Here is a 56,247-nt window from a genome sequence, read left to right on the forward strand (position 1 = left end):
CCGCAGGGTTCAGCGAGCAACGCCGCGCGGTCATCCACCCAACGCGGGGCGAGAAACGCTTCGACTTCCTTGGCTATCGCCAAGGGAAATTCCGGGCGCTCCAGCACCACTAAATGGGCACTGTCAAAAATACGCCGCCAATCCTGCCAGCGGTGTAACTGATTAAAGGCATCGCTGCCCACAATAAAAATCAACGCCACATCAGGCCCACAGTCCTGGCGAAGCTCTGCTAAAGTCTCTGCACTGTAAGACGGCCCGGAACGCTGAAGTTCCCTGCCCTCTACTGCCAGCCCCGGTTCATCAGCAATGGCGTCGGCAACCATCGCCAATCGCAGCTCGCTGCTCGCTCCAGGCCTATCCCGTAATGGCGGTTTGTGACTGGGCATTAACCGCAGTTCATCCACCGCCAAGGTTTCTTTTAGCTCCAGGGCAGACCTTAAATGACCGTGATGAACCGGGTCAAAGGTACCACCAAAAATAGCAATACTATTACGCGACATCACAAGCTACTGGCGGATGTGGCCGTCGCCCAGAACAATGTACTTCTGGGAGGTTAAACCCTCTAAGCCAACCGGGCCGCGAGCGTGAATTTTATCGGTGGAGATACCAATTTCCGCGCCCAAGCCATACTCAAAACCGTCGGCAAAGCGGGTAGAGGCATTAATCATCACCGAACTGGAATCGACCTCCCGAAGAAAGCGGCGGCCCACCGTGTAGTTTTCGGTGACGATAGACTCAGTGTGACCCGAGCTGTAACGGGCAATATGATCCATGGCTTCATCTACCCCCGATACCACACGGATAGACAGCACCGGCGCGAGATACTCGGTAGCCCAATCTTCATCACTGGCCTCTAGCGCACTCACAATCTGCCGGGTACGTGGGCAACCCCGCAGTTCAACGCCTTTATTTTGCAAAGATTGCGCAATGCCGGGCAGCAAATCTTCCGCTCGGCTCTCCGCAACCAACAGCGTTTCCATGGTATTGCAGGTGCCATAGCGATGGGATTTGGCGTTCACCGAAATGGCCAGGGCTTTGTCAGAATCTGCAGCATCGTCAAGATACACATGACAAATACCATCAAGATGTTTAATGACCGTAACGCTGGCATCCCGCGAAATCCGCTCGATGAGCCCCTTGCCACCACGGGGTACAACCACATCGACATATTCTGGCATAGTGATTAACTCACCCACCGCAGCCCGGTCTGTTGTTTCCAACACCTGTACTGCTGAGTCGGGCAAACCCGCTGCCTGCAAGCCTTCTTTAATACACGCCGCCAGTGCCTGGTTGGAATGTATCGCCTCAGAGCCACCTCTCAAAATCGCGGCATTACCTGACTTTAGGCATAAACTCGCCGCTTCAATGGTCACATTGGGGCGACTTTCATAAATAATTCCCACCACGCCCAAAGGCACCCGCATACGGCCAACTTGTATACCACTGGGACGGTAGTTTAAATCACTGATTGCACCAACCGGATCAGCCAACCCAGCCACCTGATGCAGTCCCTCAACCATAGCGTCGATGCGAGCCGGGGTCAGAGCCAAACGATCGAGCAAAGCCTCGTCCAAACCCGAGGCGCGCCCTGCGTCCAGGTCTTTCTCATTAGCTTGAATGATATTGGACTGATGCGCAGCAATCGCTGTCGCCATCGCCAGCAAAGCGCTATTTTTAACGCCGCTGTCTGCTGCGGCAACCACCCGGGACGCCGTCCGGGCCTGCTGCCCCACCTGATTCATGTATTGCTTGATATCCATAGACCGGAAAAACCTTGCTCGCACTATCGACAAAAGGCCGACAGTATACCGGATTGCCGGGATAGCAGGCGAGAAGCAATAACACAAAGGGTTTAAGCTTTTGAGGCAAAAGCGATCACAAGGCAATTTTTATCAAGACAAAAGGCGATAATCGCCCTTTCAAGGCAGGCCTATAGCAAAGAACTCGATACAGTACAGTTTAACGCGCCATACCATCCAACGCTTCTTGCAGTAGGTTTAAGCGCTGAACAGGATCATCTGTAGCCAGCAATTGCTGCGCAACTTTAGCGTCTATCGGCAACATCTGGGCCAAACGGTTTGCCAACAAGCCCGCTTCATCCACTTCGAGGGACATTCCCAACCGTTGAATATGAGGGTGCTCACCTAACTGCAATAATAGCCGTTGTAATTCCTCAGTGTACTCGGGTAGTTGCACATCAGCGTCTTCTGGCAACCAACTCACATCGCCCAGGCACAAGCCGCTATCACTCTGACGGCTGGCATTAACCCGAAAGCGTCTGCCTCCTTCAACCACAATGCCCAACAGCCCGTCAGCGGTCTGGTCCCAGTCGGCAATATTGGCTTCGGTCCCCACAGCAGCTAAACCAGGCAAGGCCCCATTACCCTGCAATACTTCGCTGCCGCCATCTTGCAGCCAAACAATGCCAAAGGTTTTCTGCTCTCTTAAACAGTCCCGCACTAAATCCAAATATCGCCGTTCAAAAATCCTCAGGGCGGTTCGGCCACCGGGAAACAAAACACTGCGTAGCGGAAATAAGGGGTAATCCGCTTGCCGATCAGTCACGTTCACTTTCTGGTCCCATGGGTTTAATTAACAAAATCAGCTTGGGCAATAACATCATTGAACCCAGCAATGCTGCCAGCATTGCCCCTGCCGTTAACAAGCCAAAGTAAATACTGGGAGTAAAATTGGACAACGCCAAGATTGAGAAACCAAAAATAATGATCACCGAAGTGTAATACATCGCCCGACCAATACTGGCATGGCAACGATACATGGTGTCGATATAATTACGATCCACCGGAAACTCCGCCATAAAACGATGCACATAGTGAATGGCGTGATCGACACCAATCCCCACCGTAATCGCGGCGATAGTAATGGTCATCATATCAAGCGGAATACCCGCCAAACCCATACTACCCAGCACCATGCCCGCCGCAAGCAGGTTAGGAGCCAACGCAATTAACGCCAGCGTGACAGAACGGAACAAGACCATAAACATCACCAAAATGGCGACAAAGACCGCACTCAAAGTCAGAATTTGCGAAGAAAACAAGCTCTGCAGCATATTGTTGTACAACACCAACATGCCGGTTAGGTGCACCTGCTCATCGCTAAAGCCCAGCTCGTCCACCAAATGATGGCGAACCTGTTTTAATAACTCATCCCGGCGCAGGCTGCGGCTGGTTTCCTTCACCCTCAAGCTAATCCGCACTTGATCTGCCTCAGCAGAAAAATAAGGATCAATCAAAATATCAGAGATGGACGCTGGCAACGCGCGCGAGGCCAAAGCTAACTGCAAGTCATCGACATTGCCCATCACCATGCCCATCAGGTCATAGAAGGTCGCCAACGACAGTACTTTACCCGTTTCGTCCAAGCCATCAACGTAATCGTGAACTTCTTTTACCCGGCGCAAACCCGCCACTGAGAACCAATCACTTTTGGCGGTTTTAGCTTTGGCGCCACTGCCCGACCCAAAATCCGCTACATCATCGCCAAAGTCATCATTGAAGTCAGCGCTGAAATCCGCTGCATCGTCACTAAAATCATCCGCAAACTCATCATCGAAATCATTGGCAGCAGCACTGTTATTGGCTGGCCCCTCAGAAAAATCGCCAGAGAATTCGCCGTCATCTTCTGGTACCACAGCCCCAGCTGGTTCTGCGTAAACGGGGCCATCTATGACAATATCCAAAGCAATAGTGCCGCCCAACTCGGCGTCAATGGTTTCCATACCCTGATAAATTTCGGTGTCTTCATTGAAGTAATCAATAAAGCGATTTTCAACTTTGAGCTGGGTGACACCCCAAACGCTCAGTGCCAGCAACGCCAAAGCCACCAATAAAATACCGCCACCAAAACGCTGGGTAATCATCGCAAAATAGCGAGTCAACGACCCCTCACCTTCTGCGCCGCCCTTTTCTTCTTTGGCGGGGAGCAACATCAAAATCGCGGGCAACACCACAAAGCTGACCACCATGGCGACGACCACACCAATGGTCATCATCCAACCAAAATCAATAACCGGGCGAATGCCGCTGATGACCAAGGAGCCAAAGGCCACCAAGGTTGTCAGCGCGGTATAAATACAGGGCCGCGCCATCATGCTGACGGTTTCAGATACGCGCTCAAACTGGCCCAAGCCAGGACTGTTGGCGGAAATCTCTCGATAACGCACCACCAAATGGATAGTGATGGCCAGGGTAATAATGAGCAGCAAGGCAACAAAATTGGCAGAAATGACCGTGAGTTTCCAATCTAAAAAACTCAATAAACCCATCATAAATACGACAGTAATCACGCAGGTACTTAAGGGAATAAGCACCCAGCGAAGACTGCGGAAAATCACCACCAGCAAGGCAACAATAAACAGCAAGATACCGCTGCCAAAAACTTTTAAATCGCTTTTAACAAAATCAATCATGTCGACGGCGATCATCGGCACCCCGCCCAAAAACAGCTGGGCGTCACCACGGTAGTCGTCAAGAATGGTTCGGGCTTTTGATACCAAGTCAGCTTGGCGGTTTTGAATCTGGCTGAGGTATTCTGAAAACTCCTGCTCAACCCCTTCTAACTTTTGGGCCTCAGCCGCAGAAATAATGCCTGCGTTATCTTTGTCCCGAAGCGCTTCACGCCTGTTTAACAACTCGTGATAGCGCGCATCCCGTTCCAAATTGACCTGCAGCGCAGTCGTGGAGCCATCCGTACTGGTCAGCAATGATTTATAAATAGGGCTGGTCGCAAGTTCTTTGGCCACCAAGGATTTATCAATGCCCGGTGTCCGCAAGGTTGGAATCTCGCCTGCCGCCACTTGACCTAGCGTCACCGGCGGGCTTTCGAGCAAGGGCACGTCCAGAATCGACGTTACCCCCGACACATTGGGCAACTGGGCCAAGCGTCCCCGCAACTCATCCAGTAGCGCCAGATGCTTATCCGACAGCAGGCCACCTTCGTTGGGCTGATAGGTGACAATTAAGAAATCTTCCGTACCGTAGCGCTTGCTAATTTCGCGGTAGTACTCAAGGGATTTATCGCCCTCCAAGACCAAAGCATCGGCCGAGGCGTCCATTTTCAGGCTGGGAATATAACTGCCTAAAAACCCCACTAGAGCCAAAAGCACAATCAATACCCACAGGGCTTTTCTCAAAACCAACTGTTGGTACAGGGACGCAAGCGCAGTACTCATTGTATTTCCTTATTCATTATAAATAGGCTTTATTCGCCCCAACGGGCAACGAGCTTTTGTTCAATACCCAAATGGTCAAGAATCCGGGCCACCACAAAATCCACCACATCATCGACGCTTTGGGGCTTGCGATAAAAACCGGGAGAGGCGGGCATAATCGTCGCCCCCATTTGGCTTAGCGTCAGCATATGCTGCAAGTGAATACTGGATAGCGGCATCTCCCGGGTCACCAATATCAATTGGCGACGTTCTTTCAACACCACGTCTGCGGCCCGCTCTATCAGATTATTACTGGCCCCACAGGCAATAGCAGATAAAGTGCCGGTACTCGCCGGGCACACCACCATACTGCCAGGCGCGCCGCTGCCAGAAGCCACCGGCGCCATCCAGTCCTCTCGACCATATACCTGCAACTGCTCAGGACTGCAGCCATAATGCTCGCAAAGCTGACGGCGCATAGCTTCGGGCTTAGGCGGCAAGCTCATGTCTGTTTCCGTCGCGATCACCAGCAGCGCCGCTTTGGAAACCATCAAATGGACGGTACAGCCTGCTTGCAGCAAACAATCCATCAACCGCAAACCATACTGGGCACCCGACGCGCCGGTCATGGCCAAACTTATCGGCTTCATGGCAGATCGCTCCAGCGCTGACGCAAAGCCGCGACGATACGCGAATGCACACCATCAAAGCCGCCATTACTCATAATGACTAAATGATCACCAGCTTTCAGACTCGTTTCCAATTCTTTGATGGTCAGCTCCAAGTTTGTGCTCAAGCGGGCCGGCACCGGACTATCGGCAATCACCGAGTCCAGCGACCAATCTAATCCCGGTGGTTGATACCACACTACCTCATCGGCAGCGGCCACCGACACCGGCAAGCGCTCGCGATATATTCCCATACGCATCGTATTGGAACGCGGTTCTATCAACACCACAATCCGGCCATCAACCCGCCCCCGCAAGCCTTCCAAGGTAGTCGCTATGGCCGTAGGGTGGTGGGCAAAATCGTCGTATACCGAGATGCCAGCAATAGTGGCCAACAACTCCATGCGCCGTTTTACCCCCTGAAACACATTCAGCGCTTCAATCGCGAAGGGTGGCAACACCCCAACATGGTGAGCCGCCGCAATCGCGCCCAGGGCATTATGCAGATTATGCGCACCGGTGTGGGCCCACTTCACCTCACCCTGCAGCTCGCCGCGGTGATACACCTCAAAGTGAGAGAAATCCGGCTCCAAGGGATTTCCTTGCCAATCAGCCGCCAAGGCTCCCGACTTAACCGCCGCCAAGCTTTGTACATCACTCCAGCACCCCATCTCAACCACCTCCTCCAGCGCGGCATCGTCTTGAGGAAGCAGAATGCGGCCACCACTGGGAATGGTGCGGATTAAATGATGAAACTGCCGCTGAATCGCGGCCAGATCATCAAAGATATCAGCGTGATCAAATTCCAAATTGTTGAGAATGGCCGTGCGGGGCCGGTAGTGAACAAACTTAGAGCGCTTATCAAAAAAGGCGCTATCGTATTCATCGGCCTCAATGACAAAAAAATCAGAACCGCCCAAACGGGCAGACTGACCGAAGTCACCGGGCACCCCACCAATCAAAAACCCCGGCTCGTAGCCGTTGTGCTCAAGCACCCATGCCAACATAGAGCTGGTGGTGGTTTTGCCGTGGGTACCGGCACAAGCCAACACCCATCGGTCTTGCAGCACTTGCTCACAAAGCCATTGCGGACCCGAGGTGTAACGCAGCCCCCGGTCCAACATATATTCCACGGCGGGATTGCCGCGACTCATGGCGTTACCCACAATTACCAAATCCGGCGCGGGGTCTAGGTGCGAGGGGTCGTACCCCTCCATCAGACCAATGCCCTGGGCTTCCAACTGGGTACTCATGGGAGGATAAACATTGGCGTCAGAACCGGTCACCTCGTGACCCAGCTCCCGAGCTAAAATAGCCAGCCCACCCATAAAGGTGCCGCAAATGCCCAAAATATGAAGATGCATAAATAAAAATGCCACACAGAATCAACTGTGTGGCATGTTATCACCGCCGTTACGCTATCTCTACGGACTAAAAGCCCTATCCAGAAAAGCGTCACGCATAGCGAATGTGGAACAACACCTTAAAGCTTAGAAACTCATCCCCACCCACAACCACAAAATATCGCTATCCACTTTGTAATCATCGGCAGAATAAGCCGCGTACTTGATGCCCGCATTATAGTTTTTAGCAAACTTGCGGCTGTACACCATATTCCATTCATCGCCGTAATCTTCCATGCCGGGCGAATCTTCATCGGCGCTGTATTCATGATAAATGACAGCCCAGCTCCCCCCCGCCAAACTGCCACCCACCGAAGCGTAGGTATCGACCAAACCGCCCGCCGGAGTGCCCCCGACAATAAACTGATCAGCCCAGCCGTTAAATTTATGTAACGTGGCCAACGGCGTCTGGAACGATGCCATGCCGTCATCTGAGCCCAGCACCTCATAACCGAACTTGGCGGTAATACCGGCCACCGCAACACCACCTTCAAGCAATGTATAATCAGTGTCACTTTCAGCGCCCGCGCCATCAAAGCTCTGACTTGCCAACTCAGCGGTGTAAAGCAACTTGACCTCCCCCGCTGGCACACTGCCATTTAAACTGACGCCGAAGGTATCCCGCTCATTCTGTGGACCATCGACATAATCAATCAGGTAGCTGTAAGCCACTATTTTCCCGATGGGGCTGGCATACGCCGCATTAAAGAAATGATTCTGGGCTTCAGCATCGGTTTCTTCCGCAAAAATACCGTTTACCTGAGAAACATAGGCATAGCTCAAGGTGAGTTTTTCCATTGGCGCGTAACTCAAGGTCAGTCCATCATAGGTTTGACGATCCTGCCGCCACCCTACATGACCGACAAAACGGTGGTTATCATAGCTAATGACTTGACGACCCAACCTGGCAGTAAAAGTACCCGCTTTATATTGGATAAAACCTTGATCTAACTCGGTGTGTTCAGGGTCGGCAATAACCGAATACTGACCGACGTTGTAGCCAGTCGGAACTACTGCGTAATCGCCCACACCTCCCACTATTCGATTGTCCTCAAATTCAACCGTAGCAGAGAAACCCTCAAGCTCGCCGGTGATATAACCAATCCGGCTGCGAAGGGTTAATGCACTGGCATTATCCAATGCGTTATCTTGATCGACGGATTCATAGCGCAGGCGAAAATCGCCAAAGGCTTTGCCACCCGTCACAGCATCAGTAAAAGCATCTGCAGACACCCCTGCCACCGAAAATCCAGCTGCAGCGATGATCGACGCACTTAACAACTTTGTATGAAATTTTCTCATTGGAAACCTCTCCTTAATACCATCGATAAATGACGTTTTTTTAATTCCCTGAATTGGTAGGAAGCGCTGTTTTACAGAAAACCAATCGATACGCAGTTATTATAACTGGCTTCATTTTCGGTAAATCACACTCAAGCAATACGCCTACACACCAAGCACAAACTGTTGATCACCACAAATAAAACCCAAGTTCTACGAGGTTAAAATTCTCAACTTTCAGCACGGTATCTCCCCGCGCTAAAGTGAAGAAACGACACAACAGCATGAACGAAGTCGGTCTCCAACGACCCATTCAAAACTACTTTCAAAGCTAGTACAGCAAGCCCTATGCCAAAGCGATAAACCACAGCAAAATTCAACTAAACGGAGGGTAAACAGGGCGATAAAGCGCGAAGAGGCTGCAAAAACATGCAAAATAAATACTTGTTCAACAGAAGGCACAGCAATAGTGCAGAAAGATAATAACCACTGGCGCCATAACAAATCACTTTCGCACCATTTGCGAACACCACAGCAAGATTCTTGTTTTTATAGGCGCACCAACAAAGTGACGAAAATGCTAACGCTGTAAACTCCAAAGCAGCAGCAACAGCAGCACTCCGGATACGGTTTGCCAAAATCGCAGGGGGTTTCTTGCCAGCAAGGGCTGCTGACCGGGAGGAGAAAACGAGGGGTTTGGATTACGCAGGTCGTGAACAAACTCGGCCATATCAGCATAGCGCAGCTCCGGACTGATGCTCAGAGCCTTTTCTAAGGCCGCATCCATCCACAGTGGCACATGGGGGTTGTAGTGACTTGCCGGAATGTATTCCAGGCGCCGATAAGCCACCGTACTGGCGGTCTCGGCAAGCTTACCCCGATAGGGATGGGTGCCGGTAAGCATCTCGAAAACCACCACCGCCAGCGAAAATTGATCAATTTTTGCGGTGCTTGAACGACCTAGAACCTGCTCTGGCGCAGAATAATGCGCCGTTCCCAGGCAAGTGTCTCGGACTATGGGAGAGGCAATTTCAGCAAGGCCTGCCACATGACAGGAGCCGAAGTCGATAACACAGGCGCTGCCATCGCTGCGCAGCAGAATATTCTCTGGCTTTATGTCTTGGTGGATCGTATCCCGTCGATGCATCGCCAATAAGCCTTTTGCAATTTCTGCAACAATATCCACCACATCTTGCGGTACGGGCTTGTCGTGACGCTGCATCCACTGCGCTAGCGTTTCGCCATCGATATACTCGGTAAGATAATAAAGACAGCTGGCTGGCACCGGCAACTCAACTACCTCAACCACATGGGGACTGGAAATGCGCTTACCGATCCAGCCTTCCAGTACAAACCGCTCAAGATAGGCCGGATCGTCTTCAAAATTCGCAGACGGCGTTTTCATGGCGTAAAACTGGCCACTCTCAGCATCGCGAACCTTATAAATCTGGCTGCGAGAACTTGCATGAAGCTCGGCCTCGACCACCACGCCATCAAGGCGATCACCCGCTTTTAAATCGGGGGCTAACGGCAATGCGGTAAGTCGGCGATACACCTCGTCGGCGTTTTCTCCAGGCAAGCCATCCACTCGCAACAGCTGGCAGCTAAGATTATCGTCACTGCCCACCGCCAGCGCAGACTCAAGCAAACGACCACAACAGGCATCCAGGTTATCCCCCGCCTGAGCGAGCAGCGCGCTTATCGCAGACGAGTTTAAAAACCCATGCACACCATCGGTGGTCAGTAAAAAAAGATCATCAGGCTCAACATCCACCGCCCGATAATCCACATCCAAATTACTATCGAGACCCATCGCCCTGGTTAAGTAGCTGTGCTTCTCGTTAATTTGTCGGGCATGGTCCCGGCTCAACTGCTCCAACACACCAGATCGATAGCGATAAATCCGGCTGTCACCAACATGAAAAAGATGGGCGGTTCTGGATTTAATCACCGCAATACTGAGTGTGGACACATAGCCTTTTTCAGCCTGAGCGTAGTGCCGCCCCTGACTGAATAGCCAGCGATTTAGCGCGGTAATCACCTGCTGCGCCGACCGTTTCACAGACCACGAGTCGGGGGTAGAAAAATAATCCTGGAGAAACCCTTTAACGCAGGTTTCCGCCGCCTCTTTTCCCGCCTCAGCGGCAGACACCCCATCTGCAATCACCGCCACCGCGCCTTTGGTAATCAGCGCGCTGCCGGTTGGAATTAAAATACCAAGACTATCTTCATTAATCGATTTACACCCGGCCGAGCTCAGCTGCGCTGCACTGCAGCGCAAACCTGTCTCAAAATGCATGCGCGACGCTCTGACCCAATGCCATCATTTAACCCACTTCCACCAAGGCCACACTGCCATCGTCATTCAGTTCAGCGACATGACCTTTGGGCTCTTCTAAAAACTGCACCGCAAAGAACACCACTGCCGCGCAAGCTGAAATTACCATAAAGAAGGACGAAGCATCGACAAAAGACAACACCGTCAGAAAAATCACCGCACCCACATTACCATAGGCACCGGTCATCCCAGCGATCTGCCCAGTCATACTACGCTTTACCAAAGGCACAATGGCAAACACCGCACCCTCACCTGCCTGCACAAAGAAAGAGCAACACATTGTCGCAATCACTGCCAAGGCAATTGGCCACGCGGGATTAATTTGGCTCAGTACGATATACCCCACCGCCAAACCGGCTACCAATACTGACAGCGACTTACGGCGGCCCACTTTATCCGACAGATAACCGCCACTGGGACGGGCCACTAAATTCATAAACGCAAAACCCGACGCCAACAACCCCGCCGTCACCGCAGTCAGCTCAAACGTTTCCATAAAGAACAATGGCAACATCGACACCACCGCCAGCTCAGAACCAAAGGTAACGAAATAGGCGACATTCAAAATGGCCACTTGCTTAAACTTATAACGCTGCATTTCTGGGATGGGGATACCCTTAATGGCATCACTGTTTACCCGCAAAATTTGGCTGATCTGCACGACAAACAACACCGCAAGCACGCCGTAAATTGCCGTTGCGGCCCAATCTGTTAGCAAGCCTAAATTAGTGGGAGACAACTTCCACGTCAGCACAGCCAGCGCCAAATACATTGGCACGCACATCGCAATATAAAACACCAAGTCCCGACGATTACTCACCACCAAGCCACCCGACTTTTTAGGCTTAAAGTAAGTTGCGCCCTTTGGGGTATTACGCGCTCGTAAATAAAAGAACACGCCATAAGCCGCCGCAATAACACCGGTTGTCGCGGTAGCATAACGCCAGCCATCGGGGCCACCATACATAATGGCCAGGGTTGGCAGCGACATGGCTGCCGCCGCCGAACCAAAATTCCCCCAACCGCCATATACACCTTCAGCCAAACCCACCTGGCGAGCCGGAAACCACTCTCCTACCAAGCGAATGCCAATAACAAAGCCCGCGCCAATAAAGCCCATACAAAAACGCAGTAAAGCAATTTGCTCGTAGTTATCGGCAAAAGCAAAAGCGCAACAAATTGCCCCACCGACAATCAACAGCGAACTAAAAACAATGCGGGGACCAAAGCGGTCCACCAGCATACCAACGACTACTCGCGCAGGGATGGTCAACGCCACATTAAGAATCATCAACGCTTTAACTTGCTGACTACTCAGATCAAAAGCTTCTTTGATAGAAACCAGCAGCGGCGCATGGTTAAACCACACAACAAAGGTTAGAAAAAACGCAAACCAGCTTAAATGCAGCAAACGTATTTTGTCCTGCTTAAGGTCCAGCAGGTTTAGATGTGAGGAAGACATCTCAAACTCCAGTCATCGGCAATAGCAATGGCGACTAGCACAGCAAGGGCTATGCCAGCCGCAGCAAGAAGCCATCCAAAAAATAATTAAGCCATTGAATTAAAAGAATAAATTTATATATCAACCGCAAAAACGACCCAACTTGGTGCGACCGACAATTCCAGAACAATAACCGCAAAGCACCAATATCGAACATTCCGCCCCAACACTTTGCAGCGCACCGGCTGATTTCCACACCAAAAACGCCCCAAAAAAACGCAAAAAATAATTTTATTATTATTTATCAACACCTTACGAAAACATAAAGATAATGGCACAGCTATTGCTAATTACCCTGCAACGGATACAGACAAGCATGAACACTGCGGTCACACCGACGTAAAAGGTAAGGCCCCGCACAGAAGTAAAGGATCATCACCATGAGCAACCCAAAACGCCTACTGGTTATTGGCAACGGCCCTGTCGGCCACCAATTTCTTGAATCTTTGGTTGAAAGCGGCCAGGCCTCAGAGTTCACCATCACCGTCATTGGTGAAGAGCCCCGGCCAGCATATGACCGCGTTCACCTCACCGCATGGTTTGAAACTCGCAAAGCCGAGTCCCTTAATATGGTGAAAGAAGGTTTTTATGAAACCAACAGTATTGCGGTAAAAAACAGCGAAAAAGCCGTCGCTATCAATCGGAACAAAAAAATTGTCAGCACCGACAAAGGCGAGGAGTACAGCTACGATACCCTAGTACTGTCCACAGGGTCGTTCCCCTTCGTGCCACCGGTACCTGGCCACGACCGAGATAATTGCTTTGTTTACCGCACCATTGAAGACTTAGAAGCCATTACCGCCGCCGCCAGCAATGCCAAAGTTGGCACCGTGGTAGGCGGCGGGCTATTGGGATTAGAAGCTGCCAAAGCGATTAAGGATTTGGGACTAAAAACCCACGTTGTCGAGTTTGCCCCCCGACTGATGGCGGTTCAGGTCGATGACGGCGGCGGCGCCCTGCTTCGCAAAAAGATTGAAGACCTCGGTGTTTCCGTCCACACCCAAAAGAACACCCAAAACATTACTGATGGCGACAGCTGCTTTCATAAAATGTCTTTTGCCGATGGCAGCGAACTGGAAACCGACGTATTGGTCTTCTCCGCTGGCATTCGCCCCCAAGATGCCCTTGCCCGCCAAAGTGAGCTGGAAATTGGTGAGCGCGGCGGTATTGTGATCAACGACAACTGCCAAACCTCTGACCCAGACATTTACGCCATTGGTGAATGCGCCCTGTGGAGTGGTCGCATCTACGGCTTAATCGCACCGGGTTGGGATATGGCCAGAACCGCGGCCGACCATGTATTGGGCGGTATAAATGGCAACACCTTTACCGGCGCCGACATGAGCACCAAGCTTAAATTAATGGGGGTAGATGTTGCCTCCATTGGCGACGCCCATGCCAATAGCCCCGGCGCAAAGAGCTATACCTTCATTGATGAACAAGCCGAGGTTTACAAAAAAATCGTGGTGAGCGAAAACGGCGAGCACTTGCTTGGCGCCGTACTGGTGGGTGAAGCCGAAGATTACGGCAACCTGCTGCAGTTTGCACTGAACAAAATCACCCTACCTGAACACCCCGAGGCCATGATTCTTCCCCAGCTGGATGGCAGCGCCAGCGTTGGTCTCGGGGTGGACGCCTTACCCGATGTCGCCCAAATCTGTAGCTGCAACAATGTCAGCAAAGGCCAGATTTGTGCCGCGGTTCAAGATGGCGCCCACACTGTTGGCGACCTCAAAGCCTGCACCAAGGCCGCCTCGACCTGTGGCGGCTGTACCGCACTGGTTGGCCAAGTACTAAATGCCGAGCTGACCAAACTGGGCGTAGAAGTGAACACCGACCTCTGTGAACATTTCCCCTACACCCGCCAAGAAATCTACCACTTGGTTCGAGTCGGCGAGATCAAAACCTTTGATGAACTACTGGAAAAACACGGCAACGGCCACGGCTGCGATATTTGCAAACCCACTGCAGCCTCTATCTTAGCCTCCTGCTGGAACGACTATATTCTTGAACCCAAACACGCCGTTTTACAGGACACCAACGACCGTTTTCTGGCCAATATGCAAAACAACGGTACCTTCTCTGTGGTGCCGAGGATGGCGGGCGGCGAAGTCACCCCCGACGGCCTGATTGCGGTGGGCAGTGTTGCCAAAAAATATAATCTGTACACCAAAATCACCGGTGGCCAGCGCGTGGATTTATTTGGAGCCACCGTTGATCAGTTACCACTGATCTGGAAAGAACTGATTGATGCGGGCTTTGAATCCGGCCACGCCTACGGCAAATCTCTACGTACTGTTAAATCCTGCGTGGGCAGCACCTGGTGCCGCTACGGCGTCCAAGACAGTGTTGGCCAAGCCATTGATCTGGAAAACCGCTACAAGGGCCTGCGCAGCCCCCACAAACTAAAAATGGCGGTATCGGGCTGTACCCGTGAATGCGCCGAGGCCCAAAGCAAAGATGTTGGGGTCATCGCCACCGAAAAAGGCTGGAACCTCTATCTGTGCGGCAACGGCGGCATGAAACCCCGCCATGCAGACTTATTCGCCTCAGATATCGACACCGAGACCATGCTCAAGTACATCGACCGCTTCCTGATGTTCTATGTTCGCACCGCAGATCGCCTGCAGCGCACCTCGGTGTGGATGGAAAACCTGGAAGGCGGCTTGGATTACCTCCGAAAAGTCATTGTCGATGACTCATTGGGCATCTGCGATGAACTGGAAGCTGAAATGCAGCTAGTCATCGACAGCTACCAGTGCGAATGGAAAACCACCATTGAGAACGAAGACAAGCTGAAGCAGTTCCGTAGTTTTGTTAATGCCGACGGCAGCGACAAAGAGATTGTCTTTATCCAAGAACGCGGCCAGATTCGTCCCGCCACTGACGAAGAAAAACGCAGCGGCGCATCACTGATTGCCGTGGCCTAAGACTTCGCCGACCTCGTCGGCAAAAATGATAGAAAGAGGATTAATGATGGCCTGGACATCTGTCTGCAAAATTAACGATATATTGCCAAATGCTGGCGCCGCCGCATTACTGGGCGACACCCAGGTGGCCATATTTCGCGTGCAAGACCAATTTTTCGCGCTCTCCAACAGAGACCCCTTCAGTCAAGCCAATGTGTTGTCCAGGGGTATTGTGGGCAGCCTGGATGGCAAGCTGGTTGTCGCCTCCCCCATTTACAAACAGCACTTCACCCTTGACGGTGGCCAATGCCTGGAGGACCCCGACGTGAGCATCCCCCATTACGCGGTTCGCGTTGACGGCGATGCGGTGCAAATCAGTCTAAGCGCAGAATAACCCCCTTCATCATGGAAGGGTTAAATACAACAAGATGGGTAAACCACAGATAGTCTCCACCCTGACCGGTCGCATGGCAGCTCCCCCGCTGCCCGGCCGGATTTTTTTCGCCTTTGGAATCCCGGGCTCCCCGGTTTATAATCCCTGCGCATTTTCATTCCTAACCCACTTCTGATAACGGAATTCAGTATGAGCTATTCAAAAATTCCCGCTGGCAAAGAACTGCCCCACGACATTTATGTTGCCATCGAGATTCCTGCTAACAGCAGCCCGATCAAATACGAAATTGATAAAGACACCGATAGCCTGATGGTAGACCGGTTCATGGCTACCCCCATGTTTTACCCTGCTAACTACGGCTATATCCCCAACACATTGTCTGAAGATGGCGATGCGCTGGACGTATTGGTCGTCACCCCTTACCCCGTGGTACCCGGCTCAGTGATCCGTGCGCGTCCCATCGGCATCCTGAACATGAGCGACGAAGCGGGCCAAGACGCCAAATTGCTAGCCGTGCCCCACGATAAGCTGAGCGTGTTGTACAAAGACGTGAAAGAGCCTTCTGACCTTCCACCTCTGCTAATTCAGCAAATCGAACATTTCTTTGAAAACTACAAAGATCTGGAAAAAGGCAAGTGGGTTAAGATTGACGGCTGGGCTGACAGCAAAGCTGCCTTGGCCGAAGTTGAAAAAGCGGCTGCCGCTTACAAAGGCTAAAATCGTCTTGCTTGGCGGGGTCAGAGCTTGGCCCCGCAACGACACAAGCCCTGCCACACACAATCGTTCGGAGATTCCCTCCGACCTCCTCCCTGCTTAACCTCACCCCTGCCTCAACACCTTCCCTGTTAGCTACGCAGCACAGCCCCTCATCTGCAACGCCCTTTAAAGCGCAGCCCTTATGCAACACACAATAGCCCGTATTGGGCACAGCAAATCAAGGTAGGGGGAATAGCTCGCTGCCAACATTCAAGCGCGAAAAAACAAGGGGAAAGAAGCAAAATGGTAAATTGCTGGCGCGCCCGGAACCGGGCGCGCTAGACATAGAACAGCATCATCACCGCTGAATTACAAGGTTTCACTGCTCTGCAGTCACTGGAACAAATTACTAAACCCAAGTTGATCAACTTGCTTACTGAACTTTGGGCATAGCTTCCAGAAGGCGCTGATATAACTTTGAGTTTTTGTGGATAGACTTATGCTTAGCATAGGCATCCACCGCACGCTCCCAAGCATCATCACTGCCATGCGCATTAAGAGAGAAGCTCGTACACACTGTTTTCTTCTCAACCTTAGAGGCAACACCCACCTGAAAAATCGGCGTTAAATTGCCGCTTTTCTCGGTTTTGAGCAGGTAACTAATGCCTCGTACGGTACCGTCTGGCTTAAAGCAACGGTCTTCCTTGGTATCCTCAAGATAACGAAGCTGACGTTCTTCGAGCTCAGCATCCCGCTCTATCGCTTCCTTTTCTATCTGTTTCTTTTGACGCCCTTCCAGTCGCTTCCCGTCCTTTTTCAAGGAGAAATATTCTTGAAACAATTCTCCCGCAACGGTTCTGCGCACCCGGTAGCCGTAAAACGCTCTGTTATCCAGTAATTTAACGCTCACAAGCACCTCTATAATTTTTTGTTAGTTCCAACGCAATATACCATATGTCCATAAATGTGTCTGACGATTTCACCAAGCGGTAGCTTGTTACTACACAAAACTGGAGAAGCGTCACAAAACACGCCTCCGCATACCGCCATCAAGCCTCGTCAATATTCTGATCCATATTTAACGCTGGAAGTTCATTGGTTTCTCGACCAACTTGCTTCGCCGGGACACCTGCCACAGTCGTAAAGGGACCTACGTCACAAAGCACTACACTTCCCGCCGCAATTTTGGCGCCTTCACCCACATTGATTCCGCCCAGTACCTTCGCGCCAGCACTGATCAAAACCCCATCCCCGATGCGAGGATGCCGAAGTCCTCGGCGACTGCCGCAGCCGCCCAATGTTACAGAGTGCAACATCGACACATTGTTCCCCACTACCGCTGTTTCTCCTATAACTAAACCGGTGGCGTGATCAATCATAATGCCACTGCCCAGCGTTGCCGCCGGGTGAATATCGACGTCAAACGCTGTTGCAATGCGGTTTTGCAGGAACAATGCCATTGAGATTCTGCCCTGCTGCCACAACCAGTGGGCGATGCGATAGCCCTGAACCGCCTGAAAGCCCTTAAAGTATAAAAACGGCATACCGTAATGGTCGCAGGCAGGATCCCGATCAAAATGTGCGCAAATATCATCTGCTGCGGCACGAACAATACCCGGATCTGCCGCCATGGCCTCATGAAAGACGTCCCGTACCAACATCGCCGGTACCGAGTCACACCCCAGCTTACCCGCAATTTGAAAACTCAATGCCGCAGGAAAATCCGGATGATTTAGAATACTGGCATGGTAAAAACTCGCCAGCACTGGCTCATTACCACCGTATTGCTGGGCTTCTGTCGTCATTGCTGACCACAACTCTGCCACCGACAAACTCATTTTTTCTCCTGTCTCTAATTCAGACTTAAGGCTGAAGGGCAACCGACAAACAAAACTGCTCCGGGTAGGCCGCAGAGGGCACGGCAATATAACGCTGATAAATTTCCGTCAACCTCGCCAAAATTTGGGGTTTTAAACACACATCGGCTCGATCCAAAGCCTCGGCAAGCACCCCAGGCCGCAAACTGCGCTCATACAAAAACGAGAGTGGCGCATAGCTTAAGTGCCAGCGCTCTGGAGCAATGCCACCACGATCAACATCGTAGGGACGGAAAAACCCCTGCCCCAACCCTGCCTGAAATTGCTCATCCAGCCAGTTGTGCATGGCAGCAAAGGGGCCATCCCCTTCCACCTCCTGCGGCGTTAACTGTACATCGTAATCAGCGGGCACCGCCCCAGCATCGTAAATATCAATATCCGTTCCCCAGTGGTGACGAGACGCTCCCGGCAAAGCCGACCATCGCAGAATAACATCCACTAATTGGGATTCACTTAGTGCCGCGAAGTCCAACACCGCCCCGGCCGAGTCAAGCAACGTTCGCTGGCCACTGGCTTTGGCATTCCAAATGGCCCGCTGGCGATCAAAGTCCCGAAAACCGCTGATAATTTGCATATCAAACCCAGCATCAGCTGCGTTTGACTGCAACGCCCGAAAAGGCGTCACAATCTCTGGATGCACCGGTTTACCCAGCGAAGTGTCCATCAGCTCACTTCGCTGGCCCAGTAACAGCTCAATGGGAATTTCTGATGACGATTTAGACATTGACAGACTACCAAGGGACTTGCACATTCTGGCATCATACTACCCCGTGCAATCCCCGTCTAAGCAGGAATCGTCCCAGTGGAAACACCCGGCAAACGCAAAAAAGTCGCCCTGGCATTAGGTAGTGGCTCGGCAAGAGGTATGGCGCATATTGGCGTGATTCAGCGCTTGCAAGAACTTGGCGTAGGCCCAGACATCATCTGTGGCACCTCTATCGGCGCGCTAATTGGCGGCTGCTACCTCACCGGCAAACTCGACCACTTCAGTGATTGGATTCAACATCTCAGCAACGCCCAAGTATTTCATTATATGAGTGTCAGCCTCTCTGCCACCGGCGGCGTCGCCCATGCCACCCGATTAATGGACTTTTTTGCCCAAGAATACGGCAACCCCGATATAGAATCGTTGCCACTTCCCTTTGCCGCCGTCGCCACCGACTTGTATCGAGGCCGAGAAATCTGGCTTCAGCGAGGACCCCTCTGGAACGCGGTCAGAGCCTCAATCGCCATCCCCGGCGTGCTCACCCCCATCAGCAAAGACGACGACGCCTGGCTGGTAGACGGTGGCTTAGTAAACCCTGTGCCGGTGTCGGTCTGTCGCGCACTGGGCGGCGACATCATCATTGGGGTCGACTTAAACAGCGACATACTGGGGCGACGCAAAGTAATTACCGATGTGGCGGCCCCCACCAATGAAGAAATTGCCGAGGAAGAAGAATCAGAAGAAGACAAAAATATTGACCCAGAAGAAGCGGCCGAACTCTCTGCTTTTGGCCGTTTTACCCAATCCTTAAAAGAAGCCGCCGCTAACTTTCGCAGTGACGAAAACAGTAAACCCGTCGCCCCTGGCACATTAAGCGTAATGATGAGTGCCATTAACATCATGCAAGACCGCATCACCCGGTCGCGACTGGCCGGCGAACCCGCCGACATTATGCTGTGGCCACGACTTGGCCACATCGGCTTGCTGGAATTCAGCAAAGCCCAGGAAGCCATAGAGGAAGGCCGAGACGCGGTGGACAGAATGCTACCAGCGATTCGACACACCTTTGAGCGCGAAGGAGATTTTCGCCTCAGCACAGCGGACATTCCACAAAGCGATGACTGACCAAGCTCCCCAGCGGGTCTTAAATATTGCCGATTTGAATGACCCCGGCAGCCGGGGCTTTAGCCATGCAGGCCGAGCTTATTTTGCGGTGCGCTATCAGGGACAGTTACGGGTATACCGCAACCTCTGCCCCCATCGTCAGATCGGTCTGGATTGGCAGCCTGATGCTTTTTTCGATAGCAGTAACAGTCTCATTCAGTGTGCCAGCCACGGTGCCCTGTTTCTGATCGAAACCGGCGAATGCGTTTCTGGCCCCTGTCAGGGAGAGTATTTAGAGGCTGTCGACTTTGAGCAGCAAGGAGACTGGCTATACCTCCGCGTTTAAACCAAACGGCTTAAACACTCACCGGTAACGCTCTCACCAAACGTATCTGGGTAAGATTAATATCCGCTCCCAGCGCCACCACCTCTAAGCCTTTTGCCACCGCATCCCTTAAAACCTGGGCATAATACGGGTCAATATCTACTGCGGGGGCGACCGATTCAATGCCGCTGTGCAACACCGCAAAGCACAGCACCACGCGATAACCCGCCGCTTTAAGGCGCAATAATTCTTCAATATGACGGGCCGCCCGAGCGCTGACCGCATCGGGAAACTGCCCCACTCCGCCACCACAATGCAAGGTCACTGATTTAACCTCCATAAAACATTGCCACGGATCACTCTTCCCGTTCGCCTCCCCCTCATCTTCAGCCAACGCAAAATCAATACGGCTACCGCTGGGCAACTTCCACTCCCCGCGCCAACGGGTGTACTTGGCCAGCAGGGGGATACTTCCCAGCATCAGTGCTTCCGCCACCAAACGGTTGGCTAAAGCAGAGTGAATACACACGCTATGGCCATCACTGGTTTCGACAATCTCCCAGGTGTAGGGCGTCTTGCGCTTGGGGTTATGACTTTTTGACAGATACACTCGACTGCCCGGCTCCGCACAACCCGTCATTGCACCAGTGTTAGGGCAGTGGACGACTAACTCTTGGCCGTCGTCCAACACCACATCGGCAAGAAATCGTTTGTAACGACGCGTTAAACGCCCACCTATGAGTGGCTCAGGCCATTCCATTCTTTACTCCCACATTGAAACGCCATCAAAACCCGTCGCACCACCGTGTTTTGCCACCTTATGCAAGGCTCAAGGGCTGGCAATCGTGTTATTGTAAGGGGCATAGCCATTAGCCAACACATCCTATTCACCGCTATTTGGAAGCCCATGCTAAAGACTATTTCAATTTTCATCCTGGTTTTTTTCGTCGTTGTTTTTGCGGCTATCAGCACTGCGCTTATTCACCCCAATTTACTCCGGGGTGCAATCAGTTCCGGCGCAGAGCGCTTTGCTGGCCTTGAACTGAATATTGGCGAGCTGCACAGCCACCTCAACCCACTGCGTTTTGAGCTTAAGCAAGTGAGTATTCGCAACCCGGACTGGGGCGACGAAAAACTGCTACAGCTAGACGACTTAAAGCTGCAATTAACCGAACTCCCCTTTGCCGCGGAACCCTTTTGGGACCTTTATGGCAACGGCATCACCATCGTCGTGGCCAGAAATGAGAAAGGTGAACTCAACTGGATCAGCAGTAAATTAGCCAGCGGCGAAACAACGCCCCCCGAACAAACCACCGCACCCCCAGGCAGCCTGCTCCCCTCAGACTTCAACTTCAATGACATCAAGCTCGAAAACGTGAGCTTTACATGGCGCAACGGCGAGCTGGAAGAAACAGTGGTACTGCCCCTCGTAAGCGCCCAGCGGGTCGAAGCGGGCAACGGCAAGTTACGCCTGAATGTAGAATACCGAGAAGAACGCTTTGAAATTGAAAGCAAGGTTGATTTGTTTGATCCCAAAAACGGCATCTTAAATTATCAACTCGGGCTGCAGCACCAAGATGCGCAGCTCAAAACCAAAGGCCGCTTGGTATTAAGCCCCGATCTGAAAGGAAGTGAAATAGACGTGGATTTAGCGGTGCAGGACCTTAGCCGCCTAGCGGCTTTAGCCGAGGCGGAAGCGCCTGTCCTTCCTCCCACCACCGTGACAGCCACACTGGCATTTACACCCGATTATGAAATTCGAGACCTCGCATTAAAAAGCGGTGATAGCGAAATCAATGGTAACGTCACCGTCAGTCAAGGAGACTTTGCAGTCACAGCAGATCTCACCGCCCCCTTTGTCGATATCGACCAGTTATTTCCTGCTAGCACCGAAGAAGAAAGCGAGGACGAAGAAAGTACCGAAGAGGGGCCAATTGACTGGCAGTGGTTAGACAATATCAATCTCGCCCTAAAAGCCAAAATTAACACCCTTAACGCGAGAGGCTGGGCGGTTAGCAATTTAGGCATCGACACCAACATTAAGGAAAAAATCACTGCGGACATCAGCGCTGCAGAAATTAACGAGGCCCAAACTCAACGTCAGTTTAACGATGTTGCGATAAGCGCTAATCTCGACCCGCTATCCACTACCACCCAAGGTGCGGATCTCAGCAGCAAGCTCAAACTGCGCTTAGGGGACATTCAGCTCAACGCCAATGGTCCTTTAAATGTAAATGGTCTGAAGGGCACCGAGTTAACCGTGAAAGGCTCCGCCCCCCAGACCGCCGCCATTTGGCAACTGGCCCAACTGCCCTGGAAAGAGGCGGGGCCACTGGCCATTGAGGCCACTCTCGCTAGCGACGGAGAACGCCATAGTGCCAAGGGCAGCGCCAATATGGGCCAGCAAAAAACCGAGTTCGATTTGCGCTACTTGGACCAAGCTCGACCCCGCTTAGACGGCGAGTTGGAATTGAGCAAGCTGGACTTAGCTTTTATTAACGAGGCCAAACCCCTTGCCGAAGCAGGCGATGAGCCTAAGGCCAACACCTCTAAAAAAGGACCGCTATTTAGTCAGGAACCGATTGCCTTAGATGCCTTAAAGGGGATTGACGCCAAACTGGTGATTACCCTCAACGATATCGACACCGGTTACAACTTGCTTAAACGCGCCAAGCTCAACCCGCAACTCGACAATGGCAAGTTCACCCTGCAAAAAAGCACCCTGCAATTTGACCATGGCGAAGCAAGCATCGCCGCCGAGCTGGATAGCAACGGCAATGAACCCAGCCTAAAAACCAGCTTTAAGCTCAGCAGCGATGACTTTGGTCAATTGGGATTGGATAAAGCCGCCGGTATACGCGGCGGCAACGGTCGCATAGAACTGGAAGCAGACAGCCGCGGCCAAAGCCCGGCAGAGCTGGCCGCCAACCTGAATGCCGATATCAATGCCAAAATCACGGATTTGGAAGCCAAGGGCAATGCCCTCAATCTTATTGGCTCAGACCTACTCACAGAAATGATCAGTAAGCTCAACCCCTTCGCAAAAAAACGGACGATGACAGATATTGAATGCGTCGCTGTGCATTTCTCGGGCAAAAACGGCAAGTTAGTCAGCAATAACGGTATCGCCCTGGAGACCGACGCCACCAAAATTGTCGGCACCGGCAATATCGATTTGGCTGACGAATCACTGTCTTTTGGCGTATCACCCATTGCCCGTAAAGGTGTGGGGATTAATATCGGTGCCGCTGCGGGCTTAGTCCGGCTCGCGGGCAGCTTACAAAAACCCCGTATCGTCGCCGACGCCTCGGGCATGGTCAGCTCGGGGCTGTCTACCGGTGCGGCCATTTACACTGGCGGTCTCTCCCTACTTGCCCAAGGCCTCTACAAACGAGCCATGTATGCGGGTAGCTCCTGCGATGGCTCACTAGAAGAAGTCCCCGAGGTCGAGGAACTACCTGACGAGCTAATCAACCCTCCAGCGCCCCAACCAGGCAATGCCCCATCGGCGTCAGGCCTTACTCAGCCGAATAACGCAGAAGCCGTCACGCCGCAATAATAATTCAGTGTCGGCAAAAACCCCCTGAGCTTTGCGCTGCAGGGGAATAAACTGATTAACCACAAACAGCGCCTGGCCACCGGGGCGCAGTAACGAATAAGCAGCCTTAATAAAGCGATCTGTCAGCTCACCCTCCACCGCAAAACCTTGATGGAAAGGAGGATTGCAAAACAAGGCATCATACTGACCGGTCTCGCCTTCTGCACAATCCGCCAACAAAAATTGCGCCTCAATGCCGTGGTAACGACAATTACCCTCTGCCGCCACAAGTGCCGTGGCATTATTATCGGTCAAGAGCCAGTTGGCGTCAGGCAAGCGTTGATGTGCCATCACCGCCAAATAACCATAGCCACAACCCAAATCGACGCAGCTTTGTGGCGGTGACGCGAAATGCTCTAAAAACCTGTCCAAATTCTGGATTAATAGCGCACTCCCCTGATCCAGCTTCTGCCAACCAAATATACCCGGCTTGCTATAAAAGCGCGGCGCCTCGGCTATAGGTCGCAGCACTTCATAATCTTGATCTGGCAAAAACTCACCCAGCACAGCGCCCTTATAAATATGAGCCACATAAACCCCGCCCGCCCGTTTTTCAACTCGGCTGTCACCAGCCAATAAGCGGGCAGCTTTGTCGGCATAGGTTTTCAAGCCATCGTTTTTATAGCCCACCAGCAGCAATACGCCGCCCTCTTTAAGGTGTGTAGCCGCTTGATTGATCAAGTAATGGACCAAGGCTTTTTCTTTAGAAACCCGGTAGCAAATAGATTTGGGAGGGCAGCCAAACAGCGAAAAATCACCGAGCTCAACCGCATAGCCTTGCTGTTCAAATAACTTGGCGGTATCACTGCGATTGCTAAATACCTGCCACTCCCCACTCACCGTTGGGGGGAGATCATCTTGCTCCCCGGCAAACCACCAAGCCGGGGTTTCCAGTTCGGCAAGCCGGGCATACAGCTCTTGTTGTGCTACATCAGCCATGATTCACGCTTTTTATTTCCGCTTCGCTCAAAGCGCGGTATTGCCCTTCAGCCAAGCTTTCATCCAATTCGACATCACCAATGGCTTCTCTATGCAGTAAGGTCACCGCATTGCCCTCCGCGGCAAACATGCGCTTAACTTGATGGTATCGCCCTTCTTTAAGTCGCAACAAAGCACGCCGTGGTGCCAGTATTTCCAATTCTGCAGGCAGTGTTCGAGCTTTATCATCTTTCAAAAAAACACCCCGAGCAAAATGCTCAATGCATTTTTCTGAAATCACTTCAGCAACTTCAACATAATAGCGTTTCCAGCAATCTCGCTGAGGTGAAGTAATTGCATGAGACCACTGTCCATCATCCGTCAGTAAAACCAAACCGGTGGTATCAACGTCTAATCTTCCCGCCGCATGCAGCCGTTCGGGGTTATCCTCATCCAATAAATCCAAGACCGTAAGGTGACGGCGATCCTTAGCCGCACAGACATAGCCTTGCGGTTTATTCAGCATAAAATATCGTGGCCCAGCCTGCCGCAAAACCTGGCCCTGCAAACACACATCACTATTATTGTTTATCGCATAGCCCACATTGCTAACTGTCTCTCCATCAACGGTCACCTCCCCGTCTTTGATCAGACGCTTGGCCTCGCTGCGAGAGTAATCAGTTACCGTCGCCAAATAGCGATCTAAACGCATGGATTGCGATTGTTTGCTCAACAGTAAACCCTCAATAAAATAGTATTTTCTGTCATGCAACGACTTCCAACAAGCATAAAAAAGGGGCCAAAAGAGGCCCCTTTTTTATCAGCCGCTAACAGCGACCAAACGTTTACTCCGCTTTAGCGTCGGCATTTGCTTCAACATTGACGTTAATACCCATATTGGTCAGGCCTTTAACGGTTTCGCGGGTTTCACTTACTTTTTTCTTGGCATCGGCTTTTGCTTCAGCTCGGGCTTCTGCACGGGCCTCAGCTTTAGCAGCGCGCTCCTCTGCTTTGGCTTCTGCTTTAGCAGCACGTTCTGCTTTACGCTCTGCAGCAGCAGCTTCCATTTCAGCACGCTTAGCTTCAATTTCTGCTTTTTTCACCTCAGCTTTCGCATCAACCTTGGCTTTCATTTCTTCGGCAGATGCCTGGCTGTCTGCTATTGCTTTGTCTGCCTTGGCAGGTGCATCGCTTTTGACTTCAGCCTTGGCTTCTACTTTCGTTTCGCTAGAACCGCCAAATAGTTTGCTGAAAAAGCCACCTTCATCCGCGCTTGCAACACCCGTTACACTTACCAGAATAGCTGCGGCTAAAACTTGTTTGCTTGTGCTTGTCATCGGTTTACATTCCTTATTGATTTTTACCACGCCTAAAAGACGATCATTGAAAAAAGTCGGGTTCAATAGCGGGTAAGCTGACATCCAACGATTCCGTCGTTGTTGGTCAGGCTAGCCACAAAACCTATTACTGGTCAGAAGCTTCTGTATTAACGCTGGCGTTCACCTTAACATCTGTCGCGGCTTTCATAGCGGCTTTTTTCTCTGCCATCGCTTCACGCTTGCCTTCCGCCTTGTCTTTCATTTCCTGGCGGCGAGCCTCAGCAGCAGCTTTCTTTTCTTCTGCTTTGGCCTTCATTTCTTTACGACGGGCCTCTGCGGCGGCTTTCTTTTCTTCCGCTTTGGCTTTCATTTCTTTACGACGGGCTTCTGCCGCAGCCTTTCTTTCTTCTGCTGAAGCTTTCATTTCAGCTTTTCGTTCTTCCGCAGCGGCTTTTGTCTCTGCAGAAGATTCTTTCAAGTCGCTGGCAGCATCCATATTACCGTCTGCCTTTAGCTCTCCACCCATGGTGCTGCCGCCATCGGCTGCACTGCCACCAATGCCAATATTGCCAGTCAAGCTGCCACCGGCAGCAAAGACGGTGCTACTGCTCAGTAATGCGGCGATCGCTAAAGCGCTTTTATAATTCATGGTATTCTCCCGTTTGATTTCGTACTTTTTATTGTAGGCAGACATTCTGCGCTAACAAGGCTTGACTGCACAACAATTTCACAGCAAGAAATTCACAGCAGTCAGCTGCCATTCAGCTTGGTCTTAATGCTCCCGAGTAGACCGGAAGTTAACTTCAGGATAACGCTCTTCTGTTAAAGACAAATTAACCCGAGTAGGGGCTAAATACGTCAGATGACCGCCGCCATCAATCGCCAAATTGTCCGAGCACTTACGCTTAAATTCTTCAAACTTTTTAGGGTCGTCGCAATCAACCCAGCGGGCAGTGTAGACACTAATCGGCTCGTACAAAGCTTCAACTTTATATTCATCTTTCAGGCGGTAAGCCACTACATCAAACTGCAGCACCCCAACAGCCCCCACAATTAAATCGCTGTTGCGTTGGGGCATAAATACCTGAGTGGAGCCCTCTTCCGAAAGCTGTTGCAAGCCTCGCTGCAACTGCTTGGATTTAAGCGGATCTTTCAAGCGAATACGACGAAACAACTCCGGTGCAAAATGCGGTACGCCGGTAAATTTCAGCTCTTCACCTTCGGTGAAGGTATCGCCAATCTGGATAGTACCGTGATTGTGCAGGCCAATGATGTCACCCGACACCGCTTCGTCCAACAGCGCCCGGTCACCCGCCAAAAAACTCACCGCGTCCGCGATCTTTACATCTTTACCCAAGCGCACGTGGCGCATCTTCATGCCCTTGCGGTAAGTGCCTGAACAAATACGCATAAAGGCAATACGGTCCCGGTGTTTGGGATCCATATTGGCCTGAATTTTAAAAATAAAACCGCTAAACCCGTCTTCCACAGCCTCGACTTGGCGGCTTTCGCCATCTTTCTCTACCGCTTCCCGAGCCAGTGGTGCTGGTGCCCACTCCACAAAATCATCCAGCATTTCTCTAACGCCAAAGTTGGCCAATGCGGTACCAAAAAACACCGGTGTTTGTTGACCGGCGAGATAGTCCTCCAGAGAGAAGGTATGGCTGGCACCCCGCACCAATTCAATCTCTTCTAGGTAATCCTCATACTCATCTCCCATTAGCGCCTTAGCTTCGTCACTCTCCAAACCCTGAATACGAATATCCTCTGCCACCACTTTGCCTTTACCGGTTTCAAAGACGTGGATGGTATCGGTGTATAAGTTGTAAACGCCTTTAAAGTCCCGGCCCATGCCCATCGGCCAGTTAATGGGTGCGGCAGCAATGCCCAGTACACTCTCAACTTCATCTAGCAGGTCAATGGGATCTCGAATATCCCGATCCATCTTGTTCACAAAGCCAATAATCGGTGTATCCCGGAGCCGACAAACCCCCATCAGCTTAATGGTGCGGGCCTCAACGCCTTTAGCACCGTCAATGACCATCAAGGCTGAGTCTACCGCCGTCAGGGTGCGGTAGGTGTCTTCAGAAAAGTCCTCATGCCCCGGCGTATCCAGCAGGTTTACCACCCGATCTTTGTAGGGGAACTGCATGACCGAGGACGTCACCGAGATGCCCCGCTCCTTCTCAAGACTCATCCAGTCAGAAGTGGCCGATTTGTCGTTCTTCTTGCCCTTGACGGTACCGGCAACCTGAATAAGCTTACCCAGCAGGATCAGCTTTTCAGTAATGGTTGTTTTACCCGCATCCGGGTGGGAGATAATCGCAAAGGTGCGGCGTTTGGCGATTTCATGGTTGGCGGGCTGTGACATGGGCTTGGTCTTTCTCGCAGAACTTTTACTGGGCGAAGCGGCTATCAGCCGATTCAGGGCGAGGCGCGATTCTAAGCTAAATCGCGACATTTTTCATCGCCCGGAAACACCGGGAACCTCTGCCGCAACATTGACGTCGAAGCTCAGTCGTACATTCCCCCAGCAATTTGAGAGGCTCAGGACACAACGCATGGATGGCAAGCCGCAACAATCATCACAAAACACAAGAGGCCGCCACTGGCGCTTATGGCTGATGGTTGCGGGATTTGTGGCCATAACCAGCTTGGGCCTGCTCAGTGTTTATCACCTGTTTGCCGAGCAGTCGCTGCGCTTTGATGCCCGCCTGTTACAGCCCCCTATTATTATATTAACCTCACTATTATTGCTGCTCTACTTCTGTGCAGATGGCTTGCGTCTTTATTACTGTTTAAAAGCACTGGGCTACCCACTGCCTTTGCCGCTGATTTTTAAGCTGGTGTTTATCAATTTATTTTTCTCCAACATTACGCCAATGGCCACGGGGGGCGGCCTGGCCCAAGTGTGGTATTTGCAACGCGCGGGAGTGCCGATAAGCCGGGCCAGCGCCGCAACCGGTATCAGAACCTTGCTGGCCGTGGTGATGATATTTTCACTGGCACCGGCATATTTGCTACTTCAAGACCAATTCGATCAACAAAGTCTGATCAACAAATTTGGGCCGGCACTGGCAGTATTCACTCTGATCTATATTGTTGGCTTGTTAATCGTGGTGCTTCGCAGCCGCTGGTTGATTGCCCCAGCCTCTAGCGCGTTGCATCAATTTCGCCGTCGCCAATGGCTCAGCAAAAGTCGCCACCAGCGACTGCAATTTAGCCTGCGCCGAGGAATACTGCGTTTTTCCCGCAGTTTTGTCGATTTTGCTCAAGGCAGGCGATCAGATGCGGCCTTGGCGGTATTTTGGACCGCCGTGTTTTTACTCAGCCTGTTTAGCATCCCTGCCCTGCTGATTTATGCGCTCGATTACAGCATCCCTTATTTAAACAGCGTTGGTATTGCCCTGCTTACCACCTTTGTTATGTATTTTGCCCCCACCCCCGGCGCGTCGGGAATTTCCGAGGGAGTGTTGGCTGGCTTCTTCCAAAACTTACTCACCCCAGAACATCTTATTCTTGTGGTCATTGCTTGGCGCTTCCTCAGCATTTATCTGGGCATGTTAATTGGTCTGGTCCTGCTGCAGAAGGAACTGGGCAAAGGAGGCCGTCATGGCGCCTCGTAAGCCCCTTAAACTGCTGTTCTATGTCAACGTACTGATTGTCGTGTTGCTGCTGTCCTACAAATTTTATTTAAACTTGATGTTGCCTGACTTTCAGTCGGAACACAGCAAGCAGCTCCAAGCGATTCACCAGCGACTCGGCGACAGCGATCACTTCAGCTTCGCGGTCATCGGCAATATCAACAACTCTGTGGGCATCTTTGAAAAACGCATTATTCCTGCCTTAAACCACAGCGATATCGACTTTATGATATCCGCAGGCAATGCCGTCAGCAGCGGTGGCGAAGATAAATACCGTGCCTTACAAGGCAGCCTCAATCATTTGCAGCGACCGTACCTTTTAAATTTTGGTGAAAACGAATACGACGATTTTGGTAGTTACCGCTTTTATGAGCACTTCGGCCCCCATTTTTTTGATTTTCATATTGCTGACAGTCACTTTATCTTTTTGGATAGCACAGGCAAAACGCCCTGGCAGTGGCAGCGCCTGTGGCTAGAGGATTTACTGAAAAACGACAAAGCCGAGCACCGCTTTTTGTTTGTTGGTCATCCCTTGCTAAAACCCGACAATCCACCATTATTCGACAACAGTGAAAACTACCTACAACCAAAAGCATTTCGAGAAGCACTATTGGGTTTAATTAAAAAACACCACATCGACGCCGTCTTCTCCTCGAATCTCCCCATGCTGGATAAACAACGCATTGGTGACACACGCGTTTTTAATACCGGAGGCGGTGGGGGCCTGGTCATGAATACCGACTCCAGCTTTTACCATTACTTACATGTTAGCGTTGCCCCAGACAAGGTCAGCATCAACGTTGAAGAAATGGCTATTGGTCAGCACGCGGCGTTTAAGCAATTAGAAAGCCTCTGGCTTGCCATTTACTCACTGTTTTATGTTGGGTTTTTAAACTTTATTCTTATCGTTAGCGCACTGACCGTAGCGGCAATAAAACTTCATCACCTTGTATTCGTCGATAAGGATTACTACCCCAACTACGATTTAAATCCCGAACCCTGGCTAAAAAAGCCTTTGCGCATTGCCATGTTCAGCAACAATTACCTACCCTTTATTGGCGGCGTACCACTGTCGATCCAACGGCTAAAGGACGGGCTGACAGCACTAGGCAATACGGTATGGCTGGCAGTGCCTCGCTACCCAAACCACAAACCAGCAGAAACTGACGTACTGCGAGTACCGAGCTTAATCACCATGGGCCAGCGGGCAGAGTTTCGGCTTGCTAATATTTTTCTGTGGCGCACGGTAAAACAGCTTCGCCAATTCAAGCCCGATATTATTCATGTTCACCATCCTTTTTGGCTGGGTTCACTGGGGCTTTTTCTGGCCCGACGGTTGAATATTCCCGCCGTTTATACCTACCACACACGACTAGAGCACTATGCACACTTTGTCCCGCTACCCGGCGCGCTGTTTCGCAATTTAATTTCGCATGCCTTAATTAAACGTTTTGCCAACAAATGTGATGCGGTCATTGTCCCCACCTATTCCGCCGAAGAGTATCTGCGCATGATTGGCGTTAGAGTCGCTATTTTTGTGCAACCCACAGGTATTAATTACCACGCCTTCCAAACTGAGCGCAGTGAATCCAGCCAGCTTTTGCGGGATCAATACGGCATTCGCAACCACAGCGTATTAATCAGTGTTTCGCGTCTATCTAATGAGAAAAATATCGACTTTATGATCGACGCATTAGCCGAGCTAAAGCGCAAAAATAGCACGCCCTTTAAAATGCTAATGATCGGCGACGGTCATCAACGTCAGCGTCTACAAGCAAAAATCGATCAACTCCACTTAAGCGACAACATTATTTTGACCGGCCCAGTTCCCCCGGAAGAAATGGCGCTGCACTACAGCCTTGGTGATATTTTTGTGTTTGCGTCAAAATCCGAAACCCAAGGTATGGTAATTCTTGAAGCCATGGCCGCCGGGCTGCCGGTGGTTGCCGTGCGCTCCAGCGGTATCGACGATGTTGTGCAAGAAGGTAAAAGTGGATTTAAAACGCTGGAGAATCGTCACCACTGGCTACAAGCCCTACAAAAACTGATAGAAGACCCACAACAGCGCCAAGCATTTTCAGAATACGCCAAAACCTTCTCCAGCCAATATTCTGTCAACAATGTTGCTAGCAATGTGAAAGGCATTTACGCCTCAATTCTCGCCCAACGCCAGCAGCAAGCGCAAAAATCTACGCGTCCAAGGGCTTAAAAGACCCATGAAAGCCCCATGGAGGCGGAATAATCACGGCCATAACGCTGGTTCCCTAAAGATGATTCCAGTAAGCTGCAGCGCCCGCCAGCCTTGGCGGGCCGCAATTTGAGATGAATTTATGAGTTTTGCCGCTTTGGGCCTTTCTGAGCCCATCACCCGCGCTGTTACTGAACTGAAATACGATACACCGTCACCCATTCAGGAACAGGCCATTCCCGCCATTATCCAAGGTCGGGATGTTATGGCCGCAGCGCAAACCGGCACGGGTAAAACCGCCGGTTTTACCCTGCCGTTGCTTGAACGCCTGGCCCAAGGTGCGCCAGCAGGCCCCAATCAAGCCCGCGCTCTTATCTTGACGCCAACCCGTGAGCTAGCAGCTCAGGTAGCTCAAAGTGTTGATGTGTATAGTAAATATCTTCGCCTGCGCTCCACTGTCGTATTTGGCGGCGTCAAAATTAATCCGCAGATGATGGCGCTTCGCAAGGGCGCGGATATATTGGTCGCCACACCTGGTCGGCTGCTAGATCTTTATCAGCAACGGGCCGTCCGTTTTGATCACTTAGAAGTACTGGTGCTAGACGAAGCCGATCGCATGCTGGATATGGGCTTTATTCATGACATCCGCAAAATTCTTGCGGCGCTGCCAGCCCGTCGCCAAAACCTGATGTTCTCGGCCACCTTCTCAAACGATATTCGCCAGCTTGCGAAAGGCTTGGTCAACAATCCGATAGAAGTGTCTGTCAGCCCTCGCAACACCACGGCAGAAACCGTTGAGCAGTGGATTGTGCCCGTAGACAAAAAGCGCAAATCTGCATTGCTTTGCCAGCTGGTAAAAGATGAAAACTGGCAGCAGGTACTGGTGTTTTCACGCACCAAGCACGGTGCCAACAAACTTACCAAGCAACTTGATGCCGCCGGTATTCCCGCCGCCGCCATTCACGGCAATAAAAGCCAAGGCGCGAGAACCAAAGCACTAAGCGAATTTAAAGCGAATAAAATTCAGGTGTTGGTCGCTACCGATATTGCCGCCCGCGGCTTGGATATTAGCCAACTACCTCAGGTGGTTAACTTTGACTTACCCAACGTGCCAGAAGACTATGTTCACCGTATTGGCCGCACCGGCCGGGCGGGCGCCAGTGGTCATGCCGTTTCACTGGTCAGTGCCGACGAATACGAGCACCTCTGCTCGATAGAGCGACTGATTAAACAAAGCCTGGAACGCAGAGAAGTAGAGGGCTTTGAACCCGAGCACAGCCTGCCAACGGGCCGCCCGGTAAAAGCCCCCAGCGCGCCCAAAGCCAAACCTCGCCGCCCCCGTGGCAATGGCGGTGCAGGTGGACAAAAAACCGGCGGCGGTAGAAGTGATGGTCAACCCCGCAGCAATCGCGCTGGCAAACCCGGTGCGGGACGGAGCAATAACAGCAGTCCGCGGCAAAACAGATCAGGAAACCGCTAAGTCAGCTGCCAGACAAGCTGGCAACTGAGCAAAATCAGCGTTTGAGCCCGTTAACGAATTTTGCGGGCTCTAAACGATCTTCCCTTCAGCTTACCCTGGGTAAGTTTGCGCAAGGCCTCAGCACCCTCTCTGCGACGCACCGCCACATACGCGCAATTATCAAAGACATGGATTTTACCCACGTCGTCACCCTTGATATCGCCGCCTGCGGTTAACGCGCCGACAATATCGCCGGGGCGAAGCTTTTGCTTACGGCCACCATCCACCTGCAAACACACCATGGGCGGCGCATACGCATTGCCGTCTACATCAGAGGGCAGCGGTAAAAACTCAAGCGTGACACCTTGACCAGTCAGGGCCTCAAGACGGGTAATTTTTTGGGTCTCTCTATCGCCAACCAAGCTACAAGCAAGGCCACTCGCACCTGCACGGCCCGTTCGACCTATGCGGTGAATATGCACTTCTGGGTCGCGAGCAAGGTGATAGTTAAATACCGCATCAAGGGCATCAATATCCAAGCCCCTTGCCGCCACATCGGTGGCGACCAAGACCGAGGCACTTTTGTTAGCAAAGCGGGTTAATATTTGCTCACGGAGCTTCTGATCAAGCTCGCCATGCAAGGCCAAGGCGCTAAAACCAGCTTCTCGCAATGACACGGCAAGCTCATCAGTCTCTTTGCGGGTACTGCAAAATACCACCGCCGACCCCGGACGATATTTCAACAACAATAACTGCAGCGCTTCTTGACGCTGTTCATTGCTACTGACTTTATAAAAATGCTGCTCAATGGTTTTGTTGCTGTGCTGGTCGGTAACGGTGATGCGTGCAGGAGAACGCATAATACCTTCACTTAGCGCTTCTATCTGCTCGGGAAATGTCGCGCTAAACAACAGGGTTTGACGAAGGCTGGGTAGCTTTTTACAGATGGATTCCAGTGCGGGCTGAAAGCCCATTTCCAGCATTCGATCCGCTTCATCCAATACAAAGGTATTGAGCCGGTCAGCCTTGAGACTGCCTTTACGCAAATGCTCTTCAACCCGGCCCGGTGTGCCAACGATAATATGCGCGCCATGCTCCAATGAACCCAGCTGAGGACCAAAGGGGGAGCCGCCACAGAGTGTTAGCACTTTGATGTTGTGAATGGCCCTCGCCAAGCGCCGTATCTCTTTGGCCACCTGATCGGCCAACTCCCGCGTGGGGCAGAGAATAAGTGCCTGAGCGGCAAATTGCTTGACCTCCAGCTTCTGCAATATCCCCAAACCAAATGCGGCGGTTTTACCTGAACCGGTTTTACTCTGCGCAATCACATCTTTGCCCGCAAGAATCTTTGGCAAACTTTGGGCTTGTATGGCCGTCATGTTGGCGTAGCCCAAATCCGCAAGATTGCTCAGCAAGGCAGGATGTAGTGGCAGGGATGAGAAGGATTGGTCAGTCACAACAGATACTCGGAGATGGGTGATAGCGACTAGCCGCCGGGCTAGAACAGAATGTTACTAAACCATATTGACAGCTTCGCTCTTTCAGGCCCTTATTTTCAAGATCAAAAAGCAGGACCAACAAAAAAGGGCAAGACCAATGGCCTTGCCCTTTTCGATTTTTACGCTGCTTCAGATTAGCAGCGACATCGTCTTATACAGCGACGATGTTCTCAGCTTGAGGACCTTTTTGGCCTTGAGTTACAGTGAACTCAACGCGCTGGCCTTCAACCAGAGTTTTAAAACCACTGCCAGAGATTGCGCTGTAGTGAGCGAATACGTCTGGACCAGACTCCTGCTCGATGAAGCCGAAACCTTTAGACTCGTTAAACCATTTAACAGTACCAGTTGCCATAATCTTAATATCCAAAATCATTCAATTGTAATGCCTTTCGGCGGTTTGCGCTGAAGAAGTGTTTCTATTACTTATGAAGATCAGGACGAAGACTACTGGAGGAACGTCAAAATAGTTTGCATAAATATAGGACTTACTTTCAAGCACTGGCAGTATACCCCCCCCTTAGAGCCTGTCAATCACTTTCACTCGCCTATATCGCTGACGCGTGCAAATACCTATAAATCTTCTATGGCACGCATTCCCGCTTCGCACCCGTCCAGATATGCCTCGCCAAACAAGTTGAAATGGTTGAGGTAGTGATAGAAATTGTAGATGGGCCGCTTGATGGCGTAGTGCTCACTCCGGGGATATTCGTCGTCATACGCCTGGTAGAAGCTGGAATGAAAACCGCCAAACATTTCACTCATGGCCAAATCCACCTCCCGGTCGCCGCAATACACCGCCGGGTCAATCAACCAAACCCGGCCATCATCACCACAGAGGTAATTACCCGACCACAAGTCGCCGTGAACCAGGCTGGCGTGCCCGCAGTGGCTATTGAGAAACGCCACCAGCCGGGACTCACAGGCGACAAGGCGTTGCTGAAACCGGTCTCGCAGGCGGGCATCATTAATCAGCGACATTTGATACCTCAAGCGCTGCGCCACGAAAAACTCGCCCCAGTGATCGCTGACGGTATTTGCCTGAGGATTTAGACCAATGTAGTTATCCCGCTGCCAGCCATAGCGCGTCTGTCGTTTGCGGTGCATGACAGCCAGCCCCTTACCCAATATGGCCATTTGCTTAGGAAGACAGCGCCCAGCGGTAATCTCAGTCAACGCCATTTGGCAGCTATCAACTGAGAATACTGTCGGTACTGAAATATCGGTTTCTGCCGTTGCCGCCGCCAATACCGATAGCCCCTCGGCCTCGCAGAATAAGGCGTCGCTAAAACGGCTATTATTTCGCTTTAAAAACATCGCTATTGCATCACATGCTCAAAAATGCAGCTTGTCATTGAAACAACACGATGCCAAATCAGATATTGATCAAATCATTAAACGTTCGTTTCATCATTGACGGCGTTGTCCCTGTCCAACGCTTAAACGCGCGACGAAAATTGCTGCTGTCATGAAAGTAAAGCAGCTCAGAAATGTCATCAATGGACTTACTATTTAACAGCAATTCTACCAACGCCCGCTCCCGTTGATTAGCATCCACCAATGACTGAAAAGACACCCCGTGCTCCTTCAGTCGTCGCTTCAGGGTTGCCGGGCTGGTATGCAAGCGATCGGCACAAGCCGATAAATCAGGCATTGCCCCAAGCGCAGGCTGTAGCAGCTCGCCCATCACATCCAACAAGAATCGCTGATTTCCCTGAACGCGCCGACACTCCTCTTGTACAAAACCCTGTCGAAGCGATTCAATACCGGGCTTGGCGGTATCTACCTCCAAAACCAAACCATCAAACGGCGCTGAAAATTGTGGGGCCAAACCTAAATGCGACAAATACTGCTCTTCAGGATAACGCCCCTCCCCGGTCACAAATACATCGGCAACCCGAAGGTCTTGTCGCCGCTTTAAGGCATGACACAGCGCCGTGGTAACGGCAGTACCGTGAATAGGATCAAGGCTGACTCTGGCAGCAGAACTCAGCAATAGCAGCCCACGCTTGGCAGAGCATGGAATGTATCGACACTTTATTCCCGCCGCCGCCAGCAAACTGAATTGCTGTATCGCTTCCGGAACGGCTATGCCCGTCACGCATTGTAAATAGCCATGCAGGGGGCCAAAGCCATGATTGGCTAGCACATGTCCTAACTGAAAAGGAAAATCCTCCCCCGACCATTCGCTATTGGCATTGTGCAGCAAGCGTTGAAACTGCAAGGCGCTAATCCGCCGACCGATTAAGGGCAGGTCATCAAGAAACAATCCAGTACCCGGCAGCACCTTGTTGAGATTAACCCCTCTGGCGCGACACAGATCCAATACCGTAAGGGGCTGCAACCACGCGGGAATAAGCTCCTGGTGAGCGCCCAGCACATCGCCGCGCATCAGCCCTGTTTCTCTTGTTGAAGCTGAAGAGAGGCCCGTTTAAGCAAGCTGGTGGCATCATCATCCACATTGGGCCGGGTAATATTCAGCCGCACGCCAATCTCGGGTTGTGCGCCAGTTTCCTGACACAGCGCCAAACTCACAGATTGGCTTAACAAGGCATCCAGCGCAGGCCTCAGACTCTTTTCCAACTGAGCTTGCCGACACAGCACCACAAAGCAGTCACCAGCATAGCGACACACCAGGGAGTCGCTAGGCACCGCCGCCACCAAGGTGTGAGCAACCCGATTCAAAATAGCGTCACCCGCAGCAAAACCGTAGCGGCGGTTTATGGCATCAAAATTCTGTAAATCGATCATCCATACCGAAAACGGAGCGGGCTGCTGCAGAGCCAAACGAATAGCATCTCGACAGTAGCTGGCATTATAGAGGTCGGTCACCAGGTCAATATGACGGTGATCTCGGTAGTTTGCTTCTCGCCGGTGCTGCTGACGACCCAGCACTCGCTGCTCCTGACTCAGCGTTAATATCGAAAAGCTGATCACCACCACGGCCAAAGGCGTCACTACCGACTCAAGCTGGCCTCCCCACCCGGCATCGCCAAGGTGGATAAACTCATCCAAGGCGTCCAGATAAAAGCCAATGGATAGCAGAGAAAACCCCAACATTAAAAAATAACTAACGGGGCCAGGGGGCCGCCAGAGCAACGAGAAATACAGCCACGACAATGCCGCGGCCACCACCAAACCCTCGCCCGCCACATCCAGCCAATCGATCTCTGCCCATGTTTTTATGTCACCGGAAAAACACGCAATCAAGCCGATCAACACAAACAACACCGCCAAGCCAAACAAGCAGCGCTGATGCAGGGCAGCGGCCTTTATTGACATATAGCGGGGGTCCGAACAGCTCAGCGAATCTCTTGTTCTCATGGGTGGCGATCTTTTCTTCAGTTAAATTTATGGGGCGATTTTTTATCCTTGGCAAAAAATGCCCAAAAACATCCCCAAAGTGTAGGCAGGCTATGTTTCAAATAAAGGTCATATCAGCTCACAAAGCGGCTGACACCACTTAAAAGCCCTGTTTTCCAGCCGTCTTGCTGACCACTGTCAACGAACGGTCACATCTCTGCATTAGCTTGCTGCGGTAATCCAACCGGCATACCGTTAGCAGGCCCCAATATGAACTTAATCAAAAAACCCCACAGAACCGCCTTACAACTCGCAGCCTCGTCATTGCTCATTATCGGTCTAAGTCCAAATGGCTTGGCCGCTGATAACCCCACTACTGAAAACAAAGCCACCCCTGAGTCAGTGCATGTCATCGCCAAACGAGTGGTGCGCCGCAATCATGTGAACAGCCCTGCACCCAAACTGGTTTACGACAGCGCGTTTTTTCAACGCTTTGAACCTATCTCGGTAGGCGATATGCTCAAGCGGGTTCCCGGTGTCAGCTTTACCAGTGATGTCGGCGAATACGATTTACCCCGTCTGCGGGGCCTGGACTCAAAATATACCCAGGTGCTGATTAACGGTCGCCGTTTGCCCGGCGAAGAAAACAGTGGCGCGATTGCCGTTGACCGGATTCCGGCAGAAATGGTGGAGAAAATTGAAATTATTCGCAGCCCCAGCAGTGATATTGCCAGCCAAGGTATTGGCGGCACATTGAATATCATTCTGAAAGAAGGCGCGAAATACCAAGGTGGTGTATGGCGTGTTGGCGCGGTCCATATGGACGAAACCGATGGCAGCGGTTTTATTGGTTTTACCGGCGTAGAGGGCAACACCGAATATAGTCTCTCAGCCAATATTCAAGAGCGCTACAACCCCAAAGAAAAAATCTCCAGCGCCGTAGAAGAAAACGAGCGAGAAGACACCGTCGAATCAGATACCCGAGACAGTCGAGATGCTTCACTGGCCGGGGATATCAGCTTTAAGATTGCAGAGGGCCAAAAGCTCAGTTTTAATCTTTTTTATGTCGACACCGAAAGAGAAGAGGTCGAAAAAGTCCTGGTCTCAGCCTTTGAGCGTGACGATGCGAACAGTCCATTTAACCTTGACGAACAGAGCAACGAATACCAGCTGGAAGAAATCGAGCAAAAAAATATTAACGTCGGTAGCGAATACCAGATAGAAACCGGCAGTGGCACCCTGACTTTATACGTCAGCAGCAACCAATTTACCGAAGATAAAACCGAAACCAACAGCGAGTCAGACATCGGTGAGCCCCTGGAGCTGGATGAACGGGAAATTATTGATATCGACGATAGCGAACAGCGCTATGGCGTAAAATGGGAGTTCGGCCAAGGCAAATTAGAAACCAAACTTGGCGCAGAGCTTTCTACAAAAGAAAGAGAATTTTCTTCCGTCGTATTCAATGACGAAGGCGAGCTGGACGACGAGAACGATGACTTTGCCGACTTTGACGCCACCACAGACGGGATCGATATCTTTGCTACCAGCCGCTGGAGCTTAAGCGAAAAATTTGAAACGGAAATTGGGGTTCGCGGTGAATTTCGTAAACAAGATATTCGCGGTGCCAATTTTGATGGCTCGGTTTCTCGCAGTGATGAAGAAGAACTGCAGTGGAGCCCCAGCGCGCATTTGCGCTGGCACCTAAGTGAGCAAAATCAAGCGAGATTGAGCATTGCCAGAACGGTGCGTTACCCTGAATTTGACCAGCTCAACCCCGTCACTCTCACCATAGACGACGAAAAATTTCAGGGTAATCCCCAGCTTGATCCAGAGACCGCATGGGGTGTCGACCTGGGCTTTGATCATTTTATTGGCGACAAGGGTGTAATGGGACTCAATGTTTTTTATCGCAGAATTGATGATCTAATTGAACTAACCCAGCAAGAGATTAGTTCGGGCGGAACGGAGTTTGACTTGATTCGCGCCATCAACAATAACAATCGCGGCCGCATCACCGGCATTGAGTTTGATGCCAGTAGCCCCATGACCTTGCTAGCACTGCCTAATATGCAAGGTTTTCTCAATATCAGCTATTTGGACTCCGAGATAGAAGATGCCTTTCTTGAGGGCGTAGAACGGCGGTTTAGCGGCCAAGCCAAGTATGTTTTCAATATTGGCTTTGAACACGAATTGCCCAACGTCAATATGAGCTACGGCATGAGCTACCAGCGCCAAGGCGACAGCGAAGAATTTGAAGGCGGTGAAGTAAATCGAATTAGCTACGATGGCAACCTGGAGCTGTTTATCGAAAAACGTTTTGCCAATGGCGACTACGTATTGCGCTTATCGGGTCAAAATTTACTGGACGCCGAAAAACGCGAACGCATTCGTGAGTACGATGACGGCGACGCTTACCGCGCTGGCGAGCCTGCAAGCAGCGAGACCGAAGTAGAAGAAACCAGTCCCGCCATCATCCTGACGCTCCGAGGCCGTTTTTAAGCCAAGGTAATTAACTGACCAGGGCTGCCAATGGCATCGGCGGCCCATCAATCACCAAAACGAATAGAGCTGCAACCATGAATAAACACCTTACTGGCTATATTGCCATCGCACTGAGTTTGGGTCTGAGTGCCTGCGGAACAAATACCTTAAACAACTCTAAGCAAGACGTATCCCGCTTTGATTTTGATGACAAACAAATCATTATGATTAGCCCCAGCGGTGACAAAACGCCAGTTTGGCGTAGCGACACCGAGATTGAAGCACTGGCTCAAAGCGGTAGCACTTTAATGTGGGGGCAGGGAGAATCGCCGGAGCTATGGAAGGGTAAGCCCTCTCAAGGCCTCGTTAACGGCGTGAAACTTGCCAGCCTAGACCATGACATCGACGCCATTTGTTTTGCACCCATAGAAAAAGGCGTCGAGGATGTGTTTATCAGCGATGGCGATGGTCGAATTTTTCATTATTGGTTACGTGATAAAGCAAGCCCCGCACTTATCCCCGTCAGGCAACTGAACAGCAATCCGGATATTAAATCCTGCGTGCTGAGTGAATCGCAGCTTTATTTAAAAGACCCTTACCTGGGTGTGTTAAAGCTAGACCGCAATCCAGAAAATGACGGCATTTTGCGCCCCGCTAATCATACGGCCGATAAAGCCTATGCCGCAGCACTTAAGCGCGACGAGATAAGCGCTAGCACAAGACTAAAGCCAAACAACACTCTTCCCCACGTCATCGCCAACATGGAAACTACCTCGGTTGAGAATCATGGTGATGCCGCCGACGATCCCGCCATTCTGGTTTGGCAGGACAGCAGCTTTTGGATTGCGGGCACCGACAAGCAGCGGGGGCTCAGAATGTATAACCAACACGGTGAGCAAATTCACTTTCAACCACGGGGACGTATTAATAATGTCGACGCGGTGGCACTGGACTCAGATCGTTATTTGCTCGCCGCCAGCAACCGTACCGCAAAAAGTATAGACCTCTACATTGCCCAGCAATCAAACAACCAGCTCAAATTTTTAAGAGCCATCCCACTTACCCTGGATGATCCCTATGGCTTATGCATGGGAAAAGACGCCCTAAGCAATATTAACGTCTTTGTCGGTGACTCAGAAAAAGTGGTTGAACATTGGCGGCTCAACAAAACGGCAACAAATCAGCAACGCCTGCACAGCTACCACTTTGACTCTCAAACCGAAGGCTGCGTGTATGCCACAGATGAAAATGTACTTTATGTCGGTCAGGAAGATAAAGGAATCTGGCGCATTGCATTAGACGATAAAGAAAAAAGCCTGCTAGAAAGTATCGAAACCGGCGACCTAATAGCCGATGTTGAAGGTCTTGATATTTATCACGACCCACAACGCGGCCCCTTGCTTATTGCCTCCAGCCAAGGGGATGACAGCTATATCATCTACAGCATCAATCCCTGGCAGCAATTATTGAAATTTAAAATTGGCCCCGACTATCTACGGGGCATTGATGGCAGCTCAGAAACCGATGGACTTGCAGTCACTAGCCTGCCACTAAACGGCTACCCAAAAGGCGTACTCGTCGTGCAAGATGGTCGTAACCGCAGCCCCCAAGCCAATCAAAACTTTAAGCTAATAGACTGGCAAAAATTAGAGGCCCTGCTACCACCTATAGCGTCACCCACTGTAAGCAACTAGCGCTTTCAAGCAGGCAAGACCTACTCTCTACAGAGCGATAGCCGTCGCTTTAATACAGTCTTCATTAAGCCCCTGGCGCACCAGGGGCTGGTCTAATTCCTGCATATTTTATTATCACGCTGCGGGGACAACTATACGACTACAAACCCCGCGTTAAAAAGGAGAGCCGTTAGGAGTCGCCACGGTGAGTAACACCGCCTCCACATTACATTCCCTCGATTACGTTGTAATATCCACTTATGCCCTTGTGGTTATTGCTTTGTGCATCAAATTAACCCGTCGCGCTCCTGATATGGAGGAACTTTTTCTGGCCGGGCGTAGCCTTGGCCCGGTGGTGATTGGCCTATCTCTGTTTGCGTCAAATATCTCATCAACAACCCTTATCGGCCTTCCTGGCGCTGCTTGGGAGCACGGTATTTCGGTAGCCAATTACGAATGGATGGCCGGGCTGGTACTCCTTTTCAGCGCATTTTTTGTTGCCCCCGTATTTATTCGCCAACGAGTCACTACCGTACCCGAAATTCTTGAACGTCGTTTTGATCCAAGGCTTCGCAAATACCTTTCGGCAACATCCCTTTTTTTGAGCGTGGTTTTAGATACCGCAGGCAGTCTTTACGCTGGCGCCTTGGTGTTAATGCTTTTTGTACCGGGTTTAAGTCTCGGCCCTACTTGTGCGGTCATGGCGTTATTTGCCGGCGTCTACACCGCCGCTGGTGGCCTTAGAGCCGTTGCCTATACTGATGTGCTGCAAGCCATCGTCTTGTTACTGGGCTCCGCGGTACTCAGCACCTTGGTTTTTGCCCAGTTTGATTACAGCTGGCAGCAAGTTACCGCCGCTGTCGATGCCAAGCACATGTCGTTAATTCGGCCTTTAGATGACCCCGCGCTGCCTTGGCTCGGCACCTTAATCGGCCTGCCCATTCTCGGCTTTTATTATTGGACCATGAACCAATACGTCGCCCAACGTTTGCTGGGGGCAAGAAGCACTGATGCTGTAGCCAAAGGCGCCCTACTCGCTGCTGCCTTAAAATTGCTACCGTTATTTTTAATGGTATTACCCGGCGCCATGGCCGCGGCCCTGTTTACCGACCTTGACCGCGCCGACACAGTCTTTCCTAGATTGATCAGCGAATTTGCCCCACCAGGGATCGCAGGCTTGATGCTGGCAGGATTAATGGCTGCCATTATGTCCAGCGTTGACTCGGCACTCAACTCCGCCTCAACCTTGTTTATGGTCGATTTTGTAAAACCAAAAAAACCTGAACTCAACCCGGAACAAATGGCCCGCTGGGGACGCTACACCACATTAACGCTAATGGTTTTAGCGGCGATATGGGCACCCGCGATAGATAATTTTCCCGGTCTATTTGCCTATTTGCAGCAGGCCTTTGCCTACGTCACCCCGCCACTGGTGGCGGTGTTTGCGGTGGGCTTTATCAGTCGATCCGTTTCAAGCAATGCAGCATTTAACGGGACTATTTGTGGCCATGCTATTTCGCTTGTTCTTTTTATTGGCGCGCAACTCGACTGGCATCGTATTCATTTCACCATTGTGGCGGGCTTGCTGTTTGCGCTAACTGTACTGGTTATTTATCTTTTTCAATGGCTGTCAGCACAAAAACCCCGTCAAACCCAGCTTGAGATAACGAGCCAACAAGCAGTACCTATATCAGCAAAAAACAAAATAATGGCTGCTCTCATCACACTGCTGACATTAGCCATGCTTATTCTATTTTGGTGAATTGTATTTCTTACGGACAAAAAAAGGGGTCGCAGACGCGAACCCCGAAAACTCAAAACTGAGCATAAACCATAGTGGAGACTTCCCGCTTAGCAAGCTTTGTTGCAGCCGTTTGCTAAAGCATAAATCTAGCTTACGCCCCGCAAGACAAACAAAGAATAGCGCCTGTGTGTCATAGAAAGAAAAAGCAGCTAAGCATCTTCGTTTTGAGATGCAAGTCTCAAAATTCTGTCCGATAAAATAAATACTCTTTAACCCCCCTGAGCGGAGGCGCATCAACCTCCCCATTCCTCGACGTTAGCCGAAACCTACCTTTAAGAGCTTTTCATATCGCAATTACCGCAAAGTTTATTAGGCATCTGACCGAGCCGGAAACACTAGACCCAGGCTCAAGGCCGGGGTGACAACACAGTGATGCATTAGCCATGCCTTCAACTTTTGGGCTTGAAACACATTCACTCCCAAATTTTCTTACACACCAAGCCATTCCGGACTTTTAAGTCGGGATCCAGCAATACCACCATAACTCCCTTGTAGTTGAAGCCATCCAGCACAGAATTGCATATAAAACTGTCAGGTTTGCTGGTAAGTCACTAGCTTCCATGACTCTGAAGCTCGATAAAAGCCGCGGCAAAAATATGAGTGTGGCATTAATCCATTCGATAACTGTTGATGCTGCTAAATACGTCAACTCCCAAATTTTATTAACCGCCAGGTCATCCCGGCCCTCCGAGCCGGGATCCAGCAGTACCACCCCTTGTAGCTGAAGCCATCCAGCCCGGAATTGCATATACCACAGTCAGGTTTGCTGGTAAGTCACTAGCTTCCATGAAGCTGAAGCTCGGCAAAAACCGAGACAAAAATACGATAGTGGCATTGCTCATTCCATAACTTTTTATGCTGCTAAATACGTCAACTCCCAAATTTTATTAACCGCTAGGTCATCCCGGCCTTTTGAGCCGGGATCCAGAAATACCACCATACCCCCTAGAGGAGGCCATACAGCATGGAATTTCTATACAAAAATTCTAAAGCTTAATAGTAAGCAGCTAGCTTCAGTGAAGCTGAACTTCGGTAAAAGGCAACGGCAATAATAGATTTTTCCATTACTCAATAGCCAAGATTGGCGTTGTTCAGTGCTTCTACACCAAGCGTTGCCACACAAATTTACAGAGGTAATGCTCGTGGCATGACACTGCATAACGTTAACGCTCCACCGACTTCACTTTTATAAATGTCGCGCACAAAAAAAGGGGTAAGTTACCTTACCCCTTTAGATTGCTTAAGCGATGAAACGTGTTTAGCCGGGAATAGGAAGCAGATCTAACAAGCCTGGCAAAAGATCGGTAAGAAAACTCAAGCCAGCTGCTGGATCTTCGGGGTTAAGAATACCGGCCAAGGCATCAAGGCCGCCTTCACCACCGCCCAAGGTTTCAATGAGCCCGGTTATCACGTCCTGAGGATCTTCACCCAAACCTTCCAAAGCATCGGTCAACACATCCAGTCCAGCGGTTGGATCGCCGCCGCCAAGATCGCCAAGTAGGTCAGCAATCACTTGTTGTGGATCTTGCCCTAGCCCCTCAAGTGCATCACTTAACACACCCAAACCAGCCAAAGGACCTTCTTCACCACCCAGTGCATCAAGCAGCCCAGTAATAGCGTTCTGAGGGTCTTCACCCAGGCCTTCAAGTGCATCAGTTAGCACATCCAAGCCAGCCAAGGGACCTTCTTCACCACCAAGCGATTCAAGCAAGCCAGCAATAGCGGCCTCAGGATCTTGACCAAGACCTTCAAGCACATCGGTTAACACGCTCAGACCCGCCAATGGGCCCTCTTCACCACCCAATGTTGCTAACAGCTCAGTAATAGCCTGCTGAGGGTCTTCACCAAGAGCATCCAACAAGGTGTCTAAACCGCCGCTAGGATCATTGTCACCCAACAGCTCCAACAATGTTGCCAAGCCAGCAGTTGGATCATCGTTGCCAAGCAGATCCAGCAGATCAGCCAGTTGCTCTGGGAACAATTCTGCTAACTGCTCTGGATCCAAGCCATTTTCAATAGCTTCCGCTAGCGGCTCAGGCAAGAAGCCCTCACCTAATAGCTCGGTCAACAACGCAGGGTCAATAGCAGATGGATCTTCTGGCGCGTTGGGATCAAGAATTACCCGCTCTGCAGCAGTACAAGCTTCATAAACATAGATTGCTTCATTGAGATCTACGGTCAGCACCTGCGCATCAACAACCAAATCAACCCGGTCATAATCGCTAGTGCTGATAAAGCCCAGCAGGTATTTGGCCTCAGAGGTCGTGGACTCCAAGTCAGGGAAAGCATCTGGGTCAACTGGGAATTGACCTACAAAACCACCCTGTGCGGAGTTGCTCTGCACAACACCTTGACCAAGTAGAGCAATAGAGGTGTTTTCATTCACCCCTGCACCCTCTTGCTGCACATCATCCAAGTAAGTTCTAACGGTGAAGTTACGTAACAGGCTCAAATCCACTGTGCCGCCGGGTACGGTGACAATAAAGCCGACTACTTGACCAGCCTCAACAGCTTCAGGGAAGTTGACCTGTAGGGTCTGTGAACCTGTCAGATTAAGACCACCATCACCTAGCAAGGCGTCCAACAGACCAACGTTATAGTTAACGATGGCGAACGAGTCGAGGTCATTATCAATCGCATTGTCAGGAGATGTAACGCCACAACCTTCCACCAGAGGGTCAGTCAACAAGTCAGTCAGTGTACAAACCAGACCCGTTTCAACTGCTGTCACGGTAGTGCCAACAGGTGAGCCTGCGGAACACTGGAAGTTGGAGGCAATTGCCGCCACATCACAGGCATCGCCGACACCGTCGCCATCACTATCCTGTTGATCAGGATTAGGCAGCGGGCAGTTATCTACATCGTCATTGACGGTGTCATTATCTGAATCGTCATCACAGACATCACCGATACCGTCCTGGTCGTAATCGGTTTGGGCTTCATTGGGGACAGTTGGACAGTTATCAACATCATCAATAACGTTATCACTATCGCCATCACCTTCACAGGCATCGCCTAGTTCTGTATTGGTTCCTGAATTAGTTTGATCAAAATTCGGCACAAACTGGCAGTTGTCTGAGGTATCCAAGATGCCATCTGCATCATCATCAACATCACAGGCATCACCTTGTGCGTCACCATCGGCAAAACCGGCATCGGTATTAGTTTGGTCGGTATTAGCATCAGCGGGGCAGTTATCCGCTCCGTCAAAAATGCCATCGTTATCCGAATCGTCACAGGCGTCGCCAATACCATCGCCATCAAATTCATCTTCTTGACCAGGGTTAGCGGTCATCGGACAGTTATCGAAGTCGTCCTCAAACAGGTCGCCGTCTTCATCATCCTGACAAGCATCACCTTGGCCTTCACCATCAGTGTTGGTTTGGTCTGGGTTAGCAACCAATGGGCAGTTATCGGCATCATTTAATTCGCCGTCACCGTCCTTATCTTGGTCACAAGCATCGCCCTGCCCATCCATATCAATGTCGCTTTGAGATGCATTGACATCTGCAGGACAATTATCGAATGGATCTAAAACACCATCGTTATCCGAGTCGTCACAGACATCGCCAATACCATCCCCATCACTATCATTCTGGTTGGCATTAGGCACGGTTGGGCAGTTATCAAAACCGTTGGTTAAACCATCGCCATCGCGGTCTTCCTGACAAGCGTCACCAGTACCATCGCCGTCTGAATCTGTTTGGTTAGGGTTGGCAACCAAAGGACAGTTATCAGGTTCACCGTCGTTGACGCCATCGCCATCGTCGTCGGTATCGCAGGCATCACCCGCGCCATCGCTATCGGTATCACGCTGATCGGGGTTTGGCACCAAGGGGCAGTTATCTACCGCATCAACAATGCCGTCACCTGCGCCGACGTCGCTGTCATCACAAGCATCGCCGACACCGTCATTATCCACGGTGTCTTCTTGACCGGGGTTGGCCACCAGCGGGCAGTTATCCGCAGTATCGTCTACGCCGTCACCGTCAAAATCGGTTTCACAAGCATCGCCGACACCATCATTATCAGTGTCAGTTTGCAGCGGGTTAGAAACCGCAGGACAGTTATCCGCATCATCATCTGCACCGTCACCGTCGTCATCACCATCACAGGCATCGCCTAAACCATCATTGTCAGAGTCGGTCTGGGCTGCATTGGCCGCGCTGGGGCAGTTATCGCTCAGGTCGAAAACCCCATCAGAATCGGAGTCGTCACAGGCATCACCAATACCATCGTTATCAGCATCCAACTGATTGTCATTGGCTATTAACGGACAATTGTCGGGCACATCATCATTGACACCATCGCCGTCATCGTCCGTATCGCAGGTATCACCAACATCGTCGTCATCCGTATCACGCTGATTGGTATTGGCATCGGTTGGGCAATTATCGATGTCGTCCGCAATACCATCGTCATCGGCATCCAGAAAATCACAGGCATCACCAATGTCATCATTATCTGCATCAGCTTGGTCTGCATTGACAATGTTTGGGCAATTGTCTTCGCTATCAACTACACCGTCGTTATCGGTATCAGTTGCCGCTGGCGGTGGTGTTGTGCCACCACCGCTATCATTATCCGCGGAATTACACCCCACCAACTGCAGGCTGAGCGCGCTGGACATTAATAGCGCAGCGATAAGTTTACTAAGTTGCATTTCCTGCTCCTCGACTTCTTTTCTTATCTAGGGATCAATCGCAATTCGACGCGGCGGTTAGCCTCGCGCCCGGTTGCGGTAGAATTATTAGCTATTGGTGAGGTCTCGCCATAGCCCCGAGCAACCGTACGTCGGGCTGCAATACCATTGCGAATTAAAAAAGCGCGAACAGATTCGGCCCGGCGCTGGGACAACTGCAGGTTATACGCAGCCGCACCGACATTGTCGGTGTGTCCGGCAATTTCAGCATTCAGATTGGGCTGGCTTTGTAAAAAAGCCAACGCCGCGCCCAGAATATTTTTGGCGTTGAGGGTTAACTCTGCAGAATTGGTTTCAAACGTGACGTTATCGATATTAATGGTCTGGCTTTCGATAACACAGCCTCGAGCATCGACCCGGGCTCCCGGTAACGTATTCGGGCAGTTGTCACGACTATCTTCCACACCATCGCCATCACTGTCGACTCGGCGGGCGGGGACTTCTTTATAAACGACTTTCTCAACGACTCGCTCTCGAGGCTGGGGACGAGATGTTTCACCCAAGGCGACTTCTAGTCCAACCGCGCCGCGCACATCACCCATGCCATCTAAATAGTCGTCGTGAATGTACCGTACTTCGGCTCGATAACGCAGCCACTTCAGGTTAAAGAGTCGACCAACAAAGCCAGCACCGACGTTGGCATAAAAGGAGTCTTCATCTAAAGAGTCAGGAACCACGTCATTACTTACGCCACCAATACCACCTAAGATAAACGGCGTAAAAGACTCTCTATCACCAAAGCTATAGTGCAAATCCAGGCCACCACCACGCTGGTAATAATCACTACCTTGGTTATCACCCGTTTCAAAAACGTTGTCGAAGTAGATGCCTTCCACGTAAAGATGATCGGTCAGGGGATACCCCAAACCAATCTGCCAGCCGTTGTTGCTGGATTCGGTATTTCGATTGGAGTCGACTTTAGTCAGACTACCCATCACAAATAAATGAGGGCGGGCAATATCGCTGGCCGCCATCGCAGGCGAGGACAAACCAAACATGCCAATTAAGGCAGCAAAAAGAACTCTCCGCATTGTAACCCCTAGCTATAGTTTTTTTGTTATCGCGATGGCGTCCGTTCAGCCATCTATCGATGCGTCCTGCAAATAGCTTTCATCTTGGCTCAAACGCAGAAATTCAGCCAAGGTGAATTGGTAGTTTTCGGATGGTAGCCCAATCCTCACTGTCACTCAACAAAGATAGTGAGTAATTAGGCTATAACACTGTAACTTAACCCATAAAAATAAAGCTATAACGCTAAGCAACATGAGTAAGTTGTTTGGATTCAGCAAGATTGCGATCACGACAGGCATACACCGCGCCCATAAACTCATCGCCCCAAAACTGAATATCATAATGTCGCACAACGTCGAAAGCTTCTTTAAGCCGACTTCGCGCCTCATCTCGACTCATAGTCAGAGCCAGATAACAGGTTGATGCCAATTCTGCTGGGTCGTGAGGGTTAGCCAATACGGCGCCCCGCAGCTCGGCTGCGGCACCCGCAAACTCTGAGAGCACCAGCACACCGCTGCCGTCAGTCAGGCCTTGAGTGGCAATATATTCCTTGGCGACCAGATTCAAACCATCTCGCAGAGGCGTAATCCACATTACATCGGCCATAGCGTAATAAGCCACCAGCTCTTCGAAGGGAAAGCTGCGAAAGAAAAACTGAACCGGGGTCCAACCCACCTTGGCAAAGCGGCCATTAATACGACCAACGGCTTGCTCTATTTGCACTTGAAGCTTGCGATATATTGTCATTTCTTGATCGGCGGGAACGCAGACCGTGACCAAGGTAACCTTCTCATGCAGTTCTGGGTGAGCATCCAACAGAGACTCAAAGGCCTGCAGTTTTTCCAAGGTGCCCTTGGTGTAATCCAGTCGTTCCACCGACAAAACCAGCCGCGTTCCAGCAAGATCGGCGCGCAATTTCTGCATTTGTTCTTGAATTTTCACTGACGCCAATGCGCTTTCCACTCGACTAATATCCAGGCCGACGGGATGAGCACCTAAGCCAATACAGCGACCATTTACTTCAATCTTGGTGGTCATTTCCTCCAGCCCCACCGCACAGCCATAGGTATAAAAGCGCGGAGCACAGCCTTTGCGATCAAGCGTTTCTAATGGCATCACCCCTCTGGCAACATCGACAAAATTCTCGGCCTGGCGGGGAATATGAAAACCAATATAGTCACACTGCAACAAGCTACCCACGATATCCCGGCGCCACGGCAGCACATTAAAAACATCCGCTGAAGGGAAATAGGTATGGTGGAAGAAAGCGATGGTTAGATCTGGGCGCAGCTCACGCAAAAAGGCTGGCACCATCCACAGGTTATAGTCATGTATCCAAACTACGGCATTTGCCGCTGCTTCTGCCGCCGTACGCTCCGCGAACAGTCGATTTACCTTAAGATAAACCTCCCAGTGATCTTCCCGAAAACTCGCTCGCTCCCAAAAAGTATGCAAGGTGGGCCAAAAAGCCTCCTTAGAGAACTTCTTGTAAAAAATATCCATGTCTTTTTTGCTTAAAGGAACCCGCGCTGCCACCAACTTTGGATAACGACTAGCCTCAACTTCGGTGTGGGTTTCAAATTTGCCTTGTTTATTGTCATGCACCGACCACGCCACCCACGAGCCCGCTTTGCCGTCGGCAAAGAAACTCAATAAGGTAGGAATAATGCCATTGGGCGAGGCAGGCCTGCGCCGAATCATGACACCATCTTCTACCACTTCTTCGTAGGGCAGGCGGTGATACACCATCACCAAGTCCGCCTTGCCGGGCTCCAGAATGTCTCGGGCCTCGGCATCCAAACCGGCCGTGCCTAAAAAGCCGAAATGGCGGATAGCTTCCAAAATTCCCCCCGCGCCACTCAGCGAGGCATGAAAAACCCGCGCCCGGCTTTCGGTCGCTTCCAGCAAACCTGACTCTGACTCACCTACACAAACACCGATAAAGCCCTGCTCATACATAGACAGATCATTCAGAGTATCCCCCGCCACCAACACCTCTTCATGGGGAATGTTCAAATGCGCCACCAATGCCGTCAGGGTCGAACCCTTATTGACGCCTTTAGGCAAAATATCTAAATACCAACTTGCGGAATACAGTAGATCGCAATCTAATGCGGCAACAGCTTTGGCCAAGGGGGCTCGCACCGCATCTACCGCTTCAGGCTCACAAAAATAGGAGCAACGACGCTCCTGCGGCACATCTTGGCGTTGCAGGCCGTTAATACCGTCCAAGGCAGCTTCGACAACGTGCTCACCCGGCCAGAGCTTGTCGATATCGGACTGCAAAGGTTGTATCGGCTGCTGAGTACTACCATCAACTACCGTGCAGCCCACATCACAAATAATATAATCCGGTTCAGGAATGGTGGGGTCGGCTAATAATGGCAATACAGATTCCAGTCCACGACCGGTGACAAATGCCAGTTCAATTTCGGGGTGAGCGGCGATAATCTGATATAAACGAAGGCGATTTTCAGAAGTCCCCCCCAAAAACGTGCCGTCTAAATCGGTTGCTAACAACATAGTCAATTCCCGTGATTTGCAACAGCGCCGGGGCATTCCCCAGGCCGATGCCTGACGTATGGTCCACGGACCTATGTTGGTGGGAGCACTCACTCGTTCGAGCCACTCCTAGCACCGCGAGACGGCGCACAAACATCCTCACTGCATGAAGGAAGAAACCAGTAAAGGCTGATCCGAAGACCTTGATTAACCAAGCAAAAATCCGTTTAGCACTTCAGCTTGGCGGTGAAACGCAATAAACCTGATCATGCAGATTTTATGCCGCGCAAAGCTAAAAGCAGGCCTCACGGCGCTTTCCTGCAAGTCTATTCAACTGACATGGAACGCAGTGATATTCAGACTCTCCCCGGCACCCCTTGCTGCACCAAAAAAGAGCGTCACGCCCGTTTAGGCCTGTCCCCGCTCTTTCTACACAAACAAGAAACTTTCTGGCTTTTCCACATACCAACGCTATAGCACTTAAGTATCACGGCTCCAGCACCACCAGCAGGTGGGCATTTAAAGCTAAACGCCCCTGCCCAAAAGCTGGTTGGAACAAGTCTTGCCTCGGGTCTAGTATTAGAGCTGAATTGCTAAGTTCGACACCTGATCATGAATCGCCTATTACAAGCGAGCGATCTCCAAGGTGGTAAACCGTTGGCAAAACGTGCTTTGATCGTACATGCCAGTGCAGAACTGGAGAATAATAGGGAGGAGCATGTCCGAACGTTGGAATAACATCATTACCTCGGCCCAGACCTTTCGTCGGGAGCTCCACCGCTATCCCGAACTAGGCTGGCAGGAAAACCGTACCGCTGCAGAAATCCGCAGAGCGTTAAGCTCACTGGATATCTCTTGGCGAGATTGCGCCAAAACCGGCACTGTCGCATCGCTCGGTAAACACAAGCGCGGTAAGCACATTGCCCTGCGAGGCGATATCGATGCACTTCCCATCACTGAAAAATCCGACAAAGAATGGCGCTCCGAACATCAGGGTTGCATGCATGCCTGCGGCCACGACGGTCACACCGCCACGTTGCTGGCAACCGCAGAGTGGCTTAAACACAGTGAAGATCAACTCACGGGGCCAGTCACTTTAATCTTTCAGCCCGCCGAAGAAGGGGGCCACGGCGCGCGGGAAATGATCGCCGACGGTGCCTTAGAGGGCGTGGATGAAATTTTCGGCTGGCATAACTGGCCCGCCATCCCCTTTGGCAAATTGGCTTGCCCAGACGATATTGTAATGTGTGGTAACGGCACCTTTCGCATCAAACTGAATGGCAAAGGTGGTCATGCCAGCCAACCTGAATTATGCAAAGACCCCGTATTGGCCGCCAGTGCAATCACCCTTGCGCTACAGCAAATTGTCGCTCGGCGCCTAGCACCCCAACGGGCCGCCGTAATCAGCGTCACATCCATTAATGCTCCAAGCGGGGCGACGATTATTCCGCAACAAGCAGAACTCGGCGGCAGTATTCGAGTACCCGACATTAAAACCCGGGACGAAGTAAATCAGCTTATTCGTGAAATAAGCCAGCAAACCGCGGCCAGTTATGGGGTTGATTGCGAGGTAGAAATCATCCCTCGCTACAACGCCACCATTAATCATGCCCAGCAAGCCCAACGCCTTCGCAGCTGCTGGCAAGACGCTTTTGGTAGCGCGGCAATGGCAAACGATATTCTCACGCCGATTATGGCGTCAGAAGACTTCAGCTATTACCTGCAAGAAATTCCTGGGGCCTTTGCCTTAATCGGCGCAGGCGAGGCAGACGAAGAAGCCTACCCTTGCCACAGTCCCCACTACGACTTTAATGACAAACTGATACCACTTGTTACCGAACTTTATGCCCGCTTAGTCGGCGCGGCATTACCTACGCCCAACTAATCGGGCATCAAAACTATCGTTACCTTGACGCACCACGACGCGTCTATTTTGTCCCCAGCGACAAAATTCTAAAAACCGCAGGAGGAAAGACATGAGTATTTTTGAACAGCGCGAATCCGAGATCCGGGGTTATTGCCGAGTCTATCCAGTGGTGTTTGATAAGGCATTCAATGCCCGCCAAACCGACGAGAACGGCAATGAATATATCGATTTTTTTGCCGGTGCCGGGGTACTTAACTTTGGCCACAACAACGAGCGCATGACCCAAGCCGTTATTAAATATATTCAAGGTAATGGCGTTACCCACAGTTTGGACATGCACACCACTGCTAAGCGGGATTTCATGGAACGGTTTGTCAAAACCATAATGGACCCCCGCGGCATGGATCACAAAATGCAGTTTATGGGGCCCACGGGCACCAACTCTGTTGAAGCCGCATTAAAAATTGCTCGCCGCGCGACAGGACGCCGAGAAATCATCGCCTTTACCAAAGGCTTTCACGGCATGACGCTAGGTGCACTGGCATGTACTGCAAACCAAGCGTTTCGGGGGCAGCAGGCATTCCATTAGAACATGTCAAACACTACCCCTTTGGCGAAGACAGCACTATTACTCAACTACGGGCCATGTATAGCGACAGTTCCAGCGGCATGTTGCCTCCGGCCGCATTTTTGGTAGAACCAATTCAGGCCGAAGGCGGCGTCAATATTGCCAGCCAGGCGTGGCTGAAGGATCTGTGCGACTTGGCTAAAGAGTTTGGCTCGCTCGTAATTTTTGATGATATTCAGGCCGGTTGCGGTCGCACTGGCTCCTACTTCAGCTTTGACGGCATGGGGCTAGACCCAGATATTATCTGCCTCGCCAAAGGCATCGGCGGCATGGGCACGCCAATGGCCATGAACCTCGTCAAACCAGAGATTGATAAACACTGGTCACCAGGCGAGCACACCGGGACATTTAGAGGTCAGTGTTTGTCCTTTGTCGCTGGCTCAGAAGCCCTGAGCTATTTTGAAGACGAAAGCTTAATGGAAGAAGTGGCGCAAAAAGCCGCCACCATGCGCGGTGCCGTCGACGCCCTGGCAGATCGCTATGACAGCATAGAAATTCGAGGCAAAGGCATGATCATTGGCGTCGATGTTGGCAATGGCGATCTCGCCAAAGCCATTGTCGCCAAATGCTTTGGTCGCGGTCTTCTCGTTTCAGCCTGTGGCAGCGGCGGCCGAGTGGTCAAACTTATTCCGCCCTTAACCATCCCCAATGACGACTTGAACACCGCGCTGGATATTCTCGTTCAAGCCACCGCAGAAATCATGGAGGCCGCATGAAACAACGCGATGATATGACCTTTGAGTTTGCCGAATACGAGCAGCGACTGGCCGCGCTGCGCCAACGTATACAAAAGCGCCGCTTAGATGCCGTGGTCATTACCGATCCTGAGAACATTATGTATCTCACCGATTACCAGACCACCGGCTACTCCTTCTTTCAGGCGCTGGTGGTACCGCTGGATGATGAACCATTTATGATCACCAGGGCATTGGAAGAATCCAATGTCCACGCTCGAACCTGGGTAGAGCGCACCCGGCCCTATCCCGATACCGGCGACGCCATTCAAATGCTGGTGGATGCGCTACGCGAGTTTGGTCTGGACAAAAAACGTATAGGCTATGAACGAAACAGCTATTTTTTCCCGGCTTACCAACAGGACCGCATCCACACCACGCTGAGAGAAGCCAAGCTGCTGGACTGTTTTGGTATTGTAGAGCAGGACGGATCTGTAAATCGCCCGCTGAAATCGAGCTTATGCACCGGGCAGCAGTTGCCACTGAGGCTGGCATGAAGGCGGGCATTGCTGCTTGCGAACCCGGCGTGACAGAAAACGAAA

At 51.2% G+C, this 56,247-nt stretch carries 42 protein-coding genes (1 of these 42 only partly in view); 16 read left to right on the plus strand and 26 right to left on the minus strand.

The features are described 5' to 3' along the window. From nadD to IMCC21906_RS15855, 9 genes are all read right to left on the minus strand, one after another. Nucleotides 1-500 carry the 5' portion of a nicotinate-nucleotide adenylyltransferase gene (nadD, locus tag IMCC21906_RS15815; protein WP_047012964.1) on the minus strand. It extends 166 nt beyond the left edge of the window, so 500 of the gene's 666 nt are visible here — the first part of the coding sequence; its start codon is at nucleotides 498-500; its stop codon lies off the left edge, out of view. 6 nt (nucleotides 501-506) lie between these two features. Continuing rightward, on the minus strand, nucleotides 507-1,760 hold the full coding sequence (locus IMCC21906_RS15820) for a glutamate-5-semialdehyde dehydrogenase (protein WP_047012965.1): 1,254 nt from the start codon (nucleotides 1,758-1,760) through the stop codon (nucleotides 507-509). A 199-nt stretch (nucleotides 1,761-1,959) separates the two neighbouring features. Then, nucleotides 1,960-2,565 (minus strand): LON peptidase substrate-binding domain-containing protein, encoded by a 606-nt coding sequence (locus IMCC21906_RS15825; RefSeq protein WP_047013509.1) that lies wholly within the window; start codon nucleotides 2,563-2,565, stop codon nucleotides 1,960-1,962. After that, entirely contained in the window at nucleotides 2,558-5,194 is a 2,637-nt protein-coding gene (locus IMCC21906_RS15830; RefSeq protein WP_047012966.1) for an RND family transporter, read from the minus strand. Before IMCC21906_RS15830 ends, IMCC21906_RS15825 begins: the two co-directional genes overlap by 8 nt. Before the next feature lie 29 nt (nucleotides 5,195-5,223). Next, on the minus strand, nucleotides 5,224-5,823 hold the full coding sequence (locus IMCC21906_RS15835; protein WP_047012967.1) for a flavin prenyltransferase UbiX: 600 nt from the start codon (nucleotides 5,821-5,823) through the stop codon (nucleotides 5,224-5,226). Then, complete coding sequence (gene mpl / locus IMCC21906_RS15840; RefSeq protein ID WP_047012968.1) at nucleotides 5,820-7,205, minus strand: UDP-N-acetylmuramate:L-alanyl-gamma-D-glutamyl-meso-diaminopimelate ligase; 1,386 nt, start codon at nucleotides 7,203-7,205, stop codon at nucleotides 5,820-5,822. The genes IMCC21906_RS15835 and mpl overlap by 4 nt, the downstream gene beginning before the upstream one ends. 126 nt (nucleotides 7,206-7,331) lie before the next feature. Further along, the gene (locus IMCC21906_RS15845) at nucleotides 7,332-8,546 is read right to left on the minus strand and encodes an alginate export family protein (protein ID WP_047012969.1); all 1,215 of its coding nucleotides are present in this window, start codon (nucleotides 8,544-8,546) and stop codon (nucleotides 7,332-7,334) included. A gap of 559 nt (nucleotides 8,547-9,105) precedes the next feature. Then, nucleotides 9,106-10,824 carry a bifunctional protein-serine/threonine kinase/phosphatase gene (locus IMCC21906_RS15850; RefSeq protein WP_047012970.1) on the minus strand — a complete coding sequence of 573 codons (1,719 nt, stop codon included), beginning with the start codon at nucleotides 10,822-10,824 and terminating at the stop codon, nucleotides 9,106-9,108. A 28-nt stretch (nucleotides 10,825-10,852) separates the two neighbouring features. Next, nucleotides 10,853-12,325, minus strand: coding sequence for a NarK family nitrate/nitrite MFS transporter (locus tag IMCC21906_RS15855; protein ID WP_047012971.1), 1,473 nt, complete (start codon nucleotides 12,323-12,325; stop codon nucleotides 10,853-10,855). A gap of 419 nt (nucleotides 12,326-12,744) precedes the next feature. Between IMCC21906_RS15855 and nirB the strand changes: the two genes are divergently transcribed. From nirB to ppa, 3 genes are all read left to right on the plus strand, one after another. Further along, nucleotides 12,745-15,294: a nitrite reductase large subunit NirB gene (gene nirB, locus IMCC21906_RS15860; protein WP_047012972.1), complete on the plus strand. Its 2,550-nt coding sequence runs from the start codon at nucleotides 12,745-12,747 to the stop codon at nucleotides 15,292-15,294. Nucleotides 15,295-15,337: 43 nt separating this feature from the next. Further along, a complete protein-coding gene (nirD, locus tag IMCC21906_RS15865; protein ID WP_047012973.1) occupies nucleotides 15,338-15,667 on the plus strand; it encodes a nitrite reductase small subunit NirD in 330 nt (109 codons plus the stop codon). A gap of 189 nt (nucleotides 15,668-15,856) precedes the next feature. After that, complete coding sequence (ppa, locus tag IMCC21906_RS15870; RefSeq protein ID WP_047012974.1) at nucleotides 15,857-16,384, plus strand: inorganic diphosphatase; 528 nt, start codon at nucleotides 15,857-15,859, stop codon at nucleotides 16,382-16,384. 412 nt (nucleotides 16,385-16,796) lie between these two features. On the opposite strand, the gene IMCC21906_RS15875 is transcribed toward ppa, so the two are convergent. From IMCC21906_RS15875 to IMCC21906_RS15885, 3 genes are all read right to left on the minus strand, one after another. Then, nucleotides 16,797-17,273 (minus strand): hypothetical protein, encoded by a 477-nt coding sequence (locus IMCC21906_RS15875; RefSeq protein ID WP_047012975.1) that lies wholly within the window; start codon nucleotides 17,271-17,273, stop codon nucleotides 16,797-16,799. Between the two features lie 139 nt (nucleotides 17,274-17,412). After that, on the minus strand, nucleotides 17,413-18,201 hold the full coding sequence (cysE, locus tag IMCC21906_RS15880; protein ID WP_047012976.1) for a serine O-acetyltransferase: 789 nt from the start codon (nucleotides 18,199-18,201) through the stop codon (nucleotides 17,413-17,415). Between the two features lie 25 nt (nucleotides 18,202-18,226). Beyond that, complete coding sequence (locus IMCC21906_RS15885; RefSeq protein ID WP_156166071.1) at nucleotides 18,227-18,964, minus strand: M15 family metallopeptidase; 738 nt, start codon at nucleotides 18,962-18,964, stop codon at nucleotides 18,227-18,229. A gap of 78 nt (nucleotides 18,965-19,042) precedes the next feature. On the opposite strand from IMCC21906_RS15885, the gene IMCC21906_RS15890 reads away from it, so the two are divergent. Both IMCC21906_RS15890 and IMCC21906_RS15895 read left to right on the plus strand, forming a co-directional pair. Next, on the plus strand, nucleotides 19,043-20,071 hold the full coding sequence (locus IMCC21906_RS15890) for a patatin-like phospholipase family protein (RefSeq protein ID WP_047012978.1): 1,029 nt from the start codon (nucleotides 19,043-19,045) through the stop codon (nucleotides 20,069-20,071). Next, a complete protein-coding gene (locus IMCC21906_RS15895; protein ID WP_047012979.1) occupies nucleotides 20,064-20,396 on the plus strand; it encodes a Rieske 2Fe-2S domain-containing protein in 333 nt (110 codons plus the stop codon). The genes IMCC21906_RS15890 and IMCC21906_RS15895 overlap by 8 nt, the downstream gene beginning before the upstream one ends. Before the next feature lie 10 nt (nucleotides 20,397-20,406). Here the strand turns inward: IMCC21906_RS15895 and sfsA are convergent, their stop codons facing one another. Continuing rightward, nucleotides 20,407-21,135, minus strand: a complete 729-nt coding sequence (gene sfsA, locus IMCC21906_RS15900; protein WP_047012980.1) for a DNA/RNA nuclease SfsA — start codon at nucleotides 21,133-21,135, stop codon at nucleotides 20,407-20,409. 147 nt (nucleotides 21,136-21,282) lie between these two features. Here sfsA and IMCC21906_RS15905 point away from each other — a divergent pair, with 147 nt between their 5' ends. After that, entirely contained in the window at nucleotides 21,283-23,934 is a 2,652-nt protein-coding gene (locus IMCC21906_RS15905; RefSeq protein WP_047012981.1) for an AsmA family protein, read from the plus strand. Here the strand turns inward: IMCC21906_RS15905 and IMCC21906_RS15910 are convergent. The 5 genes from IMCC21906_RS15910 to IMCC21906_RS15930 form a co-directional block, all read right to left on the minus strand. Beyond that, nucleotides 23,887-24,912 carry a methyltransferase gene (locus IMCC21906_RS15910; protein ID WP_052763591.1) on the minus strand — a complete coding sequence of 342 codons (1,026 nt, stop codon included), beginning with the start codon at nucleotides 24,910-24,912 and terminating at the stop codon, nucleotides 23,887-23,889. The genes IMCC21906_RS15905 and IMCC21906_RS15910 overlap by 48 nt on opposite strands. Beyond that, nucleotides 24,905-25,624 carry a 16S rRNA pseudouridine(516) synthase RsuA gene (rsuA, locus tag IMCC21906_RS15915; RefSeq protein ID WP_369795802.1) on the minus strand — a complete coding sequence of 240 codons (720 nt, stop codon included), beginning with the start codon at nucleotides 25,622-25,624 and terminating at the stop codon, nucleotides 24,905-24,907. Before rsuA ends, IMCC21906_RS15910 begins: the two co-directional genes overlap by 8 nt. A 112-nt stretch (nucleotides 25,625-25,736) precedes the next feature. After that, on the minus strand, nucleotides 25,737-26,294 hold the full coding sequence (locus tag IMCC21906_RS16485) for a hypothetical protein (protein ID WP_156166072.1): 558 nt from the start codon (nucleotides 26,292-26,294) through the stop codon (nucleotides 25,737-25,739). Nucleotides 26,295-26,355: 61 nt separating this feature from the next. After that, on the minus strand, nucleotides 26,356-26,859 hold the full coding sequence (locus tag IMCC21906_RS16490; protein ID WP_156166073.1) for a hypothetical protein: 504 nt from the start codon (nucleotides 26,857-26,859) through the stop codon (nucleotides 26,356-26,358). 123 nt (nucleotides 26,860-26,982) lie between these two features. Continuing rightward, entirely contained in the window at nucleotides 26,983-28,581 is a 1,599-nt protein-coding gene (locus IMCC21906_RS15930) for a peptide chain release factor 3 (RefSeq protein ID WP_047013514.1), read from the minus strand. Between IMCC21906_RS15930 and IMCC21906_RS15935 the strand changes: the two genes are divergently transcribed. The 3 genes from IMCC21906_RS15935 to IMCC21906_RS15945 all read left to right on the plus strand — a co-directional run bounded on the left by IMCC21906_RS15935 (nucleotide 28,550) and on the right by IMCC21906_RS15945 (nucleotide 33,522). Then, on the plus strand, nucleotides 28,550-29,836 hold the full coding sequence (locus IMCC21906_RS15935) for a lysylphosphatidylglycerol synthase transmembrane domain-containing protein (RefSeq protein ID WP_197085921.1): 1,287 nt from the start codon (nucleotides 28,550-28,552) through the stop codon (nucleotides 29,834-29,836). The genes IMCC21906_RS15930 and IMCC21906_RS15935 overlap by 32 nt on opposite strands. Continuing rightward, complete coding sequence (locus IMCC21906_RS15940; protein ID WP_047012983.1) at nucleotides 29,823-32,063, plus strand: glycosyltransferase; 2,241 nt, start codon at nucleotides 29,823-29,825, stop codon at nucleotides 32,061-32,063. Before IMCC21906_RS15935 ends, IMCC21906_RS15940 begins: the two co-directional genes overlap by 14 nt. 121 nt (nucleotides 32,064-32,184) lie before the next feature. Then, nucleotides 32,185-33,522 carry a DEAD/DEAH box helicase gene (locus IMCC21906_RS15945; RefSeq protein ID WP_047012984.1) on the plus strand — a complete coding sequence of 446 codons (1,338 nt, stop codon included), beginning with the start codon at nucleotides 32,185-32,187 and terminating at the stop codon, nucleotides 33,520-33,522. A gap of 50 nt (nucleotides 33,523-33,572) precedes the next feature. On the opposite strand, the gene dbpA is transcribed toward IMCC21906_RS15945, so the two are convergent. From dbpA to IMCC21906_RS15970, 5 genes are all read right to left on the minus strand, one after another. Further along, nucleotides 33,573-34,958: an ATP-dependent RNA helicase DbpA gene (dbpA, locus tag IMCC21906_RS15950; protein WP_047012985.1), complete on the minus strand. Its 1,386-nt coding sequence runs from the start codon at nucleotides 34,956-34,958 to the stop codon at nucleotides 33,573-33,575. A gap of 193 nt (nucleotides 34,959-35,151) precedes the next feature. Continuing rightward, nucleotides 35,152-35,373 carry a cold-shock protein gene (locus tag IMCC21906_RS16740; RefSeq protein ID WP_369795803.1) on the minus strand — a complete coding sequence of 74 codons (222 nt, stop codon included), beginning with the start codon at nucleotides 35,371-35,373 and terminating at the stop codon, nucleotides 35,152-35,154. A gap of 197 nt (nucleotides 35,374-35,570) precedes the next feature. Further along, nucleotides 35,571-36,314, minus strand: a complete 744-nt coding sequence (locus IMCC21906_RS15960) for a fructosamine kinase family protein (protein ID WP_047012987.1) — start codon at nucleotides 36,312-36,314, stop codon at nucleotides 35,571-35,573. A 58-nt stretch (nucleotides 36,315-36,372) separates the two neighbouring features. After that, a complete protein-coding gene (locus IMCC21906_RS15965) occupies nucleotides 36,373-37,389 on the minus strand; it encodes a helix-turn-helix transcriptional regulator (RefSeq protein WP_047012988.1) in 1,017 nt (338 codons plus the stop codon). Further along, nucleotides 37,389-38,279 (minus strand): GGDEF domain-containing protein, encoded by an 891-nt coding sequence (locus IMCC21906_RS15970; RefSeq protein ID WP_047012989.1) that lies wholly within the window; start codon nucleotides 38,277-38,279, stop codon nucleotides 37,389-37,391. Before IMCC21906_RS15970 ends, IMCC21906_RS15965 begins: the two co-directional genes overlap by 1 nt. Before the next feature lie 291 nt (nucleotides 38,280-38,570). Between IMCC21906_RS15970 and IMCC21906_RS15975 the strand changes: the two genes are divergently transcribed. The 3 genes from IMCC21906_RS15975 (at nucleotide 38,571) to IMCC21906_RS15985 (ending at nucleotide 44,219) form a co-directional block, all read left to right on the plus strand. Continuing rightward, on the plus strand, nucleotides 38,571-40,802 hold the full coding sequence (locus tag IMCC21906_RS15975) for a TonB-dependent siderophore receptor (protein WP_052763594.1): 2,232 nt from the start codon (nucleotides 38,571-38,573) through the stop codon (nucleotides 40,800-40,802). Between the two features lie 77 nt (nucleotides 40,803-40,879). Next, a complete protein-coding gene (locus IMCC21906_RS15980; protein ID WP_047012990.1) occupies nucleotides 40,880-42,478 on the plus strand; it encodes a phytase in 1,599 nt (532 codons plus the stop codon). Between the two features lie 184 nt (nucleotides 42,479-42,662). Beyond that, nucleotides 42,663-44,219, plus strand: a complete 1,557-nt coding sequence (locus IMCC21906_RS15985; protein WP_047012991.1) for a sodium/solute symporter — start codon at nucleotides 42,663-42,665, stop codon at nucleotides 44,217-44,219. Nucleotides 44,220-45,519: 1,300 nt separating this feature from the next. On the opposite strand, the gene IMCC21906_RS16495 is transcribed toward IMCC21906_RS15985, so the two are convergent. The 3 genes from IMCC21906_RS16495 to ggpS all read right to left on the minus strand — a co-directional run bounded on the left by IMCC21906_RS16495 (nucleotide 45,520) and on the right by ggpS (nucleotide 52,497). Continuing rightward, nucleotides 45,520-48,924: a thrombospondin type 3 repeat-containing protein gene (locus IMCC21906_RS16495; RefSeq protein ID WP_052763595.1), complete on the minus strand. Its 3,405-nt coding sequence runs from the start codon at nucleotides 48,922-48,924 to the stop codon at nucleotides 45,520-45,522. A 23-nt stretch (nucleotides 48,925-48,947) separates the two neighbouring features. Continuing rightward, nucleotides 48,948-49,994: an OmpA family protein gene (locus tag IMCC21906_RS16000; RefSeq protein ID WP_052763596.1), complete on the minus strand. Its 1,047-nt coding sequence runs from the start codon at nucleotides 49,992-49,994 to the stop codon at nucleotides 48,948-48,950. Between the two features lie 223 nt (nucleotides 49,995-50,217). Then, nucleotides 50,218-52,497, minus strand: coding sequence for a glucosylglycerol-phosphate synthase (gene ggpS / locus IMCC21906_RS16005; RefSeq protein WP_047012993.1), 2,280 nt, complete (start codon nucleotides 52,495-52,497; stop codon nucleotides 50,218-50,220). A 697-nt stretch (nucleotides 52,498-53,194) separates the two neighbouring features. Here ggpS and doeB2 point away from each other — a divergent pair. The 4 genes from doeB2 to IMCC21906_RS16930 all read left to right on the plus strand — a co-directional run bounded on the left by doeB2 (nucleotide 53,195) and on the right by IMCC21906_RS16930 (nucleotide 56,202). After that, nucleotides 53,195-54,361: a N(2)-acetyl-L-2,4-diaminobutanoate deacetylase DoeB2 gene (doeB2, locus tag IMCC21906_RS16010; RefSeq protein WP_047010435.1), complete on the plus strand. Its 1,167-nt coding sequence runs from the start codon at nucleotides 53,195-53,197 to the stop codon at nucleotides 54,359-54,361. A 91-nt stretch (nucleotides 54,362-54,452) separates the two neighbouring features. Continuing rightward, the gene (locus tag IMCC21906_RS17165; protein WP_255353583.1) at nucleotides 54,453-54,932 is read left to right on the plus strand and encodes an aminotransferase class III-fold pyridoxal phosphate-dependent enzyme; all 480 of its coding nucleotides are present in this window, start codon (nucleotides 54,453-54,455) and stop codon (nucleotides 54,930-54,932) included. After that, nucleotides 54,887-55,687: an aminotransferase class III-fold pyridoxal phosphate-dependent enzyme gene (locus IMCC21906_RS17170; RefSeq protein ID WP_255353584.1), complete on the plus strand. Its 801-nt coding sequence runs from the start codon at nucleotides 54,887-54,889 to the stop codon at nucleotides 55,685-55,687. Before IMCC21906_RS17165 ends, IMCC21906_RS17170 begins: the two co-directional genes overlap by 46 nt. Continuing rightward, nucleotides 55,684-56,202: an aminopeptidase P family N-terminal domain-containing protein gene (locus IMCC21906_RS16930; protein WP_047012994.1), complete on the plus strand. Its 519-nt coding sequence runs from the start codon at nucleotides 55,684-55,686 to the stop codon at nucleotides 56,200-56,202. The genes IMCC21906_RS17170 and IMCC21906_RS16930 overlap by 4 nt, the downstream gene beginning before the upstream one ends. The last annotated feature ends 45 nt before the right edge of the window (nucleotides 56,203-56,247 follow it).

It is taken from the genome of Spongiibacter sp. IMCC21906, assembly GCF_001010805.1.
In the GTDB taxonomy this organism is placed as follows: domain Bacteria; phylum Pseudomonadota; class Gammaproteobacteria; order Pseudomonadales; family Spongiibacteraceae; genus Spongiibacter.

Bases quoted from the DNA above. Each gene is read 5' to 3' on its own strand.
- IMCC21906_RS15895 (WP_047012979.1), top strand. From the start codon at position 20,064: ATGACTGACCAAGCTCCCCAGCGGGTCTTAAATATTGCCGATTTGAAT.
- IMCC21906_RS15975 (WP_052763594.1), top strand. From the start codon at position 38,571: ATGAACTTAATCAAAAAACCCCACAGAACCGCCTTACAACTCGCAGCC.
- cysE (WP_047012976.1), bottom strand. From the start codon at position 18,201: ATGAGTTTGTCGGTGGCAGAGTTGTGGTCAGCAATGACGACAGAAGCC.
- nirD (WP_047012973.1), top strand. From the start codon at position 15,338: ATGATGGCCTGGACATCTGTCTGCAAAATTAACGATATATTGCCAAAT.
- IMCC21906_RS15830 (WP_047012966.1), bottom strand. From the start codon at position 5,194: ATGAGTACTGCGCTTGCGTCCCTGTACCAACAGTTGGTTTTGAGAAAA.
- IMCC21906_RS16930 (WP_047012994.1), top strand. From the start codon at position 55,684: ATGAAACAACGCGATGATATGACCTTTGAGTTTGCCGAATACGAGCAG.
- IMCC21906_RS15945 (WP_047012984.1), top strand. From the start codon at position 32,185: ATGAGTTTTGCCGCTTTGGGCCTTTCTGAGCCCATCACCCGCGCTGTT.
- sfsA (WP_047012980.1), bottom strand. From the start codon at position 21,135: ATGGAATGGCCTGAGCCACTCATAGGTGGGCGTTTAACGCGTCGTTAC.
- IMCC21906_RS15885 (WP_156166071.1), bottom strand. From the start codon at position 18,964: ATGTCTAAATCGTCATCAGAAATTCCCATTGAGCTGTTACTGGGCCAG.
- IMCC21906_RS15970 (WP_047012989.1), bottom strand. From the start codon at position 38,279: ATGTCAATAAAGGCCGCTGCCCTGCATCAGCGCTGCTTGTTTGGCTTG.
- IMCC21906_RS15855 (WP_047012971.1), bottom strand. From the start codon at position 12,325: ATGTCTTCCTCACATCTAAACCTGCTGGACCTTAAGCAGGACAAAATA.
- mpl (WP_047012968.1), bottom strand. From the start codon at position 7,205: ATGCATCTTCATATTTTGGGCATTTGCGGCACCTTTATGGGTGGGCTG.
- IMCC21906_RS15835 (WP_047012967.1), bottom strand. From the start codon at position 5,823: ATGAAGCCGATAAGTTTGGCCATGACCGGCGCGTCGGGTGCCCAGTAT.
- IMCC21906_RS15820 (WP_047012965.1), bottom strand. From the start codon at position 1,760: ATGGATATCAAGCAATACATGAATCAGGTGGGGCAGCAGGCCCGGACG.
- IMCC21906_RS17165 (WP_255353583.1), top strand. From the start codon at position 54,453: ATGAGTATTTTTGAACAGCGCGAATCCGAGATCCGGGGTTATTGCCGA.
- IMCC21906_RS15850 (WP_047012970.1), bottom strand. From the start codon at position 10,824: ATGCATTTTGAGACAGGTTTGCGCTGCAGTGCAGCGCAGCTGAGCTCG.
- IMCC21906_RS15940 (WP_047012983.1), top strand. From the start codon at position 29,823: ATGGCGCCTCGTAAGCCCCTTAAACTGCTGTTCTATGTCAACGTACTG.
- IMCC21906_RS15960 (WP_047012987.1), bottom strand. From the start codon at position 36,314: ATGTTTTTAAAGCGAAATAATAGCCGTTTTAGCGACGCCTTATTCTGC.
- ggpS (WP_047012993.1), bottom strand. From the start codon at position 52,497: ATGTTGTTAGCAACCGATTTAGACGGCACGTTTTTGGGGGGGACTTCT.
- doeB2 (WP_047010435.1), top strand. From the start codon at position 53,195: ATGTCCGAACGTTGGAATAACATCATTACCTCGGCCCAGACCTTTCGT.
- IMCC21906_RS16000 (WP_052763596.1), bottom strand. From the start codon at position 49,994: ATGCGGAGAGTTCTTTTTGCTGCCTTAATTGGCATGTTTGGTTTGTCC.
- IMCC21906_RS15845 (WP_047012969.1), bottom strand. From the start codon at position 8,546: ATGAGAAAATTTCATACAAAGTTGTTAAGTGCGTCGATCATCGCTGCA.
- IMCC21906_RS15905 (WP_047012981.1), top strand. From the start codon at position 21,283: ATGCTAAAGACTATTTCAATTTTCATCCTGGTTTTTTTCGTCGTTGTT.
- IMCC21906_RS15910 (WP_052763591.1), bottom strand. From the start codon at position 24,912: ATGGCTGATGTAGCACAACAAGAGCTGTATGCCCGGCTTGCCGAACTG.
- nirB (WP_047012972.1), top strand. From the start codon at position 12,745: ATGAGCAACCCAAAACGCCTACTGGTTATTGGCAACGGCCCTGTCGGC.
- IMCC21906_RS17170 (WP_255353584.1), top strand. From the start codon at position 54,887: ATGTACTGCAAACCAAGCGTTTCGGGGGCAGCAGGCATTCCATTAGAA.
- IMCC21906_RS16490 (WP_156166073.1), bottom strand. From the start codon at position 26,859: ATGAATTATAAAAGCGCTTTAGCGATCGCCGCATTACTGAGCAGTAGC.
- ppa (WP_047012974.1), top strand. From the start codon at position 15,857: ATGAGCTATTCAAAAATTCCCGCTGGCAAAGAACTGCCCCACGACATT.
- IMCC21906_RS16495 (WP_052763595.1), bottom strand. From the start codon at position 48,924: ATGCAACTTAGTAAACTTATCGCTGCGCTATTAATGTCCAGCGCGCTC.
- IMCC21906_RS15980 (WP_047012990.1), top strand. From the start codon at position 40,880: ATGAATAAACACCTTACTGGCTATATTGCCATCGCACTGAGTTTGGGT.
- IMCC21906_RS15965 (WP_047012988.1), bottom strand. From the start codon at position 37,389: ATGCGCGGCGATGTGCTGGGCGCTCACCAGGAGCTTATTCCCGCGTGG.
- IMCC21906_RS15930 (WP_047013514.1), bottom strand. From the start codon at position 28,581: ATGTCACAGCCCGCCAACCATGAAATCGCCAAACGCCGCACCTTTGCG.
- IMCC21906_RS16740 (WP_369795803.1), bottom strand. From the start codon at position 35,373: ATGATTTTGGATATTAAGATTATGGCAACTGGTACTGTTAAATGGTTT.